Below are 57,671 nucleotides of genomic sequence, written 5' to 3'. Positions count from 1 at the left end.
AGCTAAAAGAGTTATTCAATGCTCTTTATAGTAAGTTCATGGTTGAGAAAGAAATCCTATACTACAACTTTATTGAACGCGACGTACACGTCAAAAAAGGTATTAAAGAGGTTAAGAATGAGCCGGGATTCTTAATTTCGCCGAGGCCAAAACAGAAGTTTGGTACAGATAAAATCATGGCTAAGATTGATGAGTTTTTAGACCATGAGCAAGACCCTAATTATTTTGACAATCTCCTTGAGAAGCAGCTAATTGGTGTTAGTGAGGCGAAAAAAGCCGAGCTCCTTCAAAAGCGTAAAGCCTATTCGAATAACAAAAACGTTTATTCGCTATTAATGCAATATGCAGCAGGCTTTGGTAAGTCAAATATTATCGGTTGGTCGGCACTACAACTAAAAGACCTTCGACGCCCAGACGAAAATGGCAATATGCAGTACGTGTACGACAAGGTCATGATAGTCGTTGACCGATTGCAGCTGCGTAGCCAGATAGACTCACTAATGCTTAACATGAATATTGATAAGCGTTTGGTGGTTGAAGCTACGAACAAGAAAACCTTTCAAAATGCTTTAGCATCTGATAGCCGAATTGTGATCGTTAACTTACAGAAGTTCGGTGCAGTTAAAGAGATGATGGATGCGAGTGTTTTAGCTAAGCTTGCAAAAATGCGTATTGTTTTTCTCATCGATGAGATACATCGCTCTAATAGTGGCGATCAACATGAAGAAATGGTCAGTATCTTCGACGAATTGCAAAGTCCTTTTGATGGCGAAGCTTATGCAGGGAAGGCAACGAAGAAGAACTTAATTGTCGGTTTCACCGCTACACCGGATGATCACACGCTGGCACGTTTTGGTGAATTTAGCGGCTATGCAGAAAGCGAAAAGCTGTGGCGACCGTTTGATAGTTTCACCATGAAAGAAGCGATAGAAGATGGCTTCATCCTCAACCCACTTAAAAACATTGTCCCTGTGGCATCTAAAATGCTATTTGATTTGCCTTCAAATCCACTCGAAGGTTTCACAGAGAAGGAATTTAAAGATGCTCAGAAAAAGCAGGTGTATGAGAACCGAGAACGTATTGACGCAATATCCAAGTATGTTGCCGACCTTCTGGTAAAAGATGTATACCGCCAAATACGTGGTACTGGTAAAGCCATGCTTGCCGTATATTCCATTAAATCGGCCATCGCTTACAAGGAAGCTGTAACTAAATACTTTAACGAGTTGGTTAAGCTTCCTAAATATGAGAAGTATGCCGAGGCTCCAATTCATATTGTATATTCGAGCAATCAGGACGAGCAAAGTGCTACGGGCTTAAATGAAGGCCTATCTGAAGAAAAAGTATTGGAGAACTTTGCCTTAAAGAAAAATGGCTTGATCATCGTTGTCGCCAAGCTTCAGACTGGGTTTGACGAGAAAAAACTGCATACGCTGTTTTTGGATAAAGAAATTCGTGGTATTAGCGCCATACAAACGATTTCACGTGTTAACAGAACGGCCAAGTATAAAAACGACTGTAAAATTGTTGATTTCTCTTATAACAATGTAAACGTTCAGAACATCAAAGATGCATTTGAGCATTTCTCTGATGTTGTTGTCAGCGACTTTGATCCTTTCGGAGATAAAAAGGTTCTCGATATTCTCCTTACTGAACTCAACAAGTCTGATACGTATGATAAGTTTTTCAATGTGTTTATGGGAATTTATAGGGACCCTGTCAAACGAGATCAGCCTGAATCCTATCTTGATTTTGAAAGCAGTCTGAAAAAATACATTGAAGCAAACCCTCAGCGCACAGCAGATACCAAGGCTAAAGCAGCACAATATTTTACGATATTAAATCGCATTGAGTTTGTAATAGCCTTGGATGCCAAGTATAGCGAACCAAGCTTTCTGTTTTTTTGGCGTAAATTCAACACCCTATATAACATGCTTCATCGAAGCGATGACGTCAAAGACCCTATTGAAGTGTATTTTGACAACCAAATAGGCATGGTTGAAGTAATTGCAGAAGAACCTAAAAAGAAGAAAAAGAAACCAACAGAAGTCGCAACCGGAGCACCTCCTGGGCCTGGTGGGCAATATGACATTTTAGCAATTATTGCTGCACGCAACGATCAGGAAGAGAAAATCGGCTCACTCATTCTGGAATTCGAATCAAAAATTTCTGACTTCTTCAGCTATGTAAAAAGCTCTACTGAAGGAGAGCGATTGATCGTTAAGATTAAGTCGCATGTTTCAGAAAATGAAATCTATGATGATTTTTCAAAAATTTACCGTAAGTATCGTGCGCTCTATCGCTCCAAAGTCGGTGACTATTTCTTTAAAGAGACTGAAGATTTGGTTGATAAACTTTGTGATGATTTTGAGCTGATGCTCAGAGATCAAGACTAATTTATTACTTCAATTAGCTGAGCTGCCATTATCAAATTTGGTGATTGGTCGACTATAAAAAGGACAGTTCTCTTTTTCTAGCATATAAACGACTAAGGAGATGATAAGTGGTCACATTTGATCAATTAATGATATCTCTACTAAAGGCAAGTATGCAGCGAATGGTAGGTATGTAGCTAGAAAGGAGTGATGGTTTGCTGAAGGCAATCTCAGAGTTATTAGATGGGTCACCAGGCCTGAAAGGACGTCAAATTGCCAAGGAGCTGGGGCTGGATAAGTCCCAAGTGAACTCGTTTCTTCACAAAAACCAGGATACGTTTGTGAAAAACTCAAATCATGAATGGTGCTTGATACGGGCTCATCATGTGGAAATTGATTTCGCTACAGGTTGGATTGATGAGAAAGCCTTTGAGAGTGCTATCGGTAAGCTTGCGTATCAAAAAGATGCAACAAAGGTAACATTTAAATTCGGCATCGATTGTAAGTTTTTGCTGATAGCATTGGCCCGTTTTCTTGCTCTGGCGAATCAGCTTACTGCTAATGGGAAGGATGTGGTGATGGATACTACAGCATGTCCTAATACTCACAGTTTTTTCAGCAGAAATGGCTTCTTTGATTATCTTAATCAAAGTGTCACTTGTCTACCTGAAAGGCCCGTTTTGTCAGCTGCTAAAACTTATCGGGATAATAGCGATACCTTGGTCGAACTAGGAGCAATTGCACAGCCAACCCAAAACAAGGAGCTTGTAATTCGTTTGGGCGACAGGTTTGTAGAGCATTCTTCAGCCAGCTATTTCTTAGCGGCTAAGACTGTTTTTTCAGAGCTTGTAGGCAACGTTACTGATCACAGTGAATCCAAAATACCTGGGCTAGCAGGTCTGCAAGTGTATCGACCGTATAATAAACCAAAGCATATTCAAACAGTCATATCCGACTCTGGTTTAGGTATTGCCGCTACCTTGAGAACAACGTTACAAAGTGAACATCCGAAGTTGTACGCACAGTTTTCAGCGGAAACTGTTGAGAATGACATTGCGCTCGTTCAAAAAGCATTTACATCTGGTGAGGTTAGTCGCTTTGGTAAAGGCCGGGGGCTAGGCTTTAAGAGTAGTCGAGAGCACGCTAGCAAAGAGAAAGTTATCATTGTAATTAGGCAGCTAACTTTCTCATTGGCTTTGGAATACTCGAAGGGGCAACTCATCAATGTTTCTGAAGATCGGGGGTTGGTCCCTATCACAGGAACCCATATCTGTTTTGACTTCTATGTTGACAATTTCTGATAAATAGTGTCAACTTAAGCAGATGAAACAGTTAACTCATAAAATTCTTCTTTCAGAAGTCGTAGGTTCTGACCATGCCTTTGGTAACGATGAAGGTAGTGAAGCCTATGTGAAGATTAAAAAGATCGTTGATGGTCACCCATCATGCGATATTTTTGCTATCAGCTTGGAAGGGATTCGATTCACTGATGCTTCATTTCCTCGTGAAAGTATAATCTCGTTGGCTAAAGCATTAAAAGGAGAAAAAGGTTTTTACCTTTCTAATGTACCGAGTCGTGACCTTCTGGACAATTGGTCTTATGGCGCTACAGCCAAGGATCAACCTCTTCTAGTCAAGAGCGATAGCGGTTACGAAGTGCTTGGTGTAAAACTCAGTGCGACCGTCAAAGAGCTTCTAGATTTTGTTATTGCAAAAAAGACAGTGACTTCGTCACATGTATCTAAGCACTTTGACATTTCAGCACAGAATGCCAGTGGTCGATTAAAGAAGCTTCATGCTACAGGTCTTGTGTTAGGGCAAAAAGAAGTGGCAGAGTCAGGTGGACTGGAATTTGTTTACCGATCAATTGTGTAGTTTTTTTTGGTTTTCTGGTTAATCTGCTTGCGTTAATCAGAATTGAAGTTTATTATTTGATCAGATCCTTTGGATCTTTTTTATTAATATCTGATAAATGTGATTAAGTTAAGCAGAATAGGAGGCTTTATGGCTACAAATCCCCCATCAGGTGACGGACACAGAAACGGTGCCGTTAAAGGTAGATCTCAGACTCAGACGCCAAGCGGACATTGGGTAAAGCGAGATGCTGATACTGGTCGATTCATGGATGTGAAGACATCTGACAAAACGCCTTTTAAAGGCGTCAGGAAGGAGAAATAGTTTGGCTAATGGTAAAACCCATTTGGTCGTCGGGGCTGCGGTTGGTTTAACCGTTGCTCTGGCGGACAACAAAAAACAAGCTGCCAGTCACCATCCTGTAACTGCCATTACGGTTGGCTCTCTATTTGGCAAGCTTCCAGATATTCTGGAACCCTCTTTGGGTAACCCTCACCATCGTCAGTTTTGCCACAGTCTATTGGTGTTAACTGCACTAGGTGTTGGTCTTAAACATTTGTATGAGTGGCAACCGGAAGAGGCAACTGATAAGTGTCTTCGCGGGCTGGGGCTAATAGCCGGATGTGCTTATGTCAGTCACTTGCTCTGTGATGCGACAACACCGCGCTCACTTCCGTTAATTGGCAAACTATAGGAGTTTTGAATGGTCGTTGAAGTCACGAGGCACATTAAGCGTCCTGTTGAGCGGGAGCTTTGGGCTCGCGCAGCTGCTCGTTGTCAGTTTAGCGGGTGTAATAAATTGTTATACAAATCAGCGGTGACCCAGGAATCGGTCAATGTCTCTCAAAATGCTCATATTTACGCATTTTCTGAGAATGGGCCTCGTGGTTGGGGACTCTTTAAAACCAAGCCAACCAGCTTGAATGACGTCAGCAACCTCATGTTGATGTGCTATGACTGTCACAAAAAAATTGACCAGAAAGGCAGCGAAGATAGGTATCCAGCCGATCTCTTGATTAGTTGGAAAATGCAGCATGAGCAACGTATAGAAATCCTCACAGGCATTGCTCCTGATCGCAAATCAAATGTTGTTTTATATGGTGCCAATATTGGAACTGAAAGATCACCGATTAATTATCACGGTTGTGTTGAGGCAATGTTTCCGAATTGGTATCCGGCAACTGAAAAGCCAGTGACACTTTCCATGGTATCAGAGCTGAAGGATCACTCTGAACAATATTGGCAAGCAGAGTCGCAACACCTAACGAAGCGTTTTCAAAGTAAAATTTCATCGATCATCGAAGAGGATTCTTGTAAGCATTTTTCATTGTTCGCGTTAGCTCCTCAGCCATTGTTAATAAAACTTGGCGCTTTGCTTACCGACAAAATTGAGGTCGAGACTTATCAGCTGCATCGAGAGCCTAAAGGCTGGTTTTGGCAAGACTGTTCAGATGATTTTGAGTACATCATCAACAGACCTCAAAATATGGAGGGGAAGCCTGCCCTGGTACTTTCTTTGAGTGACCATGTGTCGCATGAGCGAATTACTCGGGTTATAGGGCCAGATACATCGATTTGGGAAGTGACTATCAAGCACCCTCATAATGATTTCATGCAGTCAAAACAGCAGCTCTCTTTGTTCAGAAAGTGCATAAGAAAGCTGATTGTTGAAATCAAAAATACACACGGGGATGCGACGCCACTGCAAATATTTCCTGTGATGCCAGTATCGTGTGCCGTCGAATTAGGACGGGCCAGAATGCCTAAGGCTGATATGCCATGGCTTATTTATGACCACGACATAAAAACACAACAATTTGTAATGGCAGTCGAGCTTCGAGGAGACCTTCATGAGTAATACTAAAAGTAACGATGTTCTAAACACAATTCTGGAAAAAATTGAGCTACCAGAGAGTGCTTATGAAAAGGCTGAAAAACGCTATAAGGATCTAGGTGATTGGTTACATCGCCCAGAGTCAACATGCGTGAATTTTGATCCCCACGTGTTTTCTCAAGGGTCCTTTCGTTTAGGTACGGCGATTAGGCCCGATTCAGAAGAACAGTATGACCTAGACATGGGGTGCAATCTTCGGCGTGGCCTGGATAAAACGTCTATCACTCAAAAGCAACTAAAGCACCTAGTCGGTCATGAATTAGAGCTTTATCGAAACGCCAGAGGAATTAAGGAAGAGCTAGCCGAGAAGAAACGCTGTTGGCGCTTAGAGTATGCCGATGGTCTTAGCTTTCACATGGACATAGTTCCGTGTGTGCCAGAGAGTGATACAGGAAGAGGACTTTTGAAAAAGCGGATGGTCGAAAACTCTAAGTTTGATGAAAACTTGGCTCAAAACGTGTCTCAGCTTGCAGTTTCGATTACCGACAACACAGATTCCACTTATGCAGTTGTGAATGAAAACTGGCGTATCAGCAATCCTGAAGGATATGCTCGATGGTTTGAAACGCGCATGAAGACGGCACGGTTAGTGATAAACGAACGTGAAATGCGATTTAAAGCCAGTATAGATAGTCTGCCATATTATCAATGGAAGACACCCTTACAGCAGGTTATCCAATTATTGAAGCGTCATCGTGACACTATGTTTAAAAACAATGAGGATAGTAAGCCAATATCGGTAATCATCACTACATTGGCGGCTAAATCGTATAAAGGTGAAAGTGATTTGGCTTCAGCGTTGAATACGGTGCTCTCCGAGATGGATGACCATATTTCTGCACAAGCACCAATGATTCCGAACCCAGTCAACCCAGCCGAAGATTTTGCAGACAAGTGGTATGACGAAAAATCTGCTCAATACCGATTACAAGAAAACTTTTATAAATGGCTGTATCAAGCTAGAGCTGACTTTAGTGCTCTTTGCTCAAGTGATGATACGCAACGAATAGTAAATGCGGCGCAAAATGGTTTGGATTTGAAGCTTGATTCAAGTTCGGTAGCACGTCTATTGGGTATTCCTGCGGTGACAACAAAACCAACTTTCGCAATTCAATCATCTGATCCAAAGCCATGGTTTAAGCAATAGATGAAGCACTGGAAGGCTGTGGGCCTAGAGGCTTTTCTCTCGGCCTATCCGAACATTAGATTAGTAGATGTCCATGCAGATAAGATTGAGTTGCAGGGAGAGTATCAGTTAAAAGCACAGCTAGCTGGAAGTCGGTTTATTGAGCGAACATTTTCTCTAAGGATTGTATGCCCAAGTGAGTATCCTAGGGCTTTACCAGTGGTGTTTGATACAGCTGGTTACTTTCCTCGTAATCAGGACTTCCATACTTACTCTGATGGATCATTTTGTCTTGGCTCAGACCTGAAAATTAAGTCAATTTTGAAAGCCGACTCGTCATTGACAACCTTTTTCGAAAAGATTGTTGTCAGGTTTCTTTATTCGGTGTCCCATAGGGTTGAATTTGGCAACTTTCCCTATGGCGAACTGGACCATGGTGAGAAAGGCCTGATTGATGATTATGCTCAGTTGTTCAATGTTAATGGTAAAGCATCGGTTCTACGGGCACTGAAAGCGTTAGGTTTGCGCAAGCGTGAGGCAAATAAATTACCTTGTCCATGTGGTTGTGGTGATCGTCTTGGCTCGTGTGACTATCGGTTTGTCTTGAACGAGTTTCGTCAAGTTGAGCGCCGCCGATGGTTTCGCGATCACCTACAAGAAGCTTTTACACCGATTGAAAAACCCAAAAGGAGAGTTGGGAAAAAAACTAAAAGGCCAAGTAGAAATACGCCTTAGCTTAATCAGCTCCCTCAGCATTTTTTGGCGTATGTGTTAATACATATCGGATTTTTTAGTCTAATCAACCGGCAACGCCAGATTGAACCTTCACACTATCGTGTCGGAGGTTCACTATGTTCAAAAAACTATTTTTTCAAACCAAAGCACTACCAGAGCTTTCATCGCAACTGGATGCAGACATTCCACGCTATCCGCCATTTCTAAAGGGGTTGCCAGCTGCGTCACCCGAGGATTTGCAGTCCACACAAGACGAGCTAATTGCCAAACTGCGCCAGGTACTTGGCTTTAATCAGCGTGAGTTTCAAAGGCTGATTCAGCCCTGCATTGATCATCTGGCTGCTTATGTTCACTTGTTGCCAGCTTCTGAGCATCATCATCACAGTGGCGCTGGTGGTTTATTACGTCATTCGTTGGAAGTTGCTTTCTGGGCGGCACAAGCAGCGGAAGGGATCATCTTTGTTGCCAGTGGCACACCGGTTGAGAAAAAAGAGCTGGAACCAAGGTGGCGTGTTGCGGCGGCATTAGGCGGTTTGTTCCATGATATTGGTAAGCCTGTTTCAGACTTGTCCATTACAGACGAGGATGGACGCTATCAGTGGAACCCTTTTTTAGAAACCTTATCTCAGTGGACCACTAATAACAGCATTGAACGCTATTTCATTCGCTGGCGCGACGGACGGTGCAAGCGGCACGAGCAATTTTCAATTCTGGTGTTAAACCGGGTGATGACACCTGAGTTGCTCGCCTGGTTAACCCAACCGGGCCCTGAAATTTTGCAAGCCATGCTGGAAGCGATTGGAAATACCGATCCCGAGCATGTCCTGTCTAAACTGGTCATTGAAGCTGACCAAACCAGTGTTCAGCGAGACCTGAAAGCTCAACGAATTTCCGTTGACGACAATGCCCTTGGTGTCCCAGTCGAACGCTATCTACTTGATGCCATGAGGCGATTGCTTGCCAGTTCCCAGTGGTTGGTCAATCAGCGAGATGCCAGAGTTTGGATACGAAAATCGAATCAATCAACCCATCTTTACCTGGTTTGGAAAAGCGCGGCTAAGGACATCATTGAGCTGTTGGCCAAAGACAAGATACCTGGCATTCCAAGAGATCCCGATACCCTTGCGGACATCCTTATTGAGCGAGGATTGGCCACTAAATCCGCCTCGAATGAGCGATATGAAAGCCTTGCCCCTGACGTGCTGATCAAAGACGACAAGCCAATCTGGTTAGCTATGTTACATATAGTTGAGGCCGATTTATTGTTCAGCTCGAATGTACCAAGTAGCGTGAGACTGTTTAGCAAATCTGAGTGGGAAGCAACAGAGCAAACACAAGCAGAACCTCAGAGTCGTTCCAGTGAGCATCCAGACTTGCCTGAAGCGTCATCATCAATCGAACATAGCAATTCGGCTAAGTCGCCATCGACAAAACCGTCCGAACAAGATGATGAACTTCGTCTTGCTAGTGATGTTAATAACCCCCAGGCAACTGAAAATGCTCCAGGTGATGGATGCGAAAAGCCTAACGATTCAAACGATGCTGCAATCGCGAATAACGTAAACCAGCACGATGCAGAGGCATTGAATCTCCCTGAATCTTTGGCGTGGCTCCCAGAGGCTGGTAGTGCGTTGGTTGTGGTTGGTGAGCAAGTCCTGATCCGTTATCCCGATGCCGTAAGGCCTTGGTGTGCTCCTCGAAAACTGCTTGCTGAACTCAGTCGATTAGACTGGCTTGAACTAGATCCTGCAAACCCGACACGTAAGGCCAGAACTGTGACTACGAATGATGGCGTTCAGGAGCAAGGGTTACTGCTGAAGGTATCGATTTCTAAAGGGCTTACTGCACTGATAGATCTATCCAATCAAGACGCAGAATCAGTGTCAGTAATTGAGAACGATGAGGCTTCACAGCGGCCGAGTCGAACTGAGACAACCAATGGCCAAGCACAAGAGCCCGCCACAAGAGCGGAGCGTAAGCAAAAGCCGATAGCGCCCAATACGAACTCATGTACAGACCCCAAACACGCACAGCGGCAACAGATGGTTAATTTTGTGAAAGATTTGCCCATCTTACTGACCGGTGGCGATTACCCAGACGTGGATCATAGTGCCGATGGTATTCGCGTCACGATTAAAACCTTACGCCAAGTCGCCAATGAGCATGGTATTCCAGCCGGACAGCTGCTTCGGGGGATCTCGGCCAGTGACGAATGCCAGTTTTATGAGGGGGAAACGGTTCTGTTTACCGCTCACGCTAAACGTTAATCCATTTGAAGTTAAGCGGATTGTAAACGGTTATTTTGCGGAGCATGAATGAAAGAAAACGCATATGAGATGCCCTGGCGCACGAACTATGAAGCCATGGCAGCAGCAGGCTGGCTGGTTGGGGCCACTGGGGCGATTGCCGCAGAAATGCTGACTGAGCTACCACCTGAGCCATTTTGGTGGATGACAGGGATTTCCTCGGGCATGGCGTTGTATCGCCTGCCTGAGGCTTACCGTCTTTATAAGTTACAGAAGGGACTAAAAGGCAAACCTTTGGCTTTTATGGAGCTGTCGCATTTGCAAAAAGTGATGGCAAAACATCCTGATGAATTGTGGTTAGGGTATGGCTTTGAGTGGGATCAACGTCATGCTCAACGCGCTTATGAAATCTTAAAGCGGGATAAGAAAACCTTGCTTAACCAAGGTCACGGCAAACAAATGGGTTCGACCTGGATTCATGGTGTTGAGCCCAAAGAAGAAGATGTTTACCAGCCAGTTGGTCACACTGAGGGGCACACCTTAATTGTCGGTACGACCGGTGCCGGAAAAACCCGATGCTTTGATGCGATGATCACTCAGGCCATTTTGCGCAATGAAGCCGTGATTATTATTGACCCTAAGGGAGACAAAGAACTTAAGGATAATGCACAGCGAGCCTGTATTGCCGTCGGTAGTCCTGAGCGCTTTGTGTATTTTCATCCAGGTTTTCCAGAGCATTCAGTACGACTTAATCCTCTGAGAAACTTTAACCGGGGCACTGAAATTGCCAGCCGAATTGCGGCATTAATTCCATCTGAAACCGGTGCTGATCCATTTAAAGCCTTTGGCCAAATGGCACTGAACAACATAGTGCAAGGTTTGTTGCTTACGTCACAACGTCCTGATCTGAAAACACTGAGACGATTCTTGGAAGGTGGCCCAGAAGGCTTGGTAGTAAAAGCCGTCACGGCCTGGGGGGAGCAGGTGTATCCGAACTTTAGTGTGGAGATTAAACGCTTTACTGAAAAGGCCAATACCTTGGCAAAACAAGCCATGGCGATGCTGCTTTTCTACTACGAACGCATTCAGCCCGTTGCCGCCAATACTGATTTAGAGGGGCTATTGAGTATGTTTGAGCATGACAGAACCCACTATTCAAAGATGGTGGCCTCATTGATGCCGGTGCTCAATATGCTCACATCAAGTGAACTAGGTCCATTGCTATCACCGATTGCAAACGATGTGGATGACAGCCGGTTAATTACGGATTCTGGCCGTATTATCAACAATGCCCAAGTGGCCTATATCGGATTGGATTCATTGACCGACGCCATGGTTGGCAGCGCCATTGGTTCGTTGCTTTTATCCGATCTCACCGCAGTGGCCGGTGACCGCTATAACTATGGTGTTGAAAATCGCCCCGTAAATATCTTCATTGATGAGGCTGCTGAAGTCGTCAACGATCCCTTCATTCAACTGCTCAACAAAGGCCGTGGCGCAAAAATGCGTTGTGTGATTGCTACTCAGACATTTGCTGACTTTGCAGCTCGAACAGGCAGTGAAGCTAAGGCTCGCCAGGTGTTAGGTAACATCAACAACTTGATAGCCCTTCGGGTGATGGACGCCGAAACGCAGCAGTACATTACTGACAATCTGCCTAAGACTCGGTTGCAGTACATCATGCAAACTCAAGGTATGTCGTCCAACTCGGACAGCCCCGCGTTGTTTACCGGCAATCATGGCGAACGCTTGATGGAGGAAGAAGGCGATATGTTTCCACCGCAGTTATTAGGCCAGCTTCCCAACCTGGAGTACATCGCCAAGCTTTCAGGTGGCCGCGTGATCAAAGGCCGCATTCCTATTTTAACCAGCTCAACACAGGCAGCATAAGGAGTTTGTATGCATCATTCTGTCTGTCTGAAAATGACAACACTTACCAGTAAAGAAATGCTCGCTCAGTGGCAGCAACATAACCCTCAGTTCAAGGAAGCTTTAAGGCTGCTTGAAACCGACTGGCCTCATGCTTTGGCCTCGGTGTATTGCTTGGCGGACTATGTAACGGATGCGCTCACGTTAGATGGCCATTCCATCTTTGATTTGTGCCTTTGTAATGGTTTGGGCAGTTATGAAGAAGTCAGTTGTGATGATGACAGTGTCCGACTGTGGCATTTCATTGAGGCACTGACCTGGACTGCCGCCAGTGCTTTAACGGGGATTCGCCTGCGTGATCCTGACCATTTCGAGTGGGCCGCCGTGGATGGTGTGTATTTCCACACCTGGATTCGTAATCGTCCAAATCGGATGGCGCATTTGGCTGAAGGACGCATCGACGTGCGTTATGTCAGTGGCCATACGACGACAAAGCGGCTTCAACAAGTGATTAAAGCCCGGATTATGACGCCAACCGTTACAGCCATGCTGGCCCGAGTAGAAGAGGATGTTTGGCATGAGCAAGCATAAGTCGGTTTGGCTACTTTGTCTGGCGCTGATGCTGGAGATTATTGCTATTGGTGTGTTAGTGCCCGGTGATTGGACTGGCCGGGTCATTAGTAAAGAGAAGCAGATGATCCAAAATCAATTGGGCGCTCAAACAAGCTATTGGATTGGTCAAACTAGCCATCGCTGGTATCAGTCATGGGTTGTGGATACGCAGATGGAGCAATCTGTGCGAGATTTTCTAATCCCCACTGAAGAGCAACGACTGCGTTCTAAAGGGATGGAGAACATGGGCGGCTTTTGGTTTGTGTGGGTAGAAGACCGTATTCAGGCATTTTTTGATGTGTTGTACCAAGTGTTCACTCGATTTGCTTTGCTGATGGTCTGGTTGCCCTTTGCGCTTATTCTCATGTTACCGGCGTTGTGGGATGGTTTAATGACCTGGAAGATTAAGAAGACAACCTTTGATTTTTCGAGCCCTATTATTCACCGCTACAGCATGATTATCCTTGGCTCAGGTGTCATTTTGCTGTTTATGGGATTGTTCGCCCCGCTGGCTATTCCACCGGTGGTGCTACCGTCGCTGATCATCGGTTTGGCATTAATGGCGGGGTTGGCGTTAAGTCACTTGCAGAAGAAGATATGAGGCCAGTTAGGCCTCATAAATGTCGTTAACTCATTTTTTGTGGCTTGAGTGTTAGTTCAAAGCCACATGCGTGAGCATATTTTAGGAGAGTTGACCAACTTGGATTGGCATTACCTTTTTCTAAACGACTGACGTTACTTTTTTGGGTATGCATTCTTTCAGCAACCTGCTCTTGAGTAAGTCCTGCCTTTGTTCTCATGGTAAGCAATTGATCAATAAAGCTGAACTCACTCTCAAGCTTATCGTACTCATTCTTAACTTCAGCATTGGCTAAAGCACGTTGTTTCAGTTTTTGCAGACTCATGATTTTTGAACCTCTTTTTGTCTATCTCTGGCAAGATTGAGCTCATTTTTGGGCGTCTTTTGAGATTTTTTTACAAAAGCGTGTAACACGTAAATGTGCTTCCCTTTTAAGTAGCAAAATAAGCCTCTACCAATACCTTCTTGAGCTTTTGCGCGGATTTCAAATAACCCATCGCCCATAGACTCAGTATGAGGAGGCCCCAAGTTTGCACCATGCTTTTCCATTAGCTCTAAAAGCTTAATCATGCGAGCTTGTATTTTGGGTGGCATATCGAGGATCTGATCCTCAACGCCATCGTAAAAGTCGATCTTCCAGCTCATGGGTATCCTTAACTTAGGTTATCATAAATGATAACTCTCGTTGCTCGGTTTGTCTAGAACTTAACCGTCTTGTCTGAGTAGAACCCTCAAAACCTTCAAGAATTCTGTATCTAGCTGACCACTGAACCTGCCAATCCCGAGGCATCCTTCACTTCTCAATTCAAACAACGAGGAGTGACTATGGAACCTGTAAATATTCCATCCTATATCGATGACCCGCCGCACTTCCTGCTTTGGAGTGCCGATGAGATGGCTCCCATTCTGTTGGGGCTAGTGATCGGCATTTTTACCGGTAATGCCTTGGTTTTATGCCTGTTGGGGTTGGTGACAACCAAGCTCTATCGGCGTTTTCGTGATGGTCGCCCAGATGGTTTTATTCTTCACGCCATCTACTGGGCTGGACTGTTGCCAACCAAAGCCAAGACGATCCCTAATCCATTTATCAGGAGCTATCTGCCGTGAAGTTCGACGTGTTTTTAAAATCATGGCAAGGCACGCAATTAGAGAACCGATGGCAACGGTTCCTGATTGCGGTGCTGGTGCTATCTAACTTGCTGCTTGCGGTAGCGGCATTTTCTCGCAATACCGTGGTAGCCATTCAACCACCAACCTTGTCTGAAACAGCTGAAGTGTCACGAAACCAAGCCACTCAGCCTTACCTTGAATCCTGGGGACTCTACCTGGCTGAGCTTATGGGCAACGTGACGCCGGGTAATGTGTCCTTTATCCGGGTTGCCATTGAGCCGCTACTTTCTCCAGCGGTGTACCAGCAAGTGGTCGATGCACTGGAGATTCAGGCAAGACAAATCCGCGAAGACCGGGTCACGCTCAAATTCCAACCTAGACAAGTGGAGTATGAGTATGAAACCGGCCATGTCTTTGTGACCGGTTATTCCTTGATCTCTGGGCCATCTGGAGATGAGCAGCGCCAAACTCGCACCTATGAGTTTGACATCGATATTGAGCAATACCGTCCAAAACTTAGCTGGATGGATACGTATGAGGGGCAAGCTAGAACGAAGCGCGTTCGTGAAAAGTTGACCCAAGAGCAAAACCGGAGGGTGAATGATGCGAACCAAAATTAGTCGATGGATGACACCAAGCTTAATCGCAATCAGTTTGAGTGGCGTCCTTTTATCTCAAGCGTCGTATGCAGACGTGGAATTGCCGATTGTGCCAGCCAGTGTGATGAAGCAGTCTGCTACTGCAAATCCACCGGTTCAAAGCAATACGGTTTCAACGGATGCGCCAACAACGTTACTGATGACACCGGGGGTTAATGAACTGATCCCTGTAGCACTTGGTCATCTGAATCGGATTGTGACGCCGTTTGAATCGCCTCAGGTGAGAACAACCAGTGATGCTCAGACGCAAATCAAGGGGAATGTTGTATATGTGGCTACGGACAAAGAATCACCGGTTTCACTTTACATCACTCCGCCTGGTCAGGAAGCGCCCGCATTATCTGTCACCTTAGTACCTCGTCGTATTCCACCGCGTGAAATCACCTTAGCTATTGATGGTCAGCAGTGGCCTATTAAGGGCGTCGTGAACCGAAAAGCCGCCACTTGGGAAACGGCTCAGCCATACGTCGATAGCTTACGTGATTTACTCAGACGCCTTGCACTAAATGAGTTACCACAAGGCTATGACATCCGTTTGGCTGGCCAAACCGACACAAGCCCGAAATGTTTTCAGCCGGGCTTAAAGTTTGGTTTTAAGCAGGGGCAAATTGTGACGGGACATTACTTCACCGTCTATGTAGGACTGGTTGAAAGCTTTGCCGATGAGCCGATAGAAGCCAGAGAAATAGCCTGTCATGCACCGGATATAGTGGCAAGCGCCTACTGGCCTCGCAATATCTTGTTGCCGGGTGAAAAGACTGAGTTGTATGTGGTTGTTCGCAATCATCGTGAAGAAGCGATGGAAAGTCTGCGACCTTCGCTTCTTGTGGGAGGTGAATAACGATGAAAGCACAATGGGAACAAATGAGCCCGAACATGAAGCGGGGCCTATCGGTTGCTGGTATTGCTGGTGGTCTCATCCTTATGGTGATGGTGTTTTCACCTAATCCTGACGATGGCTCAAGCAGTCGGAACCGGCAGGAAACGATCCGGCACATTCTTACGGATACCAATACTCGTGATGTTGGGGTCGATAGTTTGGCTGCGAACGTAAAACTACTCAGTGAGCGCAATGAACAGTTACGTCGTGAAGTTGAGCGCTTGCGTCGTGACGTCGATTCAGGACGGCTAAGCCCAGGTTCGCCTTCTATACCAAGTGAGGTCAATGCGGAGCTGGCCCGCCTTCGAGCGGAACTTGATGATGTTCGCGCAGGAGGTGATGCAGCAGTTGAAGGCACAAATAGCCGTTATGAAGTGCCTTTATCTGCCATGGAATTACCCAAAGACGAAAAGCCTCTGCCGTCTAACCCAGACGACTATTTTGCCAATGCGCCGCTGCCTGATCCGCTCTATCAGCAGCCAGCCAATGGCCAAGGTACACGAGCACGAGATGTTCCATTGCCGCCAATCACGATTCGTATGATTGAGCCAGAAGTGGTTGCTGAACCAGAGGTTGTTGTGCAAGAAGCGCCGCCTTTGTATCTACCGGCGGGCAGCATCATCTCAGGTACTTTGATCACAGGTTTGGATGCACCTACTCACGAGTCCGCAAGACGCGAGCCTTTTCCTGCATTGCTGAGGATTCAAAAGGAAGCCATTTTACCCAACCGATTTAGAGCGGATATCAAAGAGTGTTTCTTGATCGCCGCAGGTTACGGTGATTTGAGCTCTGAGCGTGCTTATTTGCGAGGCGAGACCATTTCATGTGTGAGAGAAGATGGTGGCGTCATTGAAACGCGACTGGATTCTTATGCCGTGGGAGAAGACGGCAAAGCCGGTATTCGAGGCCGATTAGTGTCGAAGCAAGGCCAGCTGGTGGCCAAGTCGATGATGGCCGGATTCCTTCAGGGCTTGGCTGGCGCATTTGATGTAAATCCTGTTCCGACGATTCAGACGGGTAATGCCGGTGATACTCAGCTGTACCAGCAAGTCATGAGCCAAGAAGCATTACAAGGCGCTGCGATTAAAGGCACCGGTAAAGCATTGGATCGAGTGGCCAAGTTCTATTTGGACATGGCTGAAAATATGTTCCCAGTCATAGAGGTAGACGCTGCAAGGAAAATTGAAGTCATAGTCACTCGTGGGGCCTCGTTGTCATTGGCCACTTCACAAGGGGTAGGTGCAAGAAGATGAAAAAATCCTGCATGTTGCTAACCGATCGAAGTCCGCTTCAGACAATAAGATGTGTATCCAGAGGAGAGTTAACCATGACGACATCAATGCAGAACAACCCAAAGCACCAGTCAAAACAGTGGTCTAAAGCTGGATTACTTTTATTGGCAGTCGGCTCAACCTTATTGTCTGGCTGTAGTTCATTGGGTCTTGGGAGTAGTGAATATGGATGCCCAGGTATGCCTGACGGTGTGCGCTGTTTATCCGCTCGTGAAGTCTATGAGCTTACCAGTAATGGCGCTGCACCCAAGACGATTGATGCTGTGGCGACTCGAATTGGTTCTCCCTCTGGGTATTCACAATCTGATTTAGAGACAGGACTGCTGAGCCATCCGGCATTACCCGAGACGCAGCAATCTGCACCTATTCGCATTCCTTCAAGGGTAATGCGGATTTGGATTGCGCCTTGGGAGGATGACCGTGGGGATCTGAATTTATCCAGCTACGTGTTTACCGAAATTGAACCGCGCCGGTGGGATATTGGGGTGTCAGCACCTCGAACGGTTTCGCCAGTGCTACGTCCACTTCAGACTCAAAGCGATTCTGCCTCAGCGGGAGCTGATGGTAAGCGCGATAACTTGAGTATCTACGGAGAAACTAACGAATGACAAATGCAGTTCGCACCATTCAAACTCAGCGCCTAATGACCATTGGTGCGCTTGGTTTAATGGCGTTAATGATTTCGGAGCCCTCATTTGCGGGCACCGGTGGTGATGCTTTCACTGATGTGTGGGATACCCTAAAAGACTGGACCCAAGGTACTTTGGGACGGATCGTAGCGGGAGCCATGGTTCTGGTGGGTATTGTGGGCGGTATCGCTCGCCAAAGCTTGATGGCTTTCGCTCTGGGCATTGGTGGTGGTATGGGTCTCTACAACACACCAACGGTCGTTGAAAGTGTTATGTCTGCAACTTTACCTGTCGTTGCCAGCACTCAAGAAGTCATTGGCACAGCAGTTCCAGCAATCAGCGCCGTTTTACTGGGCACCTGATAATATTGACGGCTTCTCTTGTGAAAGGGGAGCCGTCATCTCAGTCTATCGACAATGATTTTTCGATATCGCAGATCCTTGCCATGAGTACTAATGGATCAAACGTCGATTCTTTGAAGCCAAATTTCTTGTAGAACGTTTGCGCACTACCATCAATAGCATGGACTAAGATTCCTGCTCCACCGACAGCGTTCATTGCTTGTACTGAGCGAATGATACAATCTTTTAAAAGACCTGCCGCAATGCCTTGACCTTGATAGGCGTTATCTACTCCAAGTCTGGCTAGAATCACCATGGGAATGGGATCTGGACTATTTCTTCTTAATGAACTAAAAGCTTGCTCTCTGGAAACTGATCCCATGGCAATGGCATAGTACCCGACCACTTGATGGGCGTCAGTGTCATTGACCACATACACCCTCGCGGTTCCCCGCTTTTGACTCTTTAACGCCTGTTTTCTTAACCAAGTATCGAGCTCTTCAATGCCACATTGAAAGGCATTAAGCTGGTGCTCATCAGTGAGGAGGGTTGGTGCACTTATTCCCAAGGCGCTTTCCTCTTAAACAGATCTTTCATACCTTCAAGAGTCTGTGGCTCTGCACGAAGTTCGTTATCAAACGCTTCAAAAGCCTTTGCTTCTAGAACAAAATCCCGCTGTTCTGCCAGTATACTATGCGCTTCATTGAGCGCTGCTTGCTGAATGAACACGGTTCTATCAACTTTTTTTAAACTTGCTGCGGCATCGATTATGTCTCTTACCGATGGCAGTACTCGCATGTTGATTGGGGCTGTCTTTGTAGCCATGACACCATCCTCTGTATATCTATTTAATACACAGTTTAAATGACTTTTCCGTGTAGTCAATGGATATACGAATTGTTGGGCATGAAACTTTGAGAGTAGGTCAGTTTGATTTCGAGGGGATGTCACTCTTTCTGGTTTAAAACATTGCAAAAATTAACACCTAAGGTATGAAAAAAAGGAATCAGCTAAACCAGATGGCTTGAGGGGAAGTCTGTAAGGCTGGCAGAATGAAAGCTATACCCTTACAAATAGTGCGTAACAACAAGTGGCACCCTAGCAAGGCACCCAATTCTTCAATCTATCTAACCGAGTCCACATAGGTGTAAAAAAACGGGCTCAGCTAAACCGGTTGGCTAGCAACGGCGCTTCTGTCATCGCTTGTAGGCGATAAAAGTGTTATGTCTGCAACCTTACCTATCGTTGCCAGCACTCAAGAAGTCATTGGCACAACCGTTCCAGCAATCAGCGCGGTTTTACTGGGCTCCTTATAACAACAAAAACGCCCAAGCGGCCAGATATCTGACGGCTTGGGCGTCATCCTACCCCGTACCCGTTTATCATGACGGCGTTTCAATTAGAAGTAGCCAAAGTAAAGTTGTTTGGGTTCTTTTCATTGTCTTGGCTTCATGAGAGTTATGTGATGTACAAAATGATGCTTATGGGTTATAAATTTACCTAAAGGGTGTGAAAAATACCTTCCTATAAAAACCTTTATTTGTTCGATGGTGCGCAATTAATAAGGCCTTTAAATCGAAGGTTGTTGGCACGATGCTTGATATTTAGGATGAACAACTTATTCGATCAAAGGACGAAACATGGCGTTATTAAGATACGCAAACTTAGGTATTCACAGGCCAGACATCTTGCTTAGTAAAGCAGTGAGTGGTCTTGGTGACTTTTATAAGTATTTAGACACCACTCGAAAATACCTGGAAAGTACGAAGGCTGTTAAAGCGATAGCTTGGGAAAAGCTGGACGATGCTCAAAGTGGAGTATGGATACAATTAGTTGAGCCTGCCGATAACTGCGGTGATTTCGAAAAGAACTTAAAGCTCTTTTTAGATGAAAGTACCGACACGGTATACGAAGCAAGCCCCGCTAGATGGAAAGCCGTGGGTAGTGCCGCTAGAGAATGCCCAAATTGTAGAAGTCACGGTAAACCTAAAATGGCTTATGCAACTGAGGAGCACGCGGACGAAATTGCGAGTGAATTAGGCAATGGGCTGTCGTCGTATGAGTGTCCAGACGGTTATGGTTGGCATTTGACTGGGAAATCACAAAGCAATGTTGGATTCAATAAATCCAACGCAATTTCAGTCCTGGACAGAAATGTAGAGAATGACAGCTTGTTATTGGATCGTTTACCTGACCACGACTATTTGGTTATTCGTCCAAACACATACCAGTTAAAGTGTCAGATTAATGCATTACAAAGCTTACAAGACACCCCTTCTATTCACCATCTTCCGCTATTGAGGCTGTTTGAAGGTAAGGATCATGCTAAGTGGCCGAATGTTCCTTATGATGAGCACTTATTTAACGATGATTACTACGTTCTTACCGATGGAGCAAGAGAGGGAACATCTCAGCAGCGTGAGTTTGTAAATATTGCACTCAATACACCAGACTTTGCCTTCCTTGAAGGCCCCCCAGGATCTGGCAAAACTACAGCCATTTGCGAACTGATTCTTCAATTAATAAAGCGAGGTAAGCGGATCTTACTTTGTGCATCAACACACGTTGCTGTTGACAATGTTCTTGAACGAATGATGTCTGAAGAAAATATTTATCGCGACATGGTGTTACCTGTACGGATTGGAGATAAATCAAGCGTTTCTCAAAAGGCAAAGCCATGGCAATTGGAAGAGTTTGTTAAAACTGAACGCACAAGATTGCTAAAACATCTTCAGCAACAACCGCACATTTCAGTTAGTCAGAAGTTACTTAAAAGTAAGGTCGGTGAAGGTAAACATATTGTTGAGCGTCTTGTTCTTGAAGCGGCGAATTTAGTTTGCGGGACAACTATTGGGTTGCTTCAGCATCCTGATATCAAAAATAAACAATCAACATCGCCAATCTTCGATGTGATGATTATTGATGAAGCATCAAAAACAACTTTTCAAGAGTTTTTGGTGCCAGCGGTACTTGCCAAGCGTTGGATCATGGTGGGAGACCCAAAACAGCTTTCACCTTATGTTGATGATGAAGCTACCGAAGTAAATTTGCAGCCATGTTTACAGGATAGTTATCAGCGAGAAGCATGCGCAGATATTTTCTCTGCTCGACAAATCAATATTCAGAAACGAGAAGTATCCTTGGTTTGCACTGACGATGAAAAGACAATTGAATTTTATCATCAGCAAGCAAAGGCCAAAAATGTATTGGTTGCATCATCTAAAGGTCCGAAGACAGATCTCCCTTACGCATCAGTAGTCCTTGGTTCGTCAGCGTTCATCACTCAGAATGCTAATCACCTTCCCCTAGATTTGACGACGATAAGGGGGCTGCCTGCGTTACCGAAAAAGTTAGAAATGCGACTTTCAGCGCATTCGAGATTAACTCGTACAAAAATCAAGACCGAGTCCGATAGCTGGGAATCGCAGTTAGCGTGGCGACTGGCTCGTATGTACGAACAGCGCCTAAATACAGAATCTAACGGAAGTTCTAAAACTGTTAATAAGTTAGGGGAAGATATCAAAGCGCTACTACCATTTGACTCAGAAAAAGATACGTTTACTGCAATAGACAGGGTACGTAGGATCGCACTGCCTTCTATTCTTGAATCACTGCAAGTTGGATTTGAACGAACAGAGTATCAGAAACAAGGCACCGCTCTGTCTGATGGACTTCCAGCCAGTGTTTTGGAACAACGACAAATACGGCTTAGTTACCAGCACAGAATGCATCCAGACATTGCCGAGTTTTCCCGAGTACATATATACCATGAAAAAGCACTGCAAAGTCCTGATGGCCAAGCTGAAAAGAGGGACTGGGGATACCGAAGCGGCTCACATCGTTGTATATGGCACGATGTTAAAGGTCGAAAAGGCAAAGAAGGCGAAATCACCGCTGAAGTAGAAGAAATATTAAAAGAATTAAGTCGCTTTGATTCTTGGGCAAAATCAAATCCAAATGTTGAGAAAAACCAACAAAAGCCTTGGGAAGTTGCTGTTTTGGCATTCTATCGGGCGCAAGAGCGAGCTATACGTCGAGCTTTACGAAAGTGGACGGGAAATCATCACGGAGTAAGGCATTTCTATCGAGGTGAAAAATCCTCACCGTATATTGATATTCAGATATGTACCGTAGACCGTTTTCAGGGGCATGAGGCTGATTTTGTCATGCTTAGTTTCGCAAATAATCATCCCACGAGTTTTCTTGAAAGCCCAAATCGCTTGAATGTGGCAATTACGAGGGCCAAGCATCAGCTCATTGTGTACGGAAACCGCTCTGCAATGCAAAAGGCATCGGGTGTGTTAGGTACTTTTGCCAGCAATTCTTACTGGTCTACAACAATCGAGACTGAATCACAGGAGGCACTATGAGCCAGGACATCATACTAAAACGAGAAATTAAGACTGAAAGTTGGCTCATACAGGGTGAAATCGCGCTGGCAGATAGCCGTCCAGAAATTAACTGCGTGCTGCAATTCCTTCAAGATTATCCGAATGCGAGTTCTGCTGAGTGCTCCGAGCATTTATTTGGGGACAAAATCGGACGTCGTGTAGTTGCTGATAGGTTACTAAACATATGTCGATTATATGGGCTTGCTGAGTCTAATCGAGACCAATACAGGCTCACTGAATCAGGACTGATTGCCCTTGAGAAAGATCAAATCCTAGTGCCAGAAGATGGGTGTTGGAGCCTTTGCGTTTGTCATGAGCCTTTATTGCCTCATCCACTTCTTACTATTGATGCGCACACAGAGCCTAGTGCAGCGTCGATCGGACTTGGAAAAAACAGAAATGAGCTAAATGAAAGAGCAAAGCGACTCGTTGAGGTTCCTCAACTAGTCAAAGACGTTCGTGGCCTGAAGGTTGAACCAATAGGTGGAGGTTCGGAAGTACGCGTTGACAAAATTGAACTCAAAGGTGAGCGCATCTCACCTCAAGGAAAACCGTATTACATCGAGTGGAATGTGACTGATGGCAATGTCGATGTGAAGCGCGGAAAGGATCTTATATTTTCACGTCGGGTTGAACCAATCAGTCGTCAGCAAGTTTTGAAGGTACTTCTGCATAGTGAGGGCTTGCTTGAACAATGGGATGAGCAAACTGAAATCTTGTCAGTGGTTTTCGAAAATACTACTGAATCTGAGCGAATCAATATGAAGCGCTCAGTAAACGTAAAAAGACCATCTGTTCACAAGTTGGGCTCGTTTGATGCGATGAAGTTACACAATATTTCTATATCAGCATTGACTAAATTGGATGCTAAAAAGTGGGCTGAATGGAGATTAGAGAAAAATATCAATATGTATGCCACTAATAGCAAGTACCAAGTTTGGAGAGAAAAAGCACTCGAACCTTTTAAAAGTTGGAATTTCACACTACCTGATAGGGCTGAGTTGGCAAATCAGTTTTGGACTGAAGAAGACAAGCAAAATCAGCATACCTGGCATGTCATTGCAGCCCATGATTGGAACCTATAAGGAATAATAGTGATGAATTTAATTGAAAAGTTTACTAAGACTGAAACTAAGATTGTTGATCAATCAAATACCAAGTTGCCCCCTGTGCTTTTGCCTGTTTTACCTAAACAGGTATCTGATCCGCAACCTATAAATAGCTCTTTGTTCTGCAATGAGCTGCAATCAAGAGTTGTCGAATTAATCGATAATGCTGAGCACTCGGTTATTCTTAGTACGTTTTTACTTGCTGATGAGAATGTCGAATCTGCTGTCCTAAAAGCAGCAAAGCGCAAAGTTCGTGTGTACATACTATTGGCATGTGAGACTCGTCTTGATGGCGATGTGCCTGACGATGACTTTGGTAAGAAGTGTCTTGTGCAGCATAAGGAAATGTTAAACAAATTGTCTGGACATGTTCACTTTGCATCTGCGCCGCATTTCCACGCAAAAGCCGTTGTTATAGACGCATTACATGAAACTGGTAATGCTAAAGGGTTGCTTTTAACGGCAAACCTTACAGAAGAAGCACTTTTACGAAATGAGGAGCTGGGGGTCGCGCTTTCACGCCATCAAATAGCTGAGATCGTGAATGTGTTCCGTTGGGCAATCTTCGAGAGTGCGCAGCACCATATGACAAGCTGTGGTGAATTCTCAGCATATAAGTCGCCGGGCAATGTCAGATATCCAAGGGAATTAACTGAAATACTGGTCACATCGAGTGAAGACGCTCGAATTAGGGAACACGCATTAGCGTTGATCAATCAAGCGGAAAATGAACTCATCATATCGAGTTTTGGATGGCAAGAGGACCATCAGCTTGTAAAAGCAATATGTGAACGTGCGAAGTCGGGGCTAAAAGTCACCATTCTATCTCGCCAAAGACCCGCAGCCATGCCAGCGTTGTTGGCTATGAAACAGGCTGGTGCATCGGTGATGTGTTTTAAATGGCTACATGCCAAAGCGATTGTAGTAGATGGAATGCATGGCATGGTGATGTCGGCCAATTTTCAAGCGCATGGTATGGATCAAGGCTTTGAGTTAGGCGTAAAACTCACCGGTACTCAGGTAAAAGAGCTGATGAACTGCTTAGATATGTTTTTAACTAATAGCCACAATGAATTGAGCATCGACATGAGTCTAGGGATGATTTCTGGTGGTTTTGAAGCTTGGGAAAATAATTCATTCAAGAGGTACTCAGTCAGCGAAGTAGACATTGTTGAGTTATCACCTATAAAAGCAGATTGTTTGTCTGATATGGATAAGCACCCAAAAATACCCAATGCAAACTGGCGGGAAAAAACATCGCACAAGATTGAGTATAAATGGCGTATACAGCCGCCAGTTATCACTAACGCCAGTCCAGAGTATTTCAAACCTTTAACGGCTAAGGATGAAACTTCTAAGAAGCAGGATTCAGGATCGCCTAGAGAGAGTTATGAGCCAAAGGTTGTTCGACTGACAAAAAAACAGTTAGCTATTACAGTTCGTCAAGAATACGAACTTGCCATGGCAAAAAGGCTGAAGCAAAGTGAATTGCCAAACGCCCGAATTGTATTGGAGGCGTAACTTTGGATAACAAAAATACACTGCTTTGTTGGCACTCAAAAAGAGCTGGGGTTGAGGTATTAGACGAAGCGTTAAAGCGGCTTAAGAATCGTAAAGTTTATGTTGGCAAAGTAATTGTTCTTACTCAGTCAGCTGGGGATAACAGTCTGTACAAAGAGCATGAATTTGGCGATATACAGATTACCTTTCGAACTGTAGCTATCGAGAACCCAGCTGATCACAACGAAATTTATCACGCAATAGAGTCTGAGATTATTCCAGAGCTAAAGCTTGAACAGAATCTTCATATCAATGTATCGCCGGGAACTCCGGCGATGCATGCGGTTTGGTTGATTCTTCATGCTCGGGGGCATTTTCCACGCGAAACAATCCTCTGGTCGTCACAATATAACCCCGATACCAAAAGAACCAGCATTGCCAAAGTTGATTTCAGTGTAAATACGTATTTGGCAGAGATCTCTGCTATTTCAAGTTCAGAGGGCGGTTACGCCCTTTACGATTTAGACCCTAAATCAAAAGCAAGGCAGGATGCATTACAAACGTTAAAGCAGTTTTCTTGTGTTCCCAAAGCTCCGTTACTTGTACTGGGTGAACGTGGTACAGGGAAAACGAGGCTAATTGAAACCGTTGTCGGTAAGGTAAAGCAAAAGCAGGTTGTTACGCTTGCATGTGGAGGACTAGATTCTCAAGTGGTTGATAGTATGTTGTTTGGCCACGTAAAAGGTGCCTTCACTGGGGCGGAGAAGGATCGCAATGGACTTTTGAAAGAAGCAAATGGAAAAGTTTTGTTTTTGGATGAGATACAAGATTTACCAACTTCTGTTCAGCGAAAGCTGGTTCGAGTGCTTCAAGATAACCATCACAGTTTTCGTCCTGTTGGAAGTGACACTGAGGAAACATCAGACTTCGAGCTAGTTTGTGCGAGTAATAAATCGCTTGAGCAATTGGCAACGATACTCGATGCTGATTTCTTTGATCGTGTATCCATGCTCACAATAACAATACCTCCACTTCGTGCATGCAGAGAAGATATTCTGTCGGATTGGCAAAGAATCTGGCAGGAAGTTAATGTTAACCCCAATCTGCCTGCGGAAGCTCCGGTGTCAAATGAATTAATCCAGTTTTTTAACTCGGCATATTTACCAGGTAACTTACGTGACCTAAAAAAGCTGGCATACATGTCTTGTGCGTTTTTGAGCTCTCAAACTACAGAGTCGGCAATCTCTAGCTCATTAGCTGCGTTGGGCGAGCCTGTTATCCAGGAGGATAGTCCTGACACAAGGTTTGCATTTGGTGATTTATCCAAGACAACTAAGGATGAGTTAACGAAAGCGTTTCATAAGGAATTTGCAACAGCTGCCAAAAAGCAATTCGGTACATGGGTTAAAGCCGCGGAAGCATTAAAGGTGGATCAAAAAACTTTGCAAAAGTATATGAGAGACAATTGAGTTATTTTAGTGTGTGATTGTTTTCATTAAGATTTGGTGTTGGTGCTGCTTAGCAAGACGACAAATTCTTCAATCTATCTAACCGAGTCCACATAGGACAACTGCATAGACTGGAGCCTCGATTTACATTAACGAGGACTCCTCATGCGAAAACTATCTCCAATTATTCTGGCGCTTGCGCTGTCTCCTTTGGTTCAAGCTGAACCTGTGTCTGAAGTGTCGCCCGTTGGCAAAATTGACGGCATGGTTTCTTTACCTGTCACGGGTATGAAAGCGGTCGAAAGCAATGGCCGTATTGTTTTCATGTCAGACAGTGGCCGGTTCGTCATTGATGGCACGCTCTATGATGCCTGGTCCAAAAAGCCGCTTACCAGCCTTGAAGAAATTCGTGAAGCGGGGAACACGCTGGACTTAGGTCGTCTTGGCCTAAAAATGGATGATTTGAATCCACTGACGCTGGGTGAAGGCAAAAAGAAAGTGGTGGTCTTTGTTGACCCACGATGCCCGCACTGCCATGAGCTTTTGAAACAAGCTTTACCGTTAACCAAAGAATACACCTTCCAAATACTCCCTGTGCCAGTGCTTGGTCCTGATTCAGAGCGTCAGGTTCGCCAGCTTGGCTGTGCGCGTGACAAAAAAGCGGCCACCGATGCATTGCTGAATGGCCGGATTGGTAACCTAGAACAGGATGATGCCTGCAACTTAGAACCAATGCAGCGTACCTTGGTGACGGCTCAAATCCTGGGCATTCAAGGTGTGCCTTTCATCGTCGCCAATGATGGTCGCATCAGCCGAGGCCGTCCTTATGATCTTTCTGCTTGGTTGGAGGGGCGTTAATGAAAGCCTCTCTGTATTCAGGGCAACGCGCTTCAGAGCTCTTGCCAGTATTGGCCTATTCCGACGATGAGCAACTGTTTTTCATGGAAGACCAGAGTGTTGGCTTTGGTTTTCTATGTGACCCATTGCCTGGTGGTGATGAGTCTGTTGCAGACAGGGTTAATGTTCTACTCAACAACGACTGGCCAAAAGACACTTTGCTGCAATTTGGCCTGTACGCCTCGCCTGATATTCAAACCGACCTTCAGCGCATGATGGGCTTACGGCATCGTCAATCCGATCCATTGCTTAGGGCGTCGATACGCAAACGTGCGGATTTCCTCGATGGGGGCACGGTTCAATCGATAGAAGAATCGACCCAGACTCAGGTACGCAACTTTCAACTGATCGTCACCTGCAAATTGCCTTTGGAAAGTCCTATACCGACGGAGCGTGAGTTGAGTCGAGCATCCGCGCTTCGAGCTTCTTTCTCTCAGGCGTTGGCAACGGTTGGTTTTCGCGTCACTGAGATGACTGACCGAAATTGGCTCGCGGCATTAAGTGCGCAACTTAACTGGGGAAAAGATGCTTCTTGGCGTAATCCATCTCCAATCCGCAGTGAGGCAGATAAACCACTTCGAGAGCAAGTGTTGGATTATGACCGAGCTATCAAGGTGGATAGCCAAGGTCTGATGCTGGGTGATTACCGAGTTAAAACCTTATCGTTTAAGCGCTTGCCTGAGCGGATCTGGTTTGGTCATGCCGCAAGTTTTGCGGGCGATATGATGACGGGCAGTCGCGGCTTACGCGGCAGCTTTTTGCTAAATGTCACCATTCACTTTCCTTCAGCCGAGGCGATGCGATCTCGTTTAGAGACGAAGCGTCAATGGGCGGTCAATCAGGCTTATGGCCCGATGCTCAAGTTTGTGCCGGTGCTGGCAGCCAAGAAAAAGGGGTTTGATGTTCTTTTTGAAGCCTTGCAAGAAGGTGATCGTCCTATTCGGGCAAATATGACCTTAACGCTGTTTTCCCCGACGGAAGAGGCGTCCATCAGCTCTGTTTCAAATGCTCGAACTTATTTCAAAGAACTCGGGTTTGAGCTGATGGAAGACAAGTACTTCTGTTTGCCCATTTTCCTGAATGCCTTGCCATTTGGTGCCGACCGCCAGGCGATGAACGACTTGTTTCGATTTAAGACCATGGCGACACGACATGTGATCCCACTGTTGCCTTTGTTTGCAGATTGGAAAGGCACGGGCACGCCAGTGATTAACTTTGTTTCCCGCAATGGCCAGATCATGAGTGTGTCCCTTTATGACTCGGGCAGTAATTACAACTGTTGCATCGCGGCGCAATCGGGATCGGGCAAGTCATTCCTGGTGAACGAAATCATCTCCTCCTACTTATCTGAAGGCGGGCAATGCTGGGTAATTGATGTTGGCCGCTCTTATGAAAAGCTGTGTGAAGTCTATGATGGTGAGTTCTTACAGTTCGGGCGGGACAGTGGCATTTGCTTAAACCCGTTTGAAATCGTTGAGGACTATGACGAAGAAGCGGATGTACTGGTTGGGTTATTGGCCGCAATGGCCGCACCTACGCAGTCATTAACCGATTTTCAGATGGCCAACCTAAAACGTCAGACCCGTGAACTGTGGGAGAAAAAAGGTCGTGCCATGTTGGTTGATGATGTGGCAGAGGCTTTAAAAAATCATGAAGACCGACGTGTGCAGGACGTGGGTGAGCAGCTCTATCCGTTTACGACACAGGGCGAATATGGCCGCTTCTTTAATGGTCACAACAATATTCGCTTCAAAAACCGATTCACCGTTCTGGAGTTAGAAGAGCTCAAGGGGCGTAAGCATCTGCAACAAGTGGTGTTGCTTCAGCTTATCTACCAAATCCAACAGGAGATGTACTTAGGTGAGCGGGATCGTCGCAAGATTGTGTTCATTGACGAAGCCTGGGATCTGCTGACTCAAGGTGATGTCGGTAAGTTTATCGAGACGGGTTACCGTCGATTTCGAAAATATGGCGGCAGTGCTGTAACAGTAACGCAGTCGGTCAACGATTTATACGACAGCCCTACAGGTAAAGCCATCGCTGAAAACTCGGCCAATATGTACCTGCTTGGCCAAAAAGCCGAAACCATCAACGCGCTCAAAAAAGAAGGCCGTTTGCCATTAGGTGAAGGCGGCTACGAATACCTGAAAACGGTTCATACCGTCACGGGTGTCTATTCCGAGATTTTCTTTATTACCGAGATGGGCACCGGGATTGGCCGCCTTATCGTCGATCCGTTTCACAAGCTGTTGTACTCGTCCCGTGCAGAAGATGTAAACGCGATTAAACAGTTAACGCGCAAAGGCCTTTCTGTTGCTGATGCCATCTCTCAGTTGTTGAAGGAGCGAGGCTTTGACTGCTCCCCTCCCTAAAGGAAGGGGATTCTTGTTTCAAGGCGTTATGCCCGAAGTTCATTAGAACAATCGGGACTTACTTACGCTCCACAAGCTAACACCGCTTGCCCAGCGGCTTTGATATTAATAGCGGCATTGGTATCACGGTCTAAGCGCGCTTCACACGCTGGACAAGTCCAATGCCTTATATGTAACGGTAGAGAATCAACTACGTGACCACAGCAATTACAACGCTTACTAGACGGATACCACTTGTCAATCTGGACAAGTGTTCTGCCGCGCCATTCTGCTTTGTACTCAAGCTGCCTAACCATTTCGCCCCAATTGGCGTCACCAATGGCCTTAGCAAGTCGCGGATTCTTGACCATGTTTTTAACGCTCAAACTCTCACAGCTAATCACTTGGTTTTCGTTTATCAACGTAGTGGTGAGTTTGTGGGTAAAGTCGCGGCGGCAGTCGGCAATCTTCGCCTGAATGCGAGCAACTTTGATTCTGGCTTTGTGGAAGTTGGCAGTTCCTTTCTTCTTCTTGGAAAGGCGGCGTTGCGCCTGAGCCAATTTCTTCTCGTACTTTGCAGTATGGCGGGGATTGCCAGATTTAAACCCGTCAGCGGTAATCACAAGGTCGGTCAAACCCAAATCAATACCCGTTGTCTTTTTGGTAACAGGCAGTGGTTTAGGCTCGAAGCGGCAAAGCATAGACACGAAGTAGCGGCCTGCACTGTCTTTCGAGATAGTGACGGTAGTTGGTTCGCTAGGAAGTTCACGCGACCAGCGAATATCAAGCGGCTGTTTGGACTTGGCAATGTAGATATTGCCATCTTTGAACTTAAACGCCGACTTCGTGAATTCTGCGCTTTGCTTGCTGCGCTTCTTCTTAAAGGCTGGATACTTCGCCCTTCCTTCAAAGAAGTTCTTAAACGCAGTTTGTTGATGGCGCAAAGATTGTTGGAGCGGTACACACGACACGCTGTTAAGCCATTCAAACTCAGTTTGCTTCTTGAGTTCGGTCAGCTTAGAGCTTGCCGTGTTGTAGTTAACCTTTTTGCTTTCGTTGTAGAAAGCGTCGGTACGCCATTTAAGGATCGCGTTATAAACGAAACGCACACAGCCGAAAGTCTGCGCAAGCAATTGAGCCTGTTCAGTCGTTGGGTAAAAGCGTTGTTTAATAGCGATCTCTTTCATAGTTCACAAGAATACAGTTGTTTTTGTGAAAGTAAATATTAACATTAACCAATCGGGTAGTTTTTGCTCCTTCGGAGCAACCGCTATCCCTCCTCGCCCTAGAAGGACGGGGTTTCTCGCGGGATTTAGATGAATAAGACCACGCTTTGGCCATTTATGGCCTCTATTACTTTGTCTATTGCTGGTAGCGGTTTAATGACCAGCTGGCTTTTAATGAAAACACTCGAACCCATCCACAGCCAGTTGGCGTTAAGTACGCCCATTGCAGTCGTGGATTTTGGGGATGCGGTGTTGTCACTGGGTCCTAATGCCAGCGAACAAGACATCGAATCCAGGTTGCTTCAGACCAATCAGCAAATTGAAAAGTTAAAAGCAGCCGGTTTTATCGTGCTGGATGCCCAAGCGGTGGTTGGCGCTGATGATTCTGTTTTCGTGCCAGTAGGCTCAAAGGAGGTGTCTCATGCAGATACTCCGTAAAAGAATGCCTTGGCGGCCATATCTCATCCGGCTGACCATTCTTGCGTTAATCATGGCCTTGGTAGGCACCTATGCCATGATGCGCTACCGAATAGGTATTGATACCCAGCAAGAGCGCTGCCTTCCTGATACCACGGTATATCTGATTGACTTATGGAATAAAGAGCCCGTTAAGGATGGTCTGTATGCCTTCCACTCAAAAGGACTCGCTCCGTTATATAACGACGGTACTCGGATGCTGAAACGCCTAACAGGGATGCCAGGGGATGAAGTCAAGGTGACGCCTGAGCATGTGCTGGTGAATGGTGCTGAAGTCTCTACCGGCATGGCATTAGCCCAGCGTCTTGGTGTGGCTGAAACAGAATTTAGCCGCTCATTGACGCTGCAAGAAAACGAGTATTGGTTTTCCGGTGAGGCCGCAACGAGTTTCGACTCCCGTTATTGGAATGCCGTTAAGCGCGAGCAGATTGTCGGTCGCGCTTGGCCGCTTTGGTAGGAGGTGGATGATGAGAAGACTATGCCTCTTATTTTTGTTGGTTGCTCCATTGGCTTGGGTGCAAGTGTCCTGGGCACAAGAGCCTTATCCGTTGTCTGACGAGGACAAAAAGATCGTCGAAATGAGCCGCAGCATTTTACAAAGTGCTGTGGATGGTGCATCTGAATTTATAGAGCCTTTTGCACCGGTTGAACAACCTGCGTCGCTCAAACACAGCGATGAATGGTTGATATTTGCGTCGTCCTCACTGGGAGATTCGTCACTGAAGCAGCTTTTCAAAGAGGCCAGTGCTACCGGCGCTATTGTGTTGTTTCGGGGAATTCCTGAAGGAAAGACCTTGGGGGCAGCTATCCGTGATTGGCATACCCTGATGACGGGGCTTGATCCTGTTCCTCAGGTTCGAATCGATCCGAAAGCCTTTGTGCACTGGCGGGTGACTAGCGTGCCTGCCATTTTTCGCATAGACGATGACAAGGTGACTGCAAGTGCACTAGGGGTTTACAGCAAGGACTGGTTGCAACGCCAAATTGAAACCGGCAATACCGGTTCATTGGGTCAACGCGGTCCGATTCATTCGATTTTAGAACCGGATTTGATGCAAGTGGCGATGCAGCGATTACAGTCGATTGACCTGGGCGCATTAAAGAAAAAAGCCATTGAGCGTTTCTGGTCTCGCCAAACATTCACTGACTTACCCAAAGCCACGCAGTATCGGATAAGAACGGTTGATCCAACCATCGTCATGCAGCGGCCACTATTGGATGCCAATGGCCGAACATTGATCCCAGCAGGAACGCGTATTAACCCGCTCAAAGCCTTGCCATTTACTCAGCAGCTCGTGGTGTTTAATGCGTCGAACGCTGAAGAAGTGGACGCAGTAGCGCATTGGCTTGAGACGCAAGATAGGACGCTGCGCCGCATTACGCTTATCACCACGCAGCTCGACCGTGCCCAAGGCTGGAATCGCCTCAATGCGCTCGAAAAGACATTGGATAGTCCGGTTTACCTTCTCAATGCCTCGCTAAAGCAGCGCTTTGATCTGCAAGTCACCCCATCGTTTGTTCAAGCAAAGGGGCTCGCGTTTGAAATAGAAGAAATTCCAGCAAAGGAGCTTGTTCATGAAAAAGCTCAATAATACGTATCGTCTGATGCGGACTCTCGTTGTCATGTTTGTCCTAAGCGCCTCTATTCCTGCAAAAGCCGAATTGACTTGCCCAGACGCGGGGTTATTGTCCGGCAAGTTGCTGACGGATGTTTGCTGGTCATGCATTTTTCCTATCCGGGTTGCCGGTCTTCCTCTTGGCTCTGGCAATGTCCCAAGCGGCGCATCAAATAAGTCATTTTGCTTATGTGAAGACAACTTAGGCGTGCCAAGGCCAGGTATTGTTACCAGTATGTGGGAGCCAGCGCGTTTGATTGAACTGGTCAGAACGCCAGGTTGTTCGCCTTCACTGGGAGGGATTCGCTTACCGTTAGGTGATAGGCGATTGCAAGGTGGTCATGGTGAAGGTGAATACGATACCGGCGATCTTGCGTTCTACCATTACCATTATTACGCCTTTCCGCTTTTGGTCATGCTTGATTTGTTCATGGATGGCAATTGCAATGCCGATGGTTACATGGACTTTGACTTGATGTATTTGTCGGAATTGGACCCAACATGGCTTAACGATGAACTGGCCTTTTTTACTCAGCCTGAAGCGGCTGCTGTTGCTAATCCATTGGCTATTTCGGCTTGTACCGCTGACGCTGCTTCATCAACGCTTGGTAAACCCATCGATCAGTTGTTTTGGTGTGCTGGCAGTTGGGGCCATCTCTACCCGTTATCTGGCCACACCTTAGCCTTTGGCTCATTAGCAGAAAACACCAGCCATTTAGCGGCGCGTGCAATCGCGGCTCAACACAGGCGTGGTCTTGCTAGGCGAACAATGGGGAACAGTGCGCTATGCCGACCTGTTATCGAACCCATGCTGCCGAAATCCCAATACAAGATGAGTATGTTCTTCCCTGTACCGGAAACTGAAAGTGCGCATGTCATCGGTGAAAGCACCATGAAATGGGGAGAGTGGCGAACGATCCCCGGTGCCGGTGAAGATGCGCTCTACATTTTGTGGCGCTGGCAAGACTGCTGTAACTCGGGAGGTTAACCATGAAACCAACACTTTTTACCCGAGTTTTAGCGGGTATTTTATCAATCACTATGGCGTGCCTGCCCTTACATGGTGTGGCCGCTGATGTGCAGCGCCAATCCGGCCTAAGCGGACAACAAGAAGGTAAGCAATTGCTGCAAAACTGGACGATGCCCGCACTCAATGGCAATACATTGTCGGTGCCGAATGGCAGTGGTAATGAGTCCATTAACTTGCAAGAGCTTTTCCCTGGTATGGATCAGGGCTCATTGGATGTCTTAACGGGCGTTTATGGCTCTGATGCCAGCATGAATCAATTGGGGACACAGCGCCAAGAGAGCATGGCATCCGAAAGTGGCGCTACGGGTGAAGCATTTCGTTCGCTACAGCAAATCAAAGACAGGTCTCGGCCAGATATGGTCAATGATCCGCTTTGGGCATTAACTGATGCGGTTCAAACTGACCCCAATCTATTAACCCAAAGCTTCCCCGGCTGTGAGTCTCAAGGTGAAGGCAGCCCAAATTACCAGCAATGTGACAGGCTCAATACAGCGGTTAACAGCTGCACTATTACTCACGATTACACGGCAGGCATTATTGAGCATGTTTCTGGACCGATGAACCTTCGCTCTTGTGGTGAGGGGTGTCTTGAAGTTTGGATTGGACGAATTGGCGACAACTACTGGAGTGGCCGTTGTAAAGTGTTTGAACAGGCCATCACACTCAAAGTCGTGAACCCCGATGCGATTACCTCAGCCGTTCTTGAGTACGCTAAATGGGATGACTACATGCAAGTTTGGCTTGGCGATCAGAAAGTCTGGTCTGGGCCGAACAATAACTTTCCACCAGAAACGTCAGGTCGCTGCGAGCTCAGTACCAGTTGGGAGCGCAATCCAAATACCGATCTCACTGCCAGGCTAAAAGCGGTAGAACCCGGTTTAGAAGTGCCGGTAAAAATTCGCGTATCGGTTACGGGTAGTGGTGAGGGGTATGCACGCATCAAGGTGCGCTTTGATCCAACCAAGGTAGTGATGAATGATAGTTGGTCGCCACAATCCTGTATCGAACAAGCAGCGGATATCCCGACGAAGTTTTCAGACTACAGCATTCAATGCACGGATCAGCCTTCTTCAACCAACGGATGTACGGTGGTCAATGGTGTTTCAGTTTGTGAATCCTACTTTGCCCCTAGCCCTGTGGCTGGCATATCGCCTTTGTGTCGGCGTGTACAAGTCAGTGTGGATGATGAAAGCTATAAGGGGATTGAAAATCAGGCCTGCCAAGTGCTTGAAGCGAATCCTTCCTGTGGATTCATGTCGTCAGAATGTGCCGAGACCAATGATAAAGGTGAATGCATTCGTTTTACCGATACCTATGACTGTGGATTGCAAACCAGCGATCCAAAGTGTGTGGTATCTAACCTTATGCCAAGTAGTTTTGAGGCCTGTGAGCCTACTCAGACGATTACGCCATTTACTGAAACCAAGCATGTACCGGATTACCAGGTGTGCGAGAAGATCAGCACGCTTACTGAGTGTCAGTTAGAACGACGTGTATCCGCTGAAACTCATCAACAAAGCTGGTCTATTGAGCGTGGTTGCTTTAGCTCTGAAACGCTCAGCTTTGTTCCACAGCACAGCAGTACTATGCAAACTGGGAACGCGATACTGAGAATTTTTGATAATCAAAATACTGAGATAAAAATTACCGAGTCGCCATCCAAGGCAAATGGTTGGAAAACGACACTCTCACTGACGGGCAATAAGGAAACGGTGACTGAGACGAAACCGTCCATTAAATACCCTGAAATGACGTGTCCAAAAGGAACCTTGGTTGGTTCATTGTGTAAAGTCGCCAATGGGTCGATTATTTCGTGGCATGAACCTCAGGAAGTTACTCGTTCCAGATGTGAATCCGGCTGGAACAAAGTCGATTTCGATACTTGCAGCCGAGAAGTTCAGAAGTGTTCGGCTCCTGCGAAACTGAGCGCTTCATTGACCTTCTCTGGCAAGTACTTAGAACAGGACGTTGTTCATCAATCAAGTGATCCGGGCATAGACCAATGCTTGATGCAAACGGATCAGTTTACTGCCGTGCAGTGGCAGTGTTTGGATACGGGCACAAAACGAATCGACGGGTTAACGGTTGGTAGTGGCGAGTTGGCCAATCTTGGAAGCCTTTATCCGGCGGTTGTTTCGTCTCCTGCTCATTTAACCAGTCGTGGCAGTTCTGATGGACTCGGGCTCTCATGTTGGAGGGCAAAAGCGACCTACAATGCTTCGACTGCTCATCCAGAGTTCAACATGGGCAGCTCAGACAGCTGGGTAGATGCCAATGGTAATACACAAACCATCGTTAATAACGGACAAAACACGACCACCAATACGTGCGCCGCGCTAGAGCAAAATCCGGCATGCCAGTATGTCAGAACCGAATGCACTGAAGGCGGGGCTGGTCATGAAGACTTCTGTTATATCCAAAGTTTGGTGTATGACTGCGGACAAAGCGTCGAAGTGCAAAATGCACGAATGGAAACTCAATACAACTGTGAGGGGCCAGTTCGCTGCATGGGCACAGATTGTTTAGAGCCAGAGTCAATCAAGCAGGCTAACTTTGCAGAGGCCGCTGCGATGCTTAATGCGGCGCAGTTTATGACCAATGATATGTCATGCACGGGAGCTGATGGCCAAGATAACGTCGAGTGTACGGTCTTTAAAGGTAATGCTGGCCAGTGCAAAAAAGCCGTTGGCGGCATAGTGGATTGCTGTGAAAAGCCAAGTGGCGTGTCGCTATCGGACTACATCACGATGATAGTGGCGGTCAACAAGCTTGATACGGCAGTCATGGCCATGAATCCGTCTTCGGCAATCTATGGTTCGTGGAATACGCTTAGGGAACCAATAACGAGTACCTGGAGTGCGGTTAAAGAGCCTTTTGTGTCTGCATGGGACTCTCTCATGGGGGCTGGTCCATCAACGGCTGCTGGCGCGGGAGCGGAGCAAGCTGCGACTGGCTTTATGCAGGTGTTGACTAACAAGACGGCTGAATGGGTAGGTACGACCTTTGGTTCGGGGGCGCAATCGGCACTGTTTAGCAACGTTGGTGGCGCGGTTGGAGCCGATGGTGTCGTTTCGGGTGGTAACTTTGCCCTAGGGGGCGCTGCGGGCGCGGTTCTGAGTACGGTTATGACGGCCTACATGATTTATTCAGTCACCATGATCCTCATTCAGCTTATCTGGAAATGTGAGCAGAGTGAGTTTGAGATGAACGCCAAGCGGGTATTGAAGAGTTGCCACTATGTAGGTTCTTACTGCAAGTCTAAGTTCTTAGGTGCCTGTGTTGAAAAACGGCAGTCATATTGCTGCTTTACTTCGCCACTTTCACGGATCATTCAAGAACAAGTACGTCCTCAATTGGGCCTTGGTTGGGGCAGTGCCAAGTCACCAAACTGTGAAGGTTTGACCGCGAGTCAGTTAAACCAGGTAGATTGGAGCCAAGTCAATCTGGATGAGTGGATAGGTATCTTATCGATAACAGGCAACCTACCCGAAGTACCGTCACTGGATCTGGAACGACTCACAGGCTCAGGAAGTACGCTAAACGTTGATGGAAACCGTCAAAGTGCCGCAGACAGAGCCATTGACCGGCTAAACGGAATGGATGCTCAGAAACTGCGTCAGGAGGCGACGGAAGAAATTTCGGGAAATAATTGAGCACGTCCTTCTAAAATAGCTGCGCCAATAATGTTCCATATTGGTTACTTTAATGCGTTTTTCCGCTTTAAAGTAACCATTTTTGTACTTTGTGATCACAGATCGAACATATTTCAGCTAACGCGCTTTTGCCCCAAAACAAGTCTAGTCGAGCGTCGCAAATGAGCGATCAGCGGACGGTGAAAAATGTTCAGCTGATACCGTTTTTATATCCAAAATCAACAAACTTCCCCCATATTCAGGTAAATGAGCAATTTGCGCATTTTTGTCCTTAGACCACGTCATTAACTTTCAAATATTTTCATAGCTAGCAAAAGGTTAGCTAATTTGATAAAAACGTATGAACCAGAAAAGTGAGCTATTACGTGGTAGAAATATGCGCGATTTGCACACTATTAAATTGTTGAACTAAGCCGCTGCGCGGAGTCGCAAACATCCCAATCAACGACCACACTTACCTTGAGATTTAACCCATTAATCTGGAGGTAACAATGAACTCTCTCATTGAACAAGTCGCCACTGAAATTGAACTCATGGGCTATTCACAACGAACTCGCGAGACCTACTGTGGTTGCTTACAGCGCATTGAGAACTATTTCAGTAAATCCTTAGCGCAAGTCACGGATGCGGAATTGAATCACTATTTTAATGAGCCTGAGGTGCGCCGATTAACCCGAGCGAGCCAATTGGTGCAAATTAATAGTGTCCTCTTCTTATTCAAACACATACTCCACCGGCCGTTGCAATTAGCCATCACTTTACCCAAGCAACGGCATAAGCCACCCCAATATTTAAGCCGACAAGATATCCACTTACTGATTCACCATTGCCAAGATTTACGTTTAAAAACCATGATAATGCTCAGTTATGGCTGTGGATTACGCTTAAATGAATTAACCCACCTCAAAGTGGCACAGATTGATGGGCAACGTAAAACGGCCTTTATTGAACACGGCAAGGGCAACCAGTCTCGTTATGTGGTGATTCCTGAGACGGTATTGCATCAACTCCACGTGTACTGGCAAGCCTATCACCCCAAAGAGTGGCTGTTCTATTCTCGCTGGTTAGCCTCCCAACCTCTCAGTAGCTCCACCTATACGAAGGCACTGAAAAAAATCGCCGCACAGCTTGGGCTTAAGGATAAAGTGAACGCGCATCAGTTACGCCATGCCTATGCCACGCATCAATTAGAGGCAGGGATGCCGTTGCATCAATTACAGCACCAGCTTGGGCATCGCAGCATTAAAACGACCGAGTGCTATCTGCATTGGTTGCCAGAGCTTGGGCATGGGGGCGTTGATTTACTAGCCAACTTGCAGTAACGCATGCCACCGCTTCATCTGGCGGATATTCTCAGCCAAGGATTACCGCATTACCAACAACAGCACCGATTAACCCGTCAACAATATCAAGTGTGTGCACATATCTTGGCGTGTAGAACAGGACAACTCGGTTATCAACAGTGGCGTTGTGACCAGTGTGGTCATGAGGAGCAATTTAGTTGTAGTTGCAGAGACCGGCATTGTCCTCGCTGCCAAGGACAAGCCACGCAAGCTTGGATTGCCAAACAAGCGATGTCACTGCTACCTTGCCCTTACTTTCACTTAGTGTTTACCTTACCGCATGAACTTAACCTAATCGCACACTATGCACCTAACGTGCTTTATCACTGTTTATTTAAGAGCCTTTGGCAAACACTCATGACATTCGCTGCCCATCGTCATCAGGGTCAACTCGGCATGACTTGTGTGTTGCATACTTGGGGGCAAAACCTCAGCCAACATATTCATGTGCATTGTTTAATCCCCGCAGGTAGCCTCAATCGACAATCGCAGTGGCAACCTATCACTAAAGGTTATCTCTATCCTGTTAAGGCTTTATCCACTGTGTTTCGAGGTAAAATGATAGCGGCACTCAAGGCACAATCCATAGCGCTACCGTCATTACCCGCCACTTGGTGCGTGTACAGCAAAGCCTGTGTCTACCCACATCAACTCTTGCACTATCTTGCACGTTATACCCGCAAAGGTGCCTTATCTGAATCACGATTAGTGAACTATAACGCCAGTCGTGTGCGCTTTCGTTACAAGGATTATCGTGACAACAATAAAACCAAATTCATGACCTTAAGTATGGATGAGTTCATTCGGCGCTATTTACAACATGTCCTGCCTAAAGGCTTTATGCGTATTCGCCATTATGGCTTTTTAGCCAATGCTTGTCGTAACAAGCGCATCCCCCTCATTCGAGCACAGTGCCGTGATTTAACCGATAAAATCGCCATGGATAACGTGGAAACCAAACTGCATTGGGTTTGCTCGCACTGCCATCAAGGGCAATTGATATTCGTCGCTATCGTGCTCCCCTTAACGCAACAGATAAGAGGATTGGATTCAAGTTAAACAATGATGACGTCAAACCATTTACGCAAATATTAGACTGAATGCCGCCTGATAGACTGGCGCTTGCGTGTGTAAAAAATACACTTGCAATTAACCAGAAAAGTAACGTAAATTAAGACCATTAATCGACTGAACGACAGTGACAATGGAATGCAATGATGAAGATAAATCGGATAACGTCATCAATCATCCTCAGGCTTAAAAAAGCAAATTCCATTAGCATAAATGATTCCAATACAGTGATTCACAAGTCGCCGTCCGTTCAACAAATGATTTATTTACACTCATGTGTAAATAAATACTAAAACGTTAGATTTCATGTTAGCTATAATTTCGCAATATTTAGTATAAAAACCATAACTAGGAAAAAAGATATGACTGAGAATGCCCAAAAAAATGCAAAACCTTTTTCTCAAACGTTTTTTCATGGAACCAAAGCAGATCTTAAATTGGGAGATCTTATAGAAACAGGGTTTAATTCAAATTTTGGACAAAATAATAAGGCTAAGTATATATTTTTGACAGCTACACTAGATGCTGCCATTTGGGGAGCAGAGCTTGCCCTAGGTAATGGTCGCGAAAGAATTTATTTGGTTGAGCCAACAGGTCCAATTGAAAATGATCCTGACCTAACGGATAGAAAGTTCCCAGGGAATCCAACTATGTCATATCGTTCAATCCATTCATTTAAAGTTGTAGGTGAAGTATCAAGCTGGCAGGGTCATTCAATAGAGCAAGTTAAAGCAATGAAAGATGGTTTAAATAAACTACATGAACAGGGCATTAACTCTTTAAATGAAATCTAACAAGTCGGTGCACATGACTGCTAACACGTCACTCGGTTTGCTCTGCCTTCGGCAGTTTAGCAAACTCTTCGTGCCTTAGTTTGCGCAGCATGTGACCTAGGCGTTAACAACGTCCGCAAATGGCACAGAGCCGTTGGTCGGCTCTAACTCATTTCTGTCCAAAACTGTTTTACAAAGTCCACAACTGCAATTTAGAAGAGCCCCTTCGAGAGGGGCTGGTTGATGGGAGCCCAGTTGGCTAGTTGGCGGGGGTATCTGTTTCCTCTTCAGTGATATCGTCATCGGTTGAAGGCACAGCTTGCTCAACTTCTGCTTCTTTACCCTTAGCTTGGGCTGATTTTCGTGCTCGAATTTCGATATCAATTATGCGTCGAGCCAGTTTGATAATGCGCTGTTGCCATGCGTAGTTGCCATCAACACGTTGTTTGTTGCTAAGCACGCTAGATAACCAAAGTGTGTCCATTGAAATCATCAATGCATCGAGTTTGCGAACTAAGCCGACAAACTGGCCAACCTGAGGCGAGCTGATTTTAGCGTTGAAGGTAATCGGGTCGGTGTAGTCAGGTACTTCATCGATGCCGTTGGACTCCATCAATTTGTCCAAACGAGATTGTTCGTTGTCTACCGCCTTAGCGCAATCCTCGATCAACTGGCTAATGATCTGTTCCACGTCATCAATTTCGTTCTCATCGCCAATGATGCGCAGGATGACATCGATTCCGTAAAGCGCACTGACCGTCCGTCTAAAAACACGGTCAACGACACGTTGCGCCTGTAAGCTATTAATTGTGAATGATTGTTCAAAGATGGGTTTTGAGTAACTGGGTTTTGCTTGGGCCATAAGTTTGCTCCTGATATGACAATAATCAGTCCCTAGACTAATCCTCTGTGAGGTAATGGCCTTTCAGCTAGGTGGAAGAATTGAGCATCTTTCTGACTATCCTGTCTGGATAAGACGGTTACACTGACTATCAAATATTGCTGATCTGTTTCAGTGATATCTGCGCCTGAGAGCATGAGCTCAAAGGAAGCCCGCCGCTGAGTATTCTCAGTGGTACTAAGAGGTAGCTAGCCTCCTTAAACAAATAGCCTGCATGTTCTTACATGCTCAACCATGCGTTCCTTACGGTTCGCCTTTTCACCACCCAACTGGGGGAGTTTTCCCCAGTTGGGGGTGACTCCTTCAAAACCAAATTATGGAGTCACCAATGGAATATATCTTCGGATTTATTATCCAAATCGCGGGCATTATGTTGCTAGCAAAACTGAGCTGGTCGCTTTTGCGATTGCTTGCTCGTCAAAGCGTGCGTCCGTTTCGATTTGTACTTACTCAAATCAAGCGATTGCTCACACCAACACCAAAACGTCGTCCAATGGCAGTGCCTAAAGCTCCTGGTATGCCCCGTTTGACATCTGCGTTTTACAAAGAGCCACATCAGTACGACATGGCTTTACTCGAAATACCAACCTATCTGCGTCGTCAGTCTTCTTTGCCCAGCCGGGTAGAAGCGACTGTGTGCACAGAGTTCAACTAAGACGAGGAGAACATCATGAAAAACCAAGTAACACTCATAGGCTACGTTGGCGCTGAGCCAGAGACACGAGCCTATCCATCAGGTGATTTAGTGACCAGTATTTCACTGGCCACTTCTGAGAAATGGCGCGACCGTCAATCCAATGAGCTCAAAGAGCATACGGAATGGCATCGGGTCGTTTTTCGAGATCGTGGTGGATTTAAGTTAGGGCTAAGAGCAAAAGATTTAATCCAAAAGGGAGCGAAGCTTTTTGTTCAAGGGCCTCAGCGCACGCGTTCATGGGAGAAAGATGGCATTAAGCATCGATTGACCGAAGTGGACGCGGACGAGTTTCTGCTTCTTGATAGTGTGAACAAAGCATCTGAGCCATCACCGGCGGATGATGCGAGCTCCCAAGCTAATTGGGCACAAACTTATCCTGAACCAGATTTTTAACCGAGCAAAAACGCTTTAACCCAGCCGGGAGTACTTTCCCGTCAGGGGCAGACTCCCACTTTGATTGTCGGAGTCCATAATGGAAAAACCAAAGCTAATCCAACGCTTTGCTGAGCGCTTTAGTGTCGATCCAAACAAATTGTTCGATACCCTAAAAGCAACAGCATTCAAGCAACGTGACGGTAGTGCACCGACCAATGAGCAGATGATGGCGCTCTTGGTGGTTGCAGATCAGTACGGCTTGAACCCTTTCACCAAAGAGATTTTTGCGTTCCCTGATAAACAAGCTGGAATTATTCCAGTGGTAGGTGTCGATGGATGGTCTCGCATCATCAATCAACACGACCAGTTTGATGGCATGGAGTTTAAGACTTCAGAAAACAAAGTCTCACTGGATGGCGCGAAAGAATGCCCTGAATGGATGGAATGCATCATCTATCGGCGCGACCGTTCGCACCCAGTCAAAATCACTGAGTATCTGGATGAAGTCTATCGACCGCCTTTTGAAGGTAACGGCAAAAATGGCCCTTACCGGGTAGATGGTCCATGGCAGACGCACACTAAGCGAATGCTAAGACATAAATCCATGATCCAGTGTTCCCGCATTGCGTTTGGCTTTGTGGGAATTTTCGATCAAGACGAAGCGGAGCGAATTATCGAAGGCCAAGCAACACACGTTGTTGAGCCATCGGTGATTCCACCCGAGCAAGTTGATGATCGAACCCGAGGGCTTGTTTACAAGCTTATCGAGCGGGCGGAAGCTTCAAACGCTTGGAATAGTACATTGGAATATGCCAATGAACATTTTCAAGGTGTTGAACTGACGTTTGCGAAACAAGAAATATTTAATGCACAGCAACAAGCAGCCAAAGCGCTCACACAGCCTTTAGCTTCTTAGAGCCACGCATTCATTTTACTAACCCTGGCGGGATTATTCTCCCGTCAGGGGGAAGGTCTCGTCTTTTTTTGGAGATCTTCCATGACTAAATCAGCCTCACTTTTTCGCTTGGTATTGGTTGTTGCCCTTGTCGTAGGTTCGATTCAAGCCGGTAAAACGGCAATTGATTCGCTTCAAGCAAGTGTTGTTCAGCACCAAACAGCGTTAGCACAAGCTGCAAAGTAACCACTTAACCCTGAAGGGGAGTTCTCTCCTTCGGGGGAGTCTCCCTTCAAAGGAGGCAATATGAAGGTTATCGACCTATCACAACGTACTCCTGCATGGCACCAGTGGCGCATTGCAGGGGTTACGGCATCTGAAGCCCCAATTATTATGGGGCGTTCACCCTACAAAACACCTTGGCGATTATGGGCAGAAAAAACTGGATTCGTATTACCGGAAGACCTGTCGAATAATCCAAATGTGCTTCGCGGTATACGGTTGGAGCCTCAAGCAAGGCGAGCATTTGAAAATGCGCATAATGACTTTCTTCTGCCGTTATGTGCAGAAGCCGATCATAACGCAATCTTTCGAGCCAGCTTTGATGGCATCAACGATGCGGGCGAGCCCGTTGAACTGAAATGTCCTTGCCAGTCAGTTTTTGAGGATGTGCAAGCTCATCGAGAACAAAGCGAGGCGTACCAGTTGTATTGGGTGCAAGTACAGCATCAAATACTGGTCGCCAATAGCACGCGTGGTTGGTTGGTATTCTATTTTGAGGATCAACTGATTGAGTTTGAAATACAACGAGACGCGGCGTTCTTAACTGAATTGCAAGAAACAGCGCTTCAGTTTTGGGAGTTAGTACAGACCAAAAAAGAACCGTCAAAATGCCCTGAGCAAGATTGTTTTGTTCCTAAGGGTGAAGCCCAATACCGTTGGACATCGCTGTCTCGACAGTATTGCTCAGCACATGCCGAAGTGGTCCGACTGGAAAATCACATTAAATCTTTGAAAGAGGAAATGCGAGAAGCTCAGTCGAAATTGGTCGCTATGATGGGTAACTACGCTCATGCGGATTATGCTGGGGTCAAACTCAGCCGCTACATGATGGCGGGTACGGTGGACTATAAGCAATTGGCCACCGATAAATTAGGCGAGCTGGACGAAAAGGTTTTAGCTGCTTACCGAAAAGCGCCACAAGAGCGGTTGCGCATCAGCACCAATAAGCCAGAGCAGCCCGTTGAAACACCAATCAAAATCAGCCTTGAGCAAGAGAACTTGGTTCTGCCAGGTGACTCGCCGAGCTCATTTTATTTTTAACGTTCACTTGGAGCCGATTTCGGCTCCTTTCTAATGCGCTCATATGGAGTGCATCAGAAAGCAGTTTCACTCGTAGCCAATGCTGGATACGAATGATAGAGCGAGCTGAACTCTTACATACACAGCCATACCACAATCAACACACTACCCGACGGGGACTTCATTCCCTGTTGGGGCATGGGGCCTCGTCAAAACTGATGAGGTTTACCATGACTGAACAATCTCCATTTTTGGTTCAAGTGAATCAAGCGTTTAATGTCCCGGCTCCTGATGCTTTCGTTCTGGAAGGATTTAGTGCCGACACTACCCATCCAAACATTCCCGTTCGCAAGGACGAGTATGTTTTTAGAAAAGAAGACTTACGTGACGTATTGGCGTTTTTGTCTAACCCAGACGGTGACGGTTTGTATATTACAGGCCCCACTGGATGCGGTAAGACCTCGCTAATTTGCCAAGTTGCTTCTCGATTGAATTGGCCTGTTCAGCAAATTACTGCGCACGGTCGATTGGAGTTGTCCGATCTTATCGGTCACCACACGCTGGTTAATGGCAACATGACCTTTGTGTATGGACCGCTGGCACTGGCTGTAAAGCATGGCCATTTGCTGATCATTAATGAAATGGATCTTGCTGAGCCTGCTGAACTGGCTGGGCTCAATGACATTTTGGAAGGTGCCCCGTTGGTCATCGCACAAAATGGCGGAGAGATCATCATGCCACATACCAAGTTTCGTTTTATCGCAACCGGCAACAGTGCGGGCAGCGGTGACCAAACGGGCTTGTATCAAGGTGTGCTCCAACAGAATTTGGCTTTTCTTGATCGCTTTAGAATCATCGAAGCGACCTATGCAGAGCCTTCTGTAGAGGAAGCCATTCTGGAGAACGTTGCGCCTGGCTTGCCAGAAGTCTTTCGCCAAAAAATGGTGAAAGTGGCTGGTGACATCCGTCGTCTTTTTATTGGGGGCGCGGATGGTGGTGCTGAGCTTAGTATCACTATGTCCACTCGGACCTTGGTGCGCTGGGCAAAGTTAACACTTGCTTTTAAAGGCGCTCCTAACGCAGTGGAGTATGCACTGGTTCGGTCTTTGACGGCTCGTGCTGAGTTGGAGCAACGAGAAGCCATTCACCGTATTGCCGCTGATGTCTTCGGTGACCATTGGGAGGATTGATGATGGATAAGTGCTTTGCTCTTTACCGTTACCGTCATTCTGATGGGACAGCCAAAGAATGGGCCATTTACGTTGGATCGGATACCCAGGAGATTGAAGTTCGGTTTGGAAAAGCCGGTCAATTGTCGCAGCAGCGATTGATTGATTCGACTGATCCTAACGCTGAAGCAGACCGACGAATCAATGAGAAAATCAACAAGGGTTATCGATTGGTTGGACAAGTCGGCATTGATCATCAAGGGCGGCCATTTGAACTCTCAAATGCGCTAGATAGTGTCGCGTGCGTCAATAACGTCAGTTGGGAGTTTCGTACTCGCAAGGACGTCAATGGCCAAATATCGCTGGCGAAAAAAGCGTTGTTCGATATGGCAAAGCTGCTTGAAGCCTATGGCTTGGCTGTTATTGATGATAACCAGGTCAGGATTGGAGAATGGTCATTAGGGTTTTGCAAAAGCGGATTACCTAGTACCAATCAAATCAGCATGGTGTCAGGTGAAGGCGCTGGCATTGTTAACACTGATGATGGCCCGTGGCCATTGTTGCTGTTACTGGCTTTTAAGCGTCAATTACCACCACTGTGTTCACTCACAGTAGCGAGTCCTGAAGGGATAGAAGTATCCGACCAACTGAAGTTGGAAAAAGATGTATTGCGGTTGCTAGGCAGTGATTTAGAGCGGGTTCGCCCGATAGCTGAAGCACTGGACTTAATGCCTGTGAAAATCGATCTCAACCGATCGTCGCCTGATTCGCAAAATTACTATTTCTGATAGTGGTATTGCCATTAGCGCGTCAACTACTACCACCCAAACGGGGGCCATTGCTCCTGCTGGGAGTGGTGCGTCCCCATCTCGCATGAGGATGCACTATGAGTATTCAAACCCTCGACAAACTTTTGATTTGTCACATCGACTGTTCCATCTGGAGCGGTAGAAAAAAACTAAGGCCTGAAGATTTCAGATTAGCCAATGGCAGCCAACTTCCACCGAAGGATGTTGCCAGCTTAGGGAGTAAAAAAATTTGCGACCCAGAGGCATTGGCGAACTTTGAAAGGCTTAAGAAAGAAGCGCAGCGCTTGTGTGAGCAAGTCGGTGTGCGGTTTTTAGGTGGCTATGCCGTCCCTGAAGACCGAATTGATCAGATTGTTCCAGAGCTTGACCGGATCGGTCAGGAGTTTGCGCAGTGCAAGCAGTTGTTCTTGGACAACTATGATCAGGTGACGTTTGACTGGGTTGCAAAACACCCGGAATTTGCAGATGCAATCCGGCGTGCATTATCACCCATCGAAGACGTGGAACAACGGCTTCAGTTCGATTATGCCATCTATCGAATGCAACCAGCTGAACAAGCTGGTGGCTTAGATGACAAGGTCAATGGTATGGGACACACCCTCTTTAGGGAAGTGGCTCGTGATGCCAATGAACTGTTTGAGCGTTCTGTTGCAGGTAAGAATCAAATCAGTCAGCGAGCCCTTAACCCTCTCAAACGGTTAAGAGACAAGTTGGATGGTTTGTCATTCCTGGATCATCGAGTTCAGCCGATGGTCGAAGCGATGGACAATTTATTTGTTCGTCTGCCGAAGACCGGCCCTGTGACAGACAATCTCTATCACGAACTGATGGCGACCATTTTAATTTTGTCTGATCCAGACAAGATGAGAATGCACGGTGAAGGTCAATTGGATATCAGACAACTGATGCCCAAACCTGAACCTAAACCCGCACAGCCAGTATCTGCTCAGGCAGATAACTTACGTGCAATACCACAACCAACCGTCAGACCAAACCTTGGTTCGACTGTACCAAACTCATTTTATTTCTAACGTCCTTGAGGGCATGTTGCCCTTAAGGGCGCATGTCCTCTGAACTATGTAAGAGGAAATTATGCAATCAACCATCCATAACCCCAGCCAACTGAACCAGTTTGAAGCACATTTTCGTGGTGTGACTGATGCGGTTGAAAGTGAATCGATACCAGAAGTGGCGTGTTGTCGAACGTTAGTACAACGGTCGTACTCAACACATAGTGTCGTGATCCCCAAGAACCCTGTTTTGATCGCAGATGCGGACGCACAAGGAGCTTGGGTAACGGCCATGGTATTTGTTCCAAACATGGCATTGCAGCAAACCGCTTTTGAGCGGGCCTGGCTGCAATATCAACACGAGGTGTCTACTCAGTTACAAGACCAGTACGGTCTGACATTGGATGACATCCTGAGTTTAGACCAGCTTAAAACGTCATTTGAGCAGCACGAGAGTCCAGCTCAATTGGTGGCTTGGTTAGGTCAAAAATACGATCTGGATAAGCTAAAAGCACAGGTTTAAACACTCACATTCCCAGCGGGGAAACGCTCCCGCTGAGGGAGTATTCCCCCTAATGATTAGGAGACTCCCATGAATCATCCATTAAAAAACGCACTGCCAATCGTTGCCGCCGCTTATGGCGAAAAGTTTGGTGTGAAGGTGCTTATTCAAGGACAAGATGCGTTTACCGATGGTGAGCGGATTGTGATCCCAACAGCAAACCCAGACGACCCACACTATCAACAGATAGCTTGGGGTTATCTGGCTCATGAAGCGGCGCATATTCGGCATACCAATTTTGACATGGTGCAGAAGGCGTCGTCCAAGCCGATCCGTAAGGCACTTCTCAATATCATTGAGGACGTTCGCATTGAAAACGAATTGGCAAAGGATTACCCCGGAACCCGGCGCAGTATTTCGCAAGTGATTGAGTACATGGTGGACACACAGCAAATGAGTGTACCTGAACAGCTTGAGCCTGCATCTAACTTGCAAGCATGGTTGTTGTTCCGCTTGAGATGCCATTTTCTGGGTCAGAAAGCGCTGACACCTCTGTATCAAGCGGTTGATGAAAGAGTGAGACAACTCTTTCCTGCCGCAGCGATGAGCCGGTTAAGCGCCATGCTTACAGCAGTGCCTAGCCTGGCATCTACAGGTGAAGTGCTGAAACTTGTCGATGCCATCGTTGCCATGTTGGAAGAAGAATCTCGTCCACCACAGGATGAGTCGGATGCTGATAGCGGTAATGACATTGGACAAGATGCGAGTAATGACAGCAATAACAGTAGTGACAGTCAAATCCCTGAAACAGACTCGTCTGCAACGGCGGATGTTGCTGAAACGGGGGATTCAGATAACTCTGATCAAGCTGACAATTTGCGACAAGCCTTAGAGGCCAGTGCCGCTCAGTTTGAACCCGATACCTTTGCCCAAGTGGCAGAAGTGTTGTCGGAACAAGCTGAAGGACATCAGGGCGTCACACCTCTCAGTTTGCCCCAAGCAGAGCAAGCTATGTTGGGTGATGAGGCCATCTTGACCTTATCGGCGTCGGAGTCTGCTCAAATTCGAGCCCGACTTAGGGGCATGGTTCAGTCCAGTCAGGACAATCGGAATCATGCCAAAAGGCACGGTCTTCGAGTGGCAACCCATCGTCTTGCCGCTTCACAAGCCGGTGAGTCGAGATTGTTTATTCAAAGGCAACCTCGCATTGCCCCCAATGCCGCTGTGCACTTGCTTGTCGATATATCGGGTTCAATGGGTAAACCCATTGGCGAAGGTAATCGAAAGTACTTTCATGTTGCCAATGAAGCTGCTTTGGCTTTGGCCATGGCACTGGAAGGCATACCGGGTGTTGTACCTGCGGTCAGTTATTTTCCTGGTATTCATCAGGAAGTTTCTATCGCGTTATTGCCCAAGCAATCGGTTCGACATCGGGCCGCCTGTTTTGACCAAAAACCACGAGGTTGTACGCCTATGGCACAAGCGATGTGGTTTGCGGCAAACAGTTTGTTAGCGCAAAAACAGAAGCGAAAGCTAATGATAGTGCTAACGGATGGTGACCCAGATGATTGGGCTGCCACGCATGACATTGTTGACCGGTGCAGACGCAGTGGCTTTGAGCTGCTGGGGATAGGGATTCAAACACGCAGTGTTGAGAAATTCTTTCCTCAAAGCATTATGATTAATGACGTCAAAGATCTAAAGCGTGAGTTATTCGAAGTAACACAACAACTGTTAATTCAGTAACCACATCAATTTTACCACCCTGCGGGGACGATTCCGTCCCCTTCAGGGCATGGGTTCGTCTCCGCTTTTTTTTGGAGACTCCTATGAAAAACAAAAAGTTCTTAGCTGGCGAAGAAGCCGGTACTTACATCGTTCCTGAGCAAGTGACTGAAGCGGATATCTTAGATATGGCGCTCAAGCTTGCCCGTGGTCGATTGAGTAAAGGTCGAAAAATTGAACAGCCATCGTCGGCGTTCTCATACCTGCAAACACTGATGCACGAGTATGAGCACGAAGTCTTTGGCGTACTGTTTCTTGATACAAAGCATCGCGTTATTCGATTTGAAGAGCTGTTCAAAGGCACTTTAGATGCAGCGAGCGTTTATCCAAGGGAAGTAACAAAACGAGCGCTAGAACTTAATGCGGCAGCAGTGATACTGGTTCATAACCATCCATCGGGTGATCCTGAGCCAAGTGAAGCTGATAAACGCATCACTCATCGACTCCGTGACGCCTTGTCACTTGTTGATATTCGAACGCTTGACCATGTCGTGGTCGCATCCGAGGGCTGCGTTTCGCTTGCCGAACGCGGTTATCTGTAATGAATGGGCGTATTGCCCATTCTCCTACATCACAAAAGCAGTCCCATCAGCACACATCATCACAGCTCGAATTTCTATTTGAGTTTGATGATGCCCCAGTCACTTGGTCTGACACGGAAATCTGGCAGTTACGCGAAGGCATTCTTTTGGATGCGATCCGTGTATTGCTGGACGGTCGTGTCAGTACTCGGTTGCGCAAGGATGTGTTGTCGTGGATTCAAAATGACGAAATAGCGCCATTTTGCTTTCGTGTTTGCGCAATGGCTGCCGTTGTCGATCCTGATGTGCTTCGTGAGTCCATCATGTGGCTATTAAGACGACATGGTATCCAGCTTGACTAACGCTCCTGTATTAACCGAACGGCTAATGCTGGACCTAAGCTGACTTTTACCACCAGTGGTAGGAGTCGGCTTTTTACTTAAGGAGGTTATATGGCGTTACCTTTACAAATTGAAACAGTAAGGCCATATCTTAATGGCCAATGGCTTCAAGTATTAGCGGTATTGGTGCCAGAACTTGATGCCGCCATTGCTCGAAAGGGCCGTCATGTGGCTTGTCCTGTTCATGGCGGTCGTGATGGCTTTAGGCTATTCAAAGATGCTGAATATACCGGAGGTGGCGTTTGTAACACCTGCGGTATCTTTCATGATGGTTTTGAACTGTTGTCTTGGATTAATGGATGGAACTTTGCTCAGTCTATTGAAGCAATCGGCCAGGTTCTTGGTATTCAACCCGGACAAATACAAGCGCCTATTCGGCCAATACCGAGTAACGCAGTTGATTGGAAGGCTAGAAAGCAGGACGAGGACAAAGCGATTATCCATCGCTTGAATCAAACCTGGGGAGAAACGTTTTCTCTTGCAGATACTCGTGCGCAACCAGTTTGGAACTACATGCATCGTCGTGGCATTGTTACCCGGCTTCGTCCTGAATGGGATTCGGTGCTGAGGTATCATCCAAACTTGCCTTACCATGATGAAGATGGCTTGTTTATCGATAGCTACCCAGCGCTGCTAGGTAAAATCGTTACTCAGCAAGGGCGTTCGGCCACGTTTCATCGGATCTACCTAAGTGAAGATGGATTCAAAGCGCCGGTTGAAAAGCCTAAAAAGATGATGCCGATACCAAGTGACAGAACAATCACTGGTGGTGCCATTCCGATAGGTGAGCCTGGTGAGGTATTAGGTGTTTCTGAAGGCATCGAAACAGCTTTAGCGGTTACCAGAGCTACGGGACAGACATGTTGGTCGGTTGTGAATGCAACGCTACTGGCTAGGTTTGAACCACCAAGTAATGTGAAAATGCTGTACATCTGGGCAGATCACGATCTCTCTGAGACCGGCCTGAATGCAGCGAATGAACTCAAGAAAAAAGCCTGGCAAAAAGGCATTCTGACACAAGTTCTGATCCCTCCGATACCAACGTCACTTGGCGTGAAAAGTTGGGATTGGAATGATGTGCTGAATGTTTACGGAGCCATGGGCTTTCCGAAAGTTCATATCTGATCTAAGGGGCTTCGGCCCCTTTTTTTGCGCCTTGCATATTTGAAAAATCATGGAGAATGAAAAATAGATAACCAATAGGAGAAACAAACATGATGGTATTAACCCTGTTAACAAAGCAGATTGATGGTGAGTTTACGGTTTACTGGAAGACCGGCCTTCGAAGAGGTGGTGAACTAAAGGTCGATTTAGGTGAGCAATACGACAAGCTAACTGAGCAGCAAAAGCCAATTGCAGCTGAGCTCTATGCGATTCATCACCTACTGTCAGTGAAAGAGGTGATGGGGAGTAACCGAAGCGGTAATGGGCTTCAAATCCGGGTCAGTAAAGGAGCTATCAAAAAGTTACAGAAACAACGCTCAACTCAGCATTCACTTTACAGCCTGACTAGGTTTTTGCTCACTCGATACCAGGAAGCACAGATATCGGTAGAGAAACGGGAAGATTGGCTCTCATATTCCTTCGAAGAATACAGCGTCGATAATGCTACCGTGAGAGAAATCGATGAGGTCATCAACGTTCCGAACATTGGGCCTGTCGTGGTGACTCGTCATGCACTGGAAAGGTTTGTGGAACGGCTTTCAGGCGGTGTACCTAAGCATCCTTGGAAGGCTTTGTGCGCTAAATTGTGTAGCACAGAATTGGCAAAATCTTTATTGCCAGAATGTATAGCTTCAAAGAAAGCAAAAAAATATTTCGTACAGGCAGAGTTTTGGTGTCATGGGAGCTCTGGTATGCACTTTGTGATGGTGCCATCAGCCAAAGCACTTACGTTAGTAACAGTGTTTAATAGATAGTCAGAAACACACACGATTCCTTCATCTATCTGGCCAATCGCTCTTACGGGGATCTTTAGCATGTTAGCTCTGTGAAATTTCTGGAGCTGACAATGAGAACGCCTTTGTTACCTTGGTTCATCCTATGGGTGACCATCCCAATCATTATTTTCTTTCTATTCATCTTGCCCGCCTATGCTAGTGATGGGCAATTCTATCAGCGTGGTCAGGAAGGTTGGTTTTGGTATCAGGTCATTCCCGAGCCAGCCGAGTCTGAAGACCTAATGAAGCCGAAATCTGGTGTTGTGGAGCCCACTAAGGACGGGCTAAAGCCTTTCAGTGCTGCCTGGTTTCGTGAGCACATGCAGTCGTTCATGGACAAGGCAATTGATGAGCCGACGAATGAGAACGTCAGAGCCTATCTGTATCTCCAGCGCGTCATGATGGATAAGGGCTCACAGTTTGCTGATGTTAGTCAGCAGGTGGTCATGGGCGATCCTGTTTTGGATGAAATCAGTCGCAGACCCTTGGCGACCTATGCTGCCAATCGGATGGATCGAGAAGCTGGCGCTCAACGTGATGTAGCTTTAGGTGAAGTAGCGAAGCGGGCTGGTTTGTTCTTTTTCTATCGTTCGGATTGCCCTTATTGCCATGCTCAAGCGCCTATCATCGAATCTATGGCCTTGAACTATGGGTTCGAGGTGTTTGCTATTGCTGTCGATGGCTTGCCTTTACCCGGTGGAGAGTTTCCCAATTACAAAGTCGATTCAGGACAAGCACAATCCTTGTCCGTTACGACTGTCCCTGCCGTGTTCTTAGTTGACCCGCCTAACGTTATTACTCCGATTGGACAAGGCGCAATGAGCCTTGATGAGCTCAATAATCGAATCATTCTCGCAGCCCATCAAGCCGGTTGGATTGACGATCAAACTTACTATGCCACCAGACCTGTTCAACCCGGCGTGTCACTCGCGATGTCAGCCCAAGAGCTTAACGAAAAGATATTACAGGACCCTGAGTTCCTTGTTCGCTATCTGCGTGCACAAGGAGGGTTATAACAATGAAAAAAGTAATCCGAGTATCGCTAATCGCCTGTGCGATTGGTTTTTCATCTATGAGCCAAGCAAGCTTGCAACAGGAGATGAACCAGTTGTTTGGTTCAATGACCAACACCACTGCGCCTGGTGTATTCGAGAGTCAGCGGCGTGGCGTTATATCTGGAGGAAGCGTTGTTGTTCGTAACAGGATCATGAACGAGAACCTCGTCTCTATGGTGCCACCGTCATTCCAAGCCGGTTGTGGCGGCATTGATATGTTCGCGGGAAGTTTGTCATTTGTTAACGCGGATCAGTTTGTTCAATTACTTCGCTCTGTTGCTGCAAACGCCAAGGGGTATGCATTCCAATTGGCGCTCAGTGCTATGTGTGAGAAATGCTCTCAGCACATGGAGACACTGCAAAAGAAAATCCAGCAGTTGAACGAGTATTTTGGTAATTCCTGTCAAATGGCTCAGGGAGTCGTGAACGATACCCTGGCTGCTTTTGGTAAAAAGGGGCAAACAGAAGCCAGCATGTTGAGCTCACTTAAAGGGGCTGGGGACATTTTTACCAGTTGGAGTGAGTCCAATGGTAAGAACCCATATGAGAACGCTTCGAGTGTCGCGGCATCTGATGTAAACAGAACGATTAAAGGTAATTTGGTTTGGCGAGCACTGAAACGTCATTCGGCATCAAGCTGGTTTGCATCGGGGGATGACCGTTTTCTTGAAGCAGTTATGTCGGTGACTGGTTCGATCATTGTTGGTGATCTAGCTAATGCCGCTGATGGCCAAGGTAAAGCCCCGAAACTGACCAGACTGAATGGCAATAAAGTGACTATTGAGCATCTAATTCACGGCGGTAACGTCGCTATGTACCGATGTGACACAGTGACACAAGACGGCTGTCTGAATCCGACAATCACTAACGTGACCCTGACGGGGTTATCAACCCAAGTAGAAAATTTACTTCTTGGTACAGGTTCCAGTAACGGCATTATTTTTAAGTTTGCTCGAAATACAGGAGCTGCTAGCACCACCGAAAAGGCTTTTATGACATCGGCTCCTGCGAGCATTGGCGGCATGATTCGAACACTTTCTGCATTAAATGAAGGGGCCGCTAGGTCGTTTGCTTCACGAACGGCACCATTTATTGCTGTTGAGATGGCGCGAGCATTGGTTGAAGACATGCTCAATGCAGCTAGAAGTACCTCCGGTGTGGAAGATCATGCCTATGCGAAGTTATTAACGGAAGACCTTGAACGTGCACGTCGCCAAATCAATGAGGAGTACGCTGCGTTGCAGCGAAGATACGGCTCAGAGCAAGAATTGCTGGCGCATTTTAACCAGGTGATTCAGACCATTCGCAAACAGCGTTATTACACCGTTAAATCTACGGCACTGGGGGAATAGGTCATGTGGGAGATCTATTCCATCGGGGATTCGGCATTTTTAGAGCAGGTCTTGAACGCTGTCGCGATGATTACTGGTACAGGCGACTTTACTTCAATGGTTCGCATTGGCTTGCTCATTGGGGTATTGATGGTCTCTGTTCAGGCCTTAATGCAAGGCGGTCGTGGCATTAACTTTCAACACGTTTTAGTCTCATGGTTAGTCTTTGCAACCATGTTTGGACCCAGTACCCGAGTGAGCATTGAGGATGCGTACACGGGACAAGTTCGAGTGGTTGATAATGTGCCCATCGGTGTTGCTGCCGCAGGCAGTACGATTTCAACTGTCGGCTTTCAAATCACGCGATTGTTTGAAACGGCGTTCTCAACTCCCGCCATGACGGAATACGGCTTTGCATCCAGTTTACAGTCACTGATTAAAGTGAGAAAACAGGTGATGGATCGCTCGGGGTTGGGTGATGCAAATCGTGTCGGTGGCTCAGATATCGAGCAATCGTGGTTTAACTACATCAAAGAATGCACCTTGATTGGCATCGACATCGGCCAAAAGAACCTAGATCAGGTGCTGAGTGATCCTAACCCGATGACTGCGATTAGGTTTGATTCGCGCATATATGGCACACGCATCATGCTCAGTGGTAGCAGTAGCGATCTGGACTGCACCGATGCCTATAGCCAACTGAAACTCATGACAGAATCAACCTTCATTCCGAGGCTTAAACAGGTTCTGTCAGCCTCATTGGGGACTTCGTCAGCCACTGACACTGATGACGTGATCCGAAATGCACTGAATAACCTTGGTTTGGCTTCGGTTAACACCCAAGAGTACATGACCGCGTCAGTGCTTTTGCCTATTTATGAGCAAAGCGTGACGGGCAAGTATATGGATGATCAAGCTTTCACCGCCGCCGTTATGGTTAATCAAGCGATTGAACAGCGCAATACACAATGGGCGGCGGAGCAGACTCTTTTCCAAAGTATCGTTCGTCCGATGATGACGTTTTTTGAGGGTTTCATTTACGCCATCACCCCTTTGATGGCCTTTGTGATAGCCCTTGGCCAAATCGGGATGCGAATGGCTGGGAAGTACTTGTTAATCCTGCTTTGGATTCAACTTTGGATGCCTGTCATGGCTATCATTAACCTGTATATTCATTTAACCGTTGCAGGGAAAATGTCGGCTCTTGATGCCTTTGCAGGTACAGAAGTGCCATCTTTTGCTGGGATGATGCAGATGGATTCAGTGCTGCAAACCTGGATAGCTACTGGCGGCATGTTGGCGTCGAGTGTTCCGGCAATTTCGCTCATGCTCGTGTATGGCTCAGCAATAACTGCAACCCACTTGGCTGGACGTCTTCAAAACGGTGATGCCATTGATGAAAAGATGGCAAGTCCAGATGTCGCGAAAAATGCCCCGGTGATGCAATCACAGTCAATGTTCCAAAATTCAGCCCTCACTGGTTCTGCTATGACCGGCGCGTCAAACCTACTTAGCAGTTTCTCTGTCGGAAATGCGGTGGGTTCAATGGTCGGCTCTGCAAAAGAATCCATGACTCAGGCAACTCAAGCCTTTAGCCGTCAGGTTGGCAATACCATGAGTCGAACCTTTGGTGAAAAGCTAAGTTACGACAACCTGTCTTCAGTTGGACGTCAGATCGGTTCTTCTAATTCCGCATCTAGCGCCGTTGTTAATCAGGTTACTGATGACCTGCAAACACGGTATGGTTTCGGAGACGATAAAAAAGACGCTGTACGTGGCTTGGTATCGGGCGTGTTATCGGGAGGCCTAAGGGTCGGTGGAGATGGAACCATTACAAATACCGGTGATAAAGAAGTAGCAGATAAAGGGTTCTTGGGAAGATTACTTGGTA

At 46.5% G+C, this 57,671-nt stretch carries 56 protein-coding genes (2 of these 56 only partly in view); 49 read left to right on the top strand and 7 right to left on the bottom strand.

All coding sequences use genetic code 11. The features are described from left to right. From IE199_RS06435 to IE199_RS06380, 12 genes are all read left to right on the top strand, one after another. Positions 1–2,396, top strand: partial view of a DEAD/DEAH box helicase family protein gene (locus IE199_RS06435; RefSeq protein WP_189768336.1) — the 3' portion only. The gene continues 835 nt to the left of window position 1, outside the view; 2,396 of the gene's 3,231 nt are visible here — the last part of the coding sequence; the start codon falls outside the window, past its left edge; its stop codon occupies positions 2,394–2,396. A 194-nt stretch (positions 2,397–2,590) separates the two neighbouring features. Next, entirely contained in the window at positions 2,591–3,676 is a 1,086-nt protein-coding gene (locus tag IE199_RS06430) for an ATP-binding protein (RefSeq protein ID WP_189768334.1), read from the top strand. Between the two features lie 22 nt (positions 3,677–3,698). After that, positions 3,699–4,250, top strand: coding sequence for a MarR family transcriptional regulator (locus tag IE199_RS06425; protein ID WP_189768332.1), 552 nt, complete (start codon positions 3,699–3,701; stop codon positions 4,248–4,250). A gap of 129 nt (positions 4,251–4,379) precedes the next feature. After that, positions 4,380–4,553, top strand: a complete 174-nt coding sequence (locus tag IE199_RS06420; RefSeq protein WP_000224748.1) for a hypothetical protein — start codon at positions 4,380–4,382, stop codon at positions 4,551–4,553. 1 nt (position 4,554) lies between these two features. Continuing rightward, a complete protein-coding gene (locus tag IE199_RS06415) occupies positions 4,555–4,923 on the top strand; it encodes a metal-dependent hydrolase (RefSeq protein WP_189768330.1) in 369 nt (122 codons plus the stop codon). Between the two features lie 9 nt (positions 4,924–4,932). Next, complete coding sequence (locus tag IE199_RS06410) at positions 4,933–6,087, top strand: SAVED domain-containing protein (RefSeq protein ID WP_189768328.1); 1,155 nt, start codon at positions 4,933–4,935, stop codon at positions 6,085–6,087. Then, a complete protein-coding gene (locus IE199_RS06405; protein WP_096991880.1) occupies positions 6,080–7,270 on the top strand; it encodes a nucleotidyltransferase domain-containing protein in 1,191 nt (396 codons plus the stop codon). The genes IE199_RS06410 and IE199_RS06405 overlap by 8 nt, the downstream gene beginning before the upstream one ends. Continuing rightward, on the top strand, positions 7,271–7,984 hold the full coding sequence (locus IE199_RS06400; RefSeq protein ID WP_189768326.1) for a hypothetical protein: 714 nt from the start codon (positions 7,271–7,273) through the stop codon (positions 7,982–7,984). A 116-nt stretch (positions 7,985–8,100) separates the two neighbouring features. Then, the gene (gene mobH, locus IE199_RS06395) at positions 8,101–10,251 is read left to right on the top strand and encodes a MobH family relaxase (protein ID WP_189768324.1); all 2,151 of its coding nucleotides are present in this window, start codon (positions 8,101–8,103) and stop codon (positions 10,249–10,251) included. Positions 10,252–10,299: 48 nt separating this feature from the next. Next, a complete protein-coding gene (gene traD, locus IE199_RS06390) occupies positions 10,300–12,120 on the top strand; it encodes a conjugative transfer system coupling protein TraD (protein ID WP_189768316.1) in 1,821 nt (606 codons plus the stop codon). A 9-nt stretch (positions 12,121–12,129) separates the two neighbouring features. Next, positions 12,130–12,690, top strand: a complete 561-nt coding sequence (locus IE199_RS06385) for a conjugative transfer protein (protein ID WP_189768314.1) — start codon at positions 12,130–12,132, stop codon at positions 12,688–12,690. Further along, positions 12,677–13,312, top strand: coding sequence for an IncC plasmid conjugative DNA transfer DtrJ family protein (locus tag IE199_RS06380; protein WP_032481061.1), 636 nt, complete (start codon positions 12,677–12,679; stop codon positions 13,310–13,312). Before IE199_RS06385 ends, IE199_RS06380 begins: the two co-directional genes overlap by 14 nt. A gap of 25 nt (positions 13,313–13,337) precedes the next feature. Here the strand turns inward: IE199_RS06380 and IE199_RS06375 are convergent, their stop codons facing one another. Further along, positions 13,338–13,616, bottom strand: coding sequence for a helix-turn-helix domain-containing protein (locus IE199_RS06375; protein ID WP_000058216.1), 279 nt, complete (start codon positions 13,614–13,616; stop codon positions 13,338–13,340). Then, the gene (locus tag IE199_RS06370) at positions 13,613–13,936 is read right to left on the bottom strand and encodes a type II toxin-antitoxin system RelE/ParE family toxin (protein ID WP_001896384.1); all 324 of its coding nucleotides are present in this window, start codon (positions 13,934–13,936) and stop codon (positions 13,613–13,615) included. Before IE199_RS06370 ends, IE199_RS06375 begins: the two co-directional genes overlap by 4 nt. A 180-nt stretch (positions 13,937–14,116) precedes the next feature. Here IE199_RS06370 and traL point away from each other — a divergent pair, with 180 nt between their 5' ends. From traL to traA, 6 genes are all read left to right on the top strand, one after another. Next, positions 14,117–14,398 carry a type IV conjugative transfer system protein TraL gene (gene traL, locus IE199_RS06365; protein ID WP_000433889.1) on the top strand — a complete coding sequence of 94 codons (282 nt, stop codon included), beginning with the start codon at positions 14,117–14,119 and terminating at the stop codon, positions 14,396–14,398. Continuing rightward, positions 14,395–15,021, top strand: coding sequence for a TraE/TraK family type IV conjugative transfer system protein (locus tag IE199_RS06360; RefSeq protein WP_189768311.1), 627 nt, complete (start codon positions 14,395–14,397; stop codon positions 15,019–15,021). The genes traL and IE199_RS06360 overlap by 4 nt, the downstream gene beginning before the upstream one ends. Beyond that, positions 15,005–15,901, top strand: a complete 897-nt coding sequence (locus IE199_RS06355) for a TraK domain-containing protein (protein ID WP_189768408.1) — start codon at positions 15,005–15,007, stop codon at positions 15,899–15,901. Before IE199_RS06360 ends, IE199_RS06355 begins: the two co-directional genes overlap by 17 nt. A 2-nt stretch (positions 15,902–15,903) precedes the next feature. Then, positions 15,904–17,193 carry a TraB/VirB10 family protein gene (locus IE199_RS06350; RefSeq protein ID WP_189768307.1) on the top strand — a complete coding sequence of 430 codons (1,290 nt, stop codon included), beginning with the start codon at positions 15,904–15,906 and terminating at the stop codon, positions 17,191–17,193. 74 nt (positions 17,194–17,267) lie between these two features. Beyond that, the gene (gene traV / locus IE199_RS06345; protein ID WP_001944091.1) at positions 17,268–17,840 is read left to right on the top strand and encodes a type IV conjugative transfer system lipoprotein TraV; all 573 of its coding nucleotides are present in this window, start codon (positions 17,268–17,270) and stop codon (positions 17,838–17,840) included. Then, a complete protein-coding gene (traA, locus tag IE199_RS06340) occupies positions 17,837–18,223 on the top strand; it encodes a TraA family conjugative transfer protein (protein ID WP_023584042.1) in 387 nt (128 codons plus the stop codon). The genes traV and traA overlap by 4 nt, the downstream gene beginning before the upstream one ends. Positions 18,224–18,263: 40 nt before the next feature. Here traA and IE199_RS06335 read toward each other — a convergent pair whose 3' ends face one another. Further along, on the bottom strand, positions 18,264–18,770 hold the full coding sequence (locus IE199_RS06335) for a GNAT family N-acetyltransferase (protein WP_023584043.1): 507 nt from the start codon (positions 18,768–18,770) through the stop codon (positions 18,264–18,266). Next, on the bottom strand, positions 18,761–19,027 hold the full coding sequence (locus IE199_RS06330; RefSeq protein ID WP_000212004.1) for a type II toxin-antitoxin system TacA family antitoxin: 267 nt from the start codon (positions 19,025–19,027) through the stop codon (positions 18,761–18,763). Before IE199_RS06330 ends, IE199_RS06335 begins: the two co-directional genes overlap by 10 nt. A gap of 1,112 nt (positions 19,028–20,139) precedes the next feature. Between IE199_RS06330 and IE199_RS06325 the strand changes: the two genes are divergently transcribed. The 6 genes from IE199_RS06325 to traC all read left to right on the top strand — a co-directional run bounded on the left by IE199_RS06325 (position 20,140) and on the right by traC (position 29,919). Further along, the gene (locus IE199_RS06325; RefSeq protein ID WP_229854560.1) at positions 20,140–22,572 is read left to right on the top strand and encodes a DEAD/DEAH box helicase family protein; all 2,433 of its coding nucleotides are present in this window, start codon (positions 20,140–20,142) and stop codon (positions 22,570–22,572) included. Next, complete coding sequence (locus IE199_RS06320; protein ID WP_182029135.1) at positions 22,569–23,678, top strand: hypothetical protein; 1,110 nt, start codon at positions 22,569–22,571, stop codon at positions 23,676–23,678. The genes IE199_RS06325 and IE199_RS06320 overlap by 4 nt, the downstream gene beginning before the upstream one ends. A gap of 12 nt (positions 23,679–23,690) precedes the next feature. After that, the gene (locus IE199_RS06315; protein ID WP_189768303.1) at positions 23,691–25,223 is read left to right on the top strand and encodes a phospholipase D-like domain-containing protein; all 1,533 of its coding nucleotides are present in this window, start codon (positions 23,691–23,693) and stop codon (positions 25,221–25,223) included. Between the two features lie 2 nt (positions 25,224–25,225). Beyond that, entirely contained in the window at positions 25,226–26,671 is a 1,446-nt protein-coding gene (locus tag IE199_RS06310) for a sigma-54-dependent transcriptional regulator (protein WP_086597837.1), read from the top strand. A 144-nt stretch (positions 26,672–26,815) separates the two neighbouring features. Next, positions 26,816–27,508, top strand: a complete 693-nt coding sequence (locus IE199_RS06305; RefSeq protein ID WP_008305510.1) for a DsbC family protein — start codon at positions 26,816–26,818, stop codon at positions 27,506–27,508. After that, on the top strand, positions 27,508–29,919 hold the full coding sequence (gene traC, locus IE199_RS06300) for a type IV secretion system protein TraC (protein ID WP_008844786.1): 2,412 nt from the start codon (positions 27,508–27,510) through the stop codon (positions 29,917–29,919). Before IE199_RS06305 ends, traC begins: the two co-directional genes overlap by 1 nt. A gap of 62 nt (positions 29,920–29,981) precedes the next feature. On the opposite strand, the gene IE199_RS06295 is transcribed toward traC, so the two are convergent. Then, positions 29,982–31,085, bottom strand: a complete 1,104-nt coding sequence (locus IE199_RS06295) for an RNA-guided endonuclease InsQ/TnpB family protein (protein ID WP_032479266.1) — start codon at positions 31,083–31,085, stop codon at positions 29,982–29,984. A 129-nt stretch (positions 31,086–31,214) separates the two neighbouring features. On the opposite strand from IE199_RS06295, the gene IE199_RS06290 reads away from it, so the two are divergent. The 5 genes from IE199_RS06290 to traN are packed head-to-tail and all read left to right on the top strand — an operon-like array spanning position 31,215 to position 37,900. Beyond that, complete coding sequence (locus tag IE199_RS06290) at positions 31,215–31,562, top strand: hypothetical protein (protein ID WP_008305502.1); 348 nt, start codon at positions 31,215–31,217, stop codon at positions 31,560–31,562. Then, complete coding sequence (locus IE199_RS06285; RefSeq protein WP_169666767.1) at positions 31,546–32,058, top strand: S26 family signal peptidase; 513 nt, start codon at positions 31,546–31,548, stop codon at positions 32,056–32,058. The genes IE199_RS06290 and IE199_RS06285 overlap by 17 nt, the downstream gene beginning before the upstream one ends. A 7-nt stretch (positions 32,059–32,065) precedes the next feature. Continuing rightward, positions 32,066–33,193, top strand: a complete 1,128-nt coding sequence (locus IE199_RS06280) for a TrbC family F-type conjugative pilus assembly protein (protein ID WP_350438526.1) — start codon at positions 32,066–32,068, stop codon at positions 33,191–33,193. Positions 33,194–33,224: 31 nt separating this feature from the next. Further along, entirely contained in the window at positions 33,225–34,205 is a 981-nt protein-coding gene (locus tag IE199_RS06275; protein WP_008305499.1) for a TraU family protein, read from the top strand. A 2-nt stretch (positions 34,206–34,207) separates the two neighbouring features. Continuing rightward, the gene (traN, locus tag IE199_RS06270; protein ID WP_189768301.1) at positions 34,208–37,900 is read left to right on the top strand and encodes a conjugal transfer protein TraN; all 3,693 of its coding nucleotides are present in this window, start codon (positions 34,208–34,210) and stop codon (positions 37,898–37,900) included. A 144-nt stretch (positions 37,901–38,044) separates the two neighbouring features. Here traN and IE199_RS06265 read toward each other — a convergent pair whose 3' ends face one another. Continuing rightward, positions 38,045–38,185, bottom strand: coding sequence for a hypothetical protein (locus tag IE199_RS06265; protein WP_189768299.1), 141 nt, complete (start codon positions 38,183–38,185; stop codon positions 38,045–38,047). Between the two features lie 206 nt (positions 38,186–38,391). Here IE199_RS06265 and IE199_RS06260 point away from each other — a divergent pair, with 206 nt between their 5' ends. From IE199_RS06260 to arr, 3 genes are all read left to right on the top strand, one after another. Beyond that, positions 38,392–39,222 (top strand): tyrosine-type recombinase/integrase, encoded by an 831-nt coding sequence (locus tag IE199_RS06260; RefSeq protein ID WP_077202319.1) that lies wholly within the window; start codon positions 38,392–38,394, stop codon positions 39,220–39,222. Between the two features lie 3 nt (positions 39,223–39,225). Then, positions 39,226–40,302: an IS91 family transposase gene (locus IE199_RS06255; protein WP_077202318.1), complete on the top strand. Its 1,077-nt coding sequence runs from the start codon at positions 39,226–39,228 to the stop codon at positions 40,300–40,302. 374 nt (positions 40,303–40,676) lie between these two features. Continuing rightward, a complete protein-coding gene (arr, locus tag IE199_RS06250; protein WP_077202317.1) occupies positions 40,677–41,108 on the top strand; it encodes an NAD(+)--rifampin ADP-ribosyltransferase in 432 nt (143 codons plus the stop codon). Between the two features lie 238 nt (positions 41,109–41,346). On the opposite strand, the gene IE199_RS06245 is transcribed toward arr, so the two are convergent. Further along, positions 41,347–41,949, bottom strand: a complete 603-nt coding sequence (locus tag IE199_RS06245) for a hypothetical protein (protein ID WP_189768297.1) — start codon at positions 41,947–41,949, stop codon at positions 41,347–41,349. A 367-nt stretch (positions 41,950–42,316) separates the two neighbouring features. Here IE199_RS06245 and IE199_RS06240 point away from each other — a divergent pair, with 367 nt between their 5' ends. The 17 genes from IE199_RS06240 to IE199_RS06160 all read left to right on the top strand — a co-directional run. Further along, on the top strand, positions 42,317–42,643 hold the full coding sequence (locus IE199_RS06240) for a hypothetical protein (protein WP_000455722.1): 327 nt from the start codon (positions 42,317–42,319) through the stop codon (positions 42,641–42,643). A 15-nt stretch (positions 42,644–42,658) separates the two neighbouring features. Continuing rightward, positions 42,659–43,078 carry a single-stranded DNA-binding protein gene (locus IE199_RS06235; protein WP_000795984.1) on the top strand — a complete coding sequence of 140 codons (420 nt, stop codon included), beginning with the start codon at positions 42,659–42,661 and terminating at the stop codon, positions 43,076–43,078. A gap of 79 nt (positions 43,079–43,157) precedes the next feature. Continuing rightward, complete coding sequence (bet, locus tag IE199_RS06230) at positions 43,158–43,976, top strand: phage recombination protein Bet (RefSeq protein WP_000414663.1); 819 nt, start codon at positions 43,158–43,160, stop codon at positions 43,974–43,976. A gap of 81 nt (positions 43,977–44,057) precedes the next feature. After that, the gene (locus IE199_RS06225) at positions 44,058–44,201 is read left to right on the top strand and encodes a hypothetical protein (protein ID WP_000167276.1); all 144 of its coding nucleotides are present in this window, start codon (positions 44,058–44,060) and stop codon (positions 44,199–44,201) included. A gap of 60 nt (positions 44,202–44,261) precedes the next feature. Next, positions 44,262–45,278: a YqaJ viral recombinase family nuclease gene (locus IE199_RS06220; protein ID WP_189768295.1), complete on the top strand. Its 1,017-nt coding sequence runs from the start codon at positions 44,262–44,264 to the stop codon at positions 45,276–45,278. A 209-nt stretch (positions 45,279–45,487) separates the two neighbouring features. Further along, positions 45,488–46,447 (top strand): AAA family ATPase, encoded by a 960-nt coding sequence (locus IE199_RS06215; protein WP_045611052.1) that lies wholly within the window; start codon positions 45,488–45,490, stop codon positions 46,445–46,447. 2 nt (positions 46,448–46,449) lie between these two features. Continuing rightward, positions 46,450–47,214, top strand: coding sequence for a hypothetical protein (locus IE199_RS06210; RefSeq protein WP_437438165.1), 765 nt, complete (start codon positions 46,450–46,452; stop codon positions 47,212–47,214). Positions 47,215–47,312: 98 nt separating this feature from the next. Next, positions 47,313–48,266, top strand: a complete 954-nt coding sequence (locus IE199_RS06205) for a DUF3150 domain-containing protein (RefSeq protein ID WP_000027441.1) — start codon at positions 47,313–47,315, stop codon at positions 48,264–48,266. Between the two features lie 61 nt (positions 48,267–48,327). Beyond that, positions 48,328–48,768, top strand: coding sequence for a hypothetical protein (locus IE199_RS06200; protein WP_024015929.1), 441 nt, complete (start codon positions 48,328–48,330; stop codon positions 48,766–48,768). Between the two features lie 69 nt (positions 48,769–48,837). After that, positions 48,838–50,493 carry a VWA domain-containing protein gene (locus IE199_RS06195; RefSeq protein ID WP_001016322.1) on the top strand — a complete coding sequence of 552 codons (1,656 nt, stop codon included), beginning with the start codon at positions 48,838–48,840 and terminating at the stop codon, positions 50,491–50,493. Between the two features lie 83 nt (positions 50,494–50,576). Continuing rightward, positions 50,577–51,074: a RadC family protein gene (gene radC, locus IE199_RS06190; RefSeq protein WP_000791199.1), complete on the top strand. Its 498-nt coding sequence runs from the start codon at positions 50,577–50,579 to the stop codon at positions 51,072–51,074. Continuing rightward, positions 51,074–51,415: a hypothetical protein gene (locus IE199_RS06185; protein WP_001014428.1), complete on the top strand. Its 342-nt coding sequence runs from the start codon at positions 51,074–51,076 to the stop codon at positions 51,413–51,415. Before radC ends, IE199_RS06185 begins: the two co-directional genes overlap by 1 nt. Before the next feature lie 90 nt (positions 51,416–51,505). Next, positions 51,506–52,579, top strand: coding sequence for a DUF7146 domain-containing protein (locus tag IE199_RS06180; RefSeq protein ID WP_024023024.1), 1,074 nt, complete (start codon positions 51,506–51,508; stop codon positions 52,577–52,579). A gap of 89 nt (positions 52,580–52,668) precedes the next feature. After that, entirely contained in the window at positions 52,669–53,373 is a 705-nt protein-coding gene (locus IE199_RS06175; protein WP_024023022.1) for a hypothetical protein, read from the top strand. 92 nt (positions 53,374–53,465) lie between these two features. After that, entirely contained in the window at positions 53,466–54,410 is a 945-nt protein-coding gene (locus IE199_RS06170; RefSeq protein ID WP_024023021.1) for a thioredoxin family protein, read from the top strand. A gap of 2 nt (positions 54,411–54,412) precedes the next feature. Continuing rightward, positions 54,413–55,801 (top strand): conjugal transfer protein TraH, encoded by a 1,389-nt coding sequence (locus IE199_RS06165; RefSeq protein WP_024023020.1) that lies wholly within the window; start codon positions 54,413–54,415, stop codon positions 55,799–55,801. A 3-nt stretch (positions 55,802–55,804) separates the two neighbouring features. Continuing rightward, positions 55,805–57,671, top strand: partial view of a conjugal transfer protein TraG N-terminal domain-containing protein gene (locus tag IE199_RS06160; RefSeq protein WP_109247963.1) — the 5' portion only. 1,703 nt of this gene lie beyond the right edge of the window; 1,867 of the gene's 3,570 nt are visible here — the first part of the coding sequence; it begins with the start codon at positions 55,805–55,807; its stop codon lies beyond the right edge, outside the window.

Source organism: Thalassotalea marina, assembly GCF_014656435.1.
In the GTDB taxonomy this organism is placed as follows: domain Bacteria; phylum Pseudomonadota; class Gammaproteobacteria; order Enterobacterales; family Alteromonadaceae; genus Thalassotalea_C; species Thalassotalea_C marina.
Note: the sequence above shows the minus strand (reverse complement) of the source record. Positions and strands in the feature narration are given on the sequence as shown.

Excerpts from the sequence above, each read along its gene's own strand:
- IE199_RS06425 (WP_189768332.1), top strand. The coding sequence starts at position 3,699 with ATGAAACAGTTAACTCATAAAATTCTTCTTTCAGAAGTCGTAGGTTCT.
- IE199_RS06420 (WP_000224748.1), top strand. The coding sequence starts at position 4,380 with ATGGCTACAAATCCCCCATCAGGTGACGGACACAGAAACGGTGCCGTT.
- IE199_RS06410 (WP_189768328.1), top strand. The coding sequence starts at position 4,933 with ATGGTCGTTGAAGTCACGAGGCACATTAAGCGTCCTGTTGAGCGGGAG.
- IE199_RS06405 (WP_096991880.1), top strand. The coding sequence starts at position 6,080 with ATGAGTAATACTAAAAGTAACGATGTTCTAAACACAATTCTGGAAAAA.
- IE199_RS06400 (WP_189768326.1), top strand. The coding sequence starts at position 7,271 with ATGAAGCACTGGAAGGCTGTGGGCCTAGAGGCTTTTCTCTCGGCCTAT.
- mobH (WP_189768324.1), top strand. The coding sequence starts at position 8,101 with ATGTTCAAAAAACTATTTTTTCAAACCAAAGCACTACCAGAGCTTTCA.
- traD (WP_189768316.1), top strand. The coding sequence starts at position 10,300 with ATGAAAGAAAACGCATATGAGATGCCCTGGCGCACGAACTATGAAGCC.
- IE199_RS06385 (WP_189768314.1), top strand. The coding sequence starts at position 12,130 with ATGCATCATTCTGTCTGTCTGAAAATGACAACACTTACCAGTAAAGAA.
- IE199_RS06380 (WP_032481061.1), top strand. The coding sequence starts at position 12,677 with ATGAGCAAGCATAAGTCGGTTTGGCTACTTTGTCTGGCGCTGATGCTG.
- IE199_RS06375 (WP_000058216.1), bottom strand. The coding sequence starts at position 13,616 with ATGAGTCTGCAAAAACTGAAACAACGTGCTTTAGCCAATGCTGAAGTT.
- IE199_RS06370 (WP_001896384.1), bottom strand. The coding sequence starts at position 13,936 with ATGAGCTGGAAGATCGACTTTTACGATGGCGTTGAGGATCAGATCCTC.
- traL (WP_000433889.1), top strand. The coding sequence starts at position 14,117 with ATGGAACCTGTAAATATTCCATCCTATATCGATGACCCGCCGCACTTC.
- IE199_RS06355 (WP_189768408.1), top strand. The coding sequence starts at position 15,005 with ATGCGAACCAAAATTAGTCGATGGATGACACCAAGCTTAATCGCAATC.
- IE199_RS06350 (WP_189768307.1), top strand. The coding sequence starts at position 15,904 with ATGAAAGCACAATGGGAACAAATGAGCCCGAACATGAAGCGGGGCCTA.
- traV (WP_001944091.1), top strand. The coding sequence starts at position 17,268 with ATGACGACATCAATGCAGAACAACCCAAAGCACCAGTCAAAACAGTGG.
- traA (WP_023584042.1), top strand. The coding sequence starts at position 17,837 with ATGACAAATGCAGTTCGCACCATTCAAACTCAGCGCCTAATGACCATT.
- IE199_RS06330 (WP_000212004.1), bottom strand. The coding sequence starts at position 19,027 with ATGGCTACAAAGACAGCCCCAATCAACATGCGAGTACTGCCATCGGTA.
- IE199_RS06320 (WP_182029135.1), top strand. The coding sequence starts at position 22,569 with ATGAGCCAGGACATCATACTAAAACGAGAAATTAAGACTGAAAGTTGG.
- IE199_RS06315 (WP_189768303.1), top strand. The coding sequence starts at position 23,691 with ATGAATTTAATTGAAAAGTTTACTAAGACTGAAACTAAGATTGTTGAT.
- IE199_RS06305 (WP_008305510.1), top strand. The coding sequence starts at position 26,816 with ATGCGAAAACTATCTCCAATTATTCTGGCGCTTGCGCTGTCTCCTTTG.
- traC (WP_008844786.1), top strand. The coding sequence starts at position 27,508 with ATGAAAGCCTCTCTGTATTCAGGGCAACGCGCTTCAGAGCTCTTGCCA.
- IE199_RS06295 (WP_032479266.1), bottom strand. The coding sequence starts at position 31,085 with ATGAAAGAGATCGCTATTAAACAACGCTTTTACCCAACGACTGAACAG.
- IE199_RS06290 (WP_008305502.1), top strand. The coding sequence starts at position 31,215 with ATGAATAAGACCACGCTTTGGCCATTTATGGCCTCTATTACTTTGTCT.
- IE199_RS06285 (WP_169666767.1), top strand. The coding sequence starts at position 31,546 with ATGCAGATACTCCGTAAAAGAATGCCTTGGCGGCCATATCTCATCCGG.
- IE199_RS06280 (WP_350438526.1), top strand. The coding sequence starts at position 32,066 with ATGATGAGAAGACTATGCCTCTTATTTTTGTTGGTTGCTCCATTGGCT.
- IE199_RS06275 (WP_008305499.1), top strand. The coding sequence starts at position 33,225 with ATGTTTGTCCTAAGCGCCTCTATTCCTGCAAAAGCCGAATTGACTTGC.
- traN (WP_189768301.1), top strand. The coding sequence starts at position 34,208 with ATGAAACCAACACTTTTTACCCGAGTTTTAGCGGGTATTTTATCAATC.
- IE199_RS06265 (WP_189768299.1), bottom strand. The coding sequence starts at position 38,185 with ATGACGTGGTCTAAGGACAAAAATGCGCAAATTGCTCATTTACCTGAA.
- IE199_RS06260 (WP_077202319.1), top strand. The coding sequence starts at position 38,392 with ATGAACTCTCTCATTGAACAAGTCGCCACTGAAATTGAACTCATGGGC.
- IE199_RS06255 (WP_077202318.1), top strand. The coding sequence starts at position 39,226 with ATGCCACCGCTTCATCTGGCGGATATTCTCAGCCAAGGATTACCGCAT.
- arr (WP_077202317.1), top strand. The coding sequence starts at position 40,677 with ATGACTGAGAATGCCCAAAAAAATGCAAAACCTTTTTCTCAAACGTTT.
- IE199_RS06245 (WP_189768297.1), bottom strand. The coding sequence starts at position 41,949 with ATGGCCCAAGCAAAACCCAGTTACTCAAAACCCATCTTTGAACAATCA.
- IE199_RS06240 (WP_000455722.1), top strand. The coding sequence starts at position 42,317 with ATGGAATATATCTTCGGATTTATTATCCAAATCGCGGGCATTATGTTG.
- IE199_RS06235 (WP_000795984.1), top strand. The coding sequence starts at position 42,659 with ATGAAAAACCAAGTAACACTCATAGGCTACGTTGGCGCTGAGCCAGAG.
- bet (WP_000414663.1), top strand. The coding sequence starts at position 43,158 with ATGGAAAAACCAAAGCTAATCCAACGCTTTGCTGAGCGCTTTAGTGTC.
- IE199_RS06225 (WP_000167276.1), top strand. The coding sequence starts at position 44,058 with ATGACTAAATCAGCCTCACTTTTTCGCTTGGTATTGGTTGTTGCCCTT.
- IE199_RS06220 (WP_189768295.1), top strand. The coding sequence starts at position 44,262 with ATGAAGGTTATCGACCTATCACAACGTACTCCTGCATGGCACCAGTGG.
- IE199_RS06215 (WP_045611052.1), top strand. The coding sequence starts at position 45,488 with ATGACTGAACAATCTCCATTTTTGGTTCAAGTGAATCAAGCGTTTAAT.
- IE199_RS06210 (WP_437438165.1), top strand. The coding sequence starts at position 46,450 with ATGGATAAGTGCTTTGCTCTTTACCGTTACCGTCATTCTGATGGGACA.
- IE199_RS06205 (WP_000027441.1), top strand. The coding sequence starts at position 47,313 with ATGAGTATTCAAACCCTCGACAAACTTTTGATTTGTCACATCGACTGT.
- IE199_RS06200 (WP_024015929.1), top strand. The coding sequence starts at position 48,328 with ATGCAATCAACCATCCATAACCCCAGCCAACTGAACCAGTTTGAAGCA.
- IE199_RS06195 (WP_001016322.1), top strand. The coding sequence starts at position 48,838 with ATGAATCATCCATTAAAAAACGCACTGCCAATCGTTGCCGCCGCTTAT.
- radC (WP_000791199.1), top strand. The coding sequence starts at position 50,577 with ATGAAAAACAAAAAGTTCTTAGCTGGCGAAGAAGCCGGTACTTACATC.
- IE199_RS06185 (WP_001014428.1), top strand. The coding sequence starts at position 51,074 with ATGAATGGGCGTATTGCCCATTCTCCTACATCACAAAAGCAGTCCCAT.
- IE199_RS06180 (WP_024023024.1), top strand. The coding sequence starts at position 51,506 with ATGGCGTTACCTTTACAAATTGAAACAGTAAGGCCATATCTTAATGGC.
- IE199_RS06175 (WP_024023022.1), top strand. The coding sequence starts at position 52,669 with ATGATGGTATTAACCCTGTTAACAAAGCAGATTGATGGTGAGTTTACG.
- IE199_RS06170 (WP_024023021.1), top strand. The coding sequence starts at position 53,466 with ATGAGAACGCCTTTGTTACCTTGGTTCATCCTATGGGTGACCATCCCA.
- IE199_RS06165 (WP_024023020.1), top strand. The coding sequence starts at position 54,413 with ATGAAAAAAGTAATCCGAGTATCGCTAATCGCCTGTGCGATTGGTTTT.